Genomic DNA, 57,671 nt, shown 5'->3' on the forward strand with positions numbered 1-57,671 from the left:
CCAGCCACAAGCCCTGAAAGGGCGGAACCGTATACAATTATGCCCTTTCAGGGCGCAAATTCAGATTGTCGTTTTTACGTAGGGCGTTGCCCTACGCTATATAATTAAGCCCTTTCAGGGCACTCCGCAAAATTATCATTTAAGTGCATTTTCACAAACGATTTTTGTCAATGTATTCGCCTGCCCTACTTCCTTACCATCTACAAAAATGCGCAATCCTTTTCCGCAATGATAGCGATCACCATTCTTATCCCAAAGAATCGTCAGATTATGACCATGATATAATACATTATCCAAGCAGAACCAATCCCACTTGTCGGCAGGAATTAAGGGGTTCACTTCAATCGTATTATCCAAACGTGGACGAAGCCCGATCAGCCCTGTAATTATCAGGTCGTTGAAAGTGGAATGATTATAATAACGGCTACGTTCCTGATCTCCTTTCAGCCAATAACCGGTCACCTCATCCAAATATTCACCAATATAGGGACGACCACGATGATACTGTGATTCCACATACAATTCCATCTGACGGAAATATACACTGTCAGACAATACAGTCTGCGGATAATTATTCATAAAGTTAGCCATTGCTGTCAATGTCTGTGCGGAAGCAAACGGCCAGATAGCACCGTCCCACTCACACTTGCCTACTCCACGTGTACGGAACTCCGGATGACGACGTTCTGCAGTTGTCAATCCATAAGGAGCAGAGAAGCCTTTTTCATCCATAATTTCTTTCCAGGCAATTTCATACTTTTGGGTGGTATCCGGCAGGTTGAAATACCAGGGAATATATCCGATTGCTTCACGCACATTCGCGGAAGAGTCCGTACGCATCGTCTCAAAAAACTGATGACGTGTATTCCACAATTCATTTTCTACCAGATTTTTCAAAGTATCTGCTCTCATGCCATATTTCATAGCCATCCCCTCATCACCGGAAAGAATTCCTATACATGAAAGTGCTTTAGCATTGCCATACATATAACTATTGATTGTCGGCCGGGCATATTTCTTCCTCCGTCCGCCACTGATTGATTCTTCCATACCATCCTGTACGTCACCCTGCCAATACAATCCGTTCTTCAAACGGTTCGTACGTTCCCAACGCTGGTATTCGGTTTCCAGATCTTTCTTCATATCCAGCAGATAGTCCTTATCACCATCTACCATGTAACGAGCCAAAACAGCATCTGCGTTCCATGAGCTGAACTTATCCATTTTCTTCATCGGACCGCCATCATTGCCACGATACCATGTATGAATAATCTGATCCAAATATTTCGGATCACGCAACCAACGGCTTTCATAAATGTGATGTCCAATAGCACAAGCAATCAAATTATATTTATCAGAATAAGAACGCTGAACGAGAAACTCGGTCATGCCATAGCCAACAGGAGTCTCCTTGATATGCTTACGCAATGACCACCAACGATAATAATACATTTCTTCAAAGTTATGTTGCGGACACTCGAACAAAGGAATATTTTCCTCCATCCATTCCGAAGCCTTTGCATTGGGAATTGCCTGAACAATATTTTCGTCTTCCATACCGTTGAAATAGTCTGCATAATGACTGAAGTCAGCATACTTTAAAAAAGCAGAAGACGCATCTTTATCTGCAGAAGATGTTTTCACATTGGCAATGCCATATTCAGCCAATGGATCTTGCGCACCTGCATTCGGCAGATCATAAGTCTGGTCGGCAGGAGTATCTACAGTCGGGAATGTACGAGGTACGCCAGTACGGAATACGATTCGCTCCACAGCAGCCACGGGCGCATAGAACATACGCAGCCCTACTCTCTTGCCATCTACATATACTTGAATATTACGATCAACAGTAGAAAGGACTGCTTCTACATGATAAACCTTTCCTGCTTCATATTTCATCATATTTGCAAACCGGGAGCCGCCTTTCAATCGGAAAATGCCATCATCAGTAAGTTCCATACGAGAACAGGCTATTCCATTCTCATCCAGAAATTCAATCTGGAGTGTGCCTTTATTATTCTGGCCGGCTTTCAAATCAAATGATACTTTCAATTCTTTAGAAGCCGGAATTTTACGTTCCACTTTGGCATAATCAAACGGATCTTTATCCTGCAACTTCAACCATTGATCCTCCAAAGAAACAGGAGCCCAAACCGGAGAATAAATATTCCAGTCAGTCAGTTCCGCAATTGATTTATTTTTAGAGAAATCATCATCCGCATGTGCTGAAGCATTTATTTCCACCGGGACAGGAATACGGGAAATCCACATATCTTCCTTGTTCACACTGTAAGAAACCCACAAATCACCATCGGCAGGTACCCCATTGCCTTCCTGAATACCACGTGGATATTGAGGACCGTATGATTTATAATTTCCTCCATAACGCATGGGAGTGATTTCACCATGCACCAGATTCAATGTTGTATATTCCAATCCATCTTTACTCAAAGATATAGCCAGCGGCCAACGAAATTCCGACGGATTATATACAGTGGCGTATGTACCATCACTTAAACGCTGCCCCCAAATTTTCGCATTGCTATTGACGAAACCTTTTGCACGAAGCACAGGCTCTGCCCAAGTATGTCCGCCATCCTCACTGATAGAGGTAAGCGCATGTTTCCAAAGACTGGCAATACGTCCATCCGGCAATGTATAACAATTGAATGCTTTGTATCCTTTCTTCAGCGGGAGAATAGGATCTTCACGGTCGGCTTCTTCCACCCACTGCATCATATACAGCGGATTGTCAAGAATTTCCTGGCAAGCCTTCACAAACTCACGATCCTTGCTTTTCTTAAAATACGGATAATCAGTATTCTTTTCATTAAATCCATGATTATAATAAATGAAATAGATCGGTCCGTAAGAACCGTCTTTCTTTATTTCACGAACCACCCGGCCAATACCGTTTCCATCATTGGGATCATCTTTTTTATCCAAAGCAACTCCATAATTTCCCATTGTAATCAGCTTGCCGGATTTAGAAACATAGAATCCGACACGCTGGTGCATAATGGCAATCAGATCTTTGGCCTGCACACCCGGACGAGACTCTTTGGTGTATCCATCGGGAACTTGATAAGGAGGAAACACTATTTCCGGATTTGTCCAGCGATATCCATCTTTCGATGTCATTAGAAAAGTCTGTGAAGGCGGTACGTGTTCGTCAGAAGGATCTGCCAGGTATTGATAGAAAAACTGTCCATTCCAATAAGCCAGCATCGGCTGATGATTATACGTCCATCCATTGCCGTTCGAAGCATCGGGATGTTCACGATTGGCACGCACCAACTGAATGTTATGTACTCCGACTACCGGAGACAGTTGTCCGTCGTGACAAGCAGGGTTCGATAATTCTTTTCCTGTATAATGAATTCTATCTTGTGCAAAGGCTGTAGTAGTCAACCAACCGGCAGCCAGTACAAAAAGAATTTTAGCAGAGTTGTTCATGATTTATTTCTGATTTTAAATTAGTTCCAGATTTATTTCTTTTCTTCCAGCAATGCCTTTACTACTGATTCCGGAGCTTTGAATATTGTTCCATGCTTATGTCCTACAGGGATGCTTACCTCTTCTGTTACATCTGTAAAGTTCCGGAAATCCTTCGTACGCATAGCGCCATATATTTTTTTCTTATATACATCAAAGTAGATTAGATAATCGTCGCCCAACTTCTCTACAGACGGGCCTTCTACAAAGGATTCAGTGAAAGGCTGGGATGCGGGCGAATAAGGACCGGTCATAGAATCGGAAAAAGCGATTTTCAGATTACGTTCCGGACGGGTGTTATCCTTGAGTACCATTACATAGTCATTCTTTGCCCGTTTCACGATAACGGCATCAATGGTGCTGAATCCCGGATCATACAAAAGTTTTGCTTTCGAAACGGTTTTAAAATCTTTTGTAGTGATATAGTATAAACGATGATTATTATTCTCTTCTTCTATTCCCTTTTCGAAACGTCCGGGGACACAGGAAGCCCATACGACCATGAACTGATCGTTCTCGTCGTCATAGAAAATTTCCGGAGCCCATACATTAATGGTAGTCGGTTCGTTTACCATTACAGGAATCATCTGTTGTTCCGACCAATGGATCAAATCTTTAGAATGTGCGTAGCCAAATCCTAAATCACCTTTCCAACTTGTAGTCCAGACCAAATGGTAGGTTCCATCCGGAGTACGTACCATCGAGGGATCCCGCATGAGCTGGTGCTGTCCCAGTTCCGGCTTTAGCCAAACTCCCGGAATACTGTCCCAGTGAATTCCGTCCTCACTATATAAGTATCTTAACCCCTCATCAGCCGGTTCATGAAACGAAGTGAACATGTAGTAGTCTTTGTTCCCCCCACAAGAAGCCAGAAACAGAAGACTTATTGCGGCTAATGTATTTCTTAACTTTTTCATTTCTATATTCTATATTTGTATCTTTTATACAGAGGAGACGATGGAAAGCGCCGTTTGTACTCAAATATACTAGAAGAATCAATAGATTCAAAATTTATATACGATAAAAGGGCGACTCTCCGAGCCACCCTTTCCACCATCAAACAAACTAACCATTTACAATGGGAAAGAATTTCACTTCTTTTTATAGTATCTTATTTTTTAATTATATAGAACCTCCACGGGCTTTTATACGTTTATACCATTCCTCTCGTTCTTTCTTCAGGTCATATCCACGTTTAGCCAGATAGTTGTTGATACGTCCTTTGTATTTTCCGAAAGCAGCGTGTTTCTTATTCGAATTTTCTGCATCCAACGCAAATTCACGAGCCTCTATCAACCAAGCATAGATTTGAGCTTTTTCTTCTTCTTTCAAAGTAGGAATCATGTCCAGATGTGAGTCATAAGTCACTTTTACTACTCCATAAGTCATGCCATCCTTAACGGCTTCTATTTGCTTTTCATCAAGAAAGAGAGATAAATTGGCAGGAAAAGCGAAATGTGAACGATATAGCGCCGCATCTTTTTCATTTTCCGCAGCTTTCAAAGCTTCATTTTTAGCCTCACCAGTCAACCCGGATTCTTTTACTTTCTTGACTTTCGCATCCCGCACCTCATAAATATCATTTAATTCGAAGTAACGATTGGCTATGACATTGCGAACATCTTCGGCTATTTTCGCATCTGTAAGTCCGAGTTTATCAACGATCTTTTGTGATCGGCCGACAATAGACTTTACATATTCAGGATCACGATTCTCTTTATTTAAGTCGACTGCCTGCGCAGACATCCAACCGGAAATAAAAAGCAATGATAGTATCAGTATCTTTTTCATAATTACATTAATTTTCCTTTTTCAGCCAATGTATCGTAGTTGTTCTTCATATCTCTCCAATCTACTTTATGCTTTGTGCTGATACCGTTGATATATTTTTCAATATTCGTATATCCGTCACCAGTACAGTCTTTATTGGCATCACTCGGATCGTTCGGATTTAATCCGTTAGCAATTTCCCATTCGTCCGGCATACCATCTTTGTCTGTATCAACATAAGGAGTACCTTTGTATTCAGGATACCCCCCCATCTGGCGAACATCAGTAATAATACCCTGCTTATAAGAATCTTTCGGCAAACGACGATACTTGAACTGTCCGTCTTCCCCCATTGACTTAGGAGACAAACCTGTCAAGTCACCATAAGCGTCTTTAGGAAGTTTCTTTTCATAATAAGGAATACCTGTTCTTACTTCTTCAATCACACGTTCGTCAACAATATCACGACAAGGAATATTCGCACCTACATGTTTCAATACATAGTCATAAGCATCTTTAGCCCCCATGATATTGATATACGGCATCTCGAACGGCTGGTAGCTACGCATGTATTCAGTATATCCGTCAGTGTTCGGTTGAGTTTCAATCTGAATACCGCCATTCCAGTTGTCTTTAGTTATTTCAGGATAGCCTTCCATTATATTTCCGTCGGCATATACTCGCCCATATTCTTTATGATCCAGCTTACTACGTCCTGCTTCCGGTTTCAAAATACGATGTCCTACATTGGAATCCTTAGGAGTAGCAGGTCCCGGTTTGTAGTAGTTGTTAATCATATTGAACATCGCGGTATAATCACCACCATCAGAAGAACGGTGCACCCAATTGAATACTACATTATTAACGAAATTGAATATGCCATTCCAGCCGATAGAAGGATTACGTCCGGAGTTACTAGCCCAAAGGTTACGGGCAAATGCACAGTTCTCACCACCTAACGTACTACCAAACGCATGATTGTATGTATCTAACGCTTTTGCCGAGATAGTATTTTGAATAGTTACGTTTACAGTAGGAAGTTTCAAGTCTTTGCTTTCATATTGTCCTTCACTCGGGTCGTACATGTGGCGATAGAAAGAAATGTTTTCATCCAATCCCCACGTACAGGAGCAGTGGTCGATCATTATATTACCAACAGGGTTACCTCCGAAAGAGTCATCACGATGCCATACTTTCGTTTCTCCACGACGGAAACGCATGTGACGTACAACAACATCATGTGTATCTACCCAAAATGACTCGCCGGCAATACAAACACCGTCTCCCGGAGCTGTTTGCCCTGCAATGGTTACATAGGGAGCACGGACGATAATCGGAGATTCCAGACGGATGATACCGGCAACATTAAATACGATAATACGTGCACCACCAGTTTCACATGCTTCACGGAAAGAGCCCGGTCCACGATCATTCAGATTTGTGACAGTTATCACTTTACCTCCACGACCACCGAAACTGTACATACCACCACCTTCAGCACCTGGGAATGAAGGGATATCAGCCTGTGGCAAATCGTACGGACGACCAGCCCAAGGAATATATGGACGTCCTTCTCTAGCTTCTTTTTGTACTATCGGCAACGCTTTTGCCCATGCTTCATCAGAGCGTTTCCGCTCTTCAGTCATCATTTTTGTATAGTTTTCTTTGGCTTCGCCAGATATTTGTGGGTATTGCGCCCATGCAACGGTCGGAGTCAACATTGTTGCAGCAAAAACTGCTAAAAGTACCTGTTTCTTCTTCATTTTTATTTGGTTTTGTGAAGTTGTTAATTCAAAAATACAATAATAAGACGAAAGAAGAAAAGATTTGTAATCAGTGATGATGATCTTTTATCAAATGCGGGGGAGAGAAACGACTTTCCAGTCTCCAATGGTCCGTGTAGTACTATCGAGAATCACTTTGCTGAAAAGTGTCTTTTTCTGCCGGTCATTTCTCTATCGGAAGAAAAAACGACGAAGGAAGGAATGTGTCACACACGAAATCCGAATAACCGGAATAGCTTGGTGTAAAAGAAAAGAGGGAATCTTAAGATTCCCTCTTTTCACATTTTCTCTTCTATTGGCTGCCGTCAGAGAGCCGGATCGGGAGCTTCGCCACTGTCGCTGCCACCGGAAGGAGGAGTTACTCCACCGCCTTCATCAGGATCGGGAGCTTCACCTTCACCAGGCGTTATCGTTCCGTTGCCTCCGGAAGGCTTTGAGGGAGCCGTAATACCTTTACGACGATTATAAGCAGCTTTTGTTTCGGCTATGACTTGGTTGAGAGCAGTAAGAAACGCTGAAGCTTCCGTTATGGAGGGAGTCAGTATATTGACAGCGGTTATGTGCATCACCAAGTCATCGTAGAGTGAATCAAGCTGCGCACGCACAGTCTTTGAGTCCGCAACCGATTCTGCTGTACGAGTAACGGAACGGGCGTCTGTCAGTGCCGAATAGTTTTTATTGGCGGTTTCGAGTGCCGTTAATATGGCATCCAAATTGAGTGCCGTAACGGCGGTTTTCACGGCTTCCTTGCGGAAATCAAGCAGTAGTCCGCTGATGGCTGCCGTTTCCTCCATATTGCGCATGCGTGCCAGTCCGGTATAAGGGCGCACCGTGATTTCCAAGGTATTATATGCATCTCGTTGCGCTGCCAACGGTGAGTTTTTGGCCGCACGGACAGTAGCCAACAAATAACTGACATACGAATCGCGTTCGGCATCCAGTTTCAGTAAATCCTTTGTTTCGGCGTTGGCCGTGGAACGGTTCACCAGGTCTTCCATTTGTACCAACTTCGGCTTGATGCTGTTCACGATGTTTGTTACTGTCAGTTTGGAAATACTTCCTGCGGTGAGGAGTGTCAGCACACGATTCATGAAATTGGTGTACTCAGTGTTGTTCAGTTGTGACAGTGTGATACCGTCTGCTTTTTGATAACTTCCCATAATTTTTTCTTTAGGAATTCATACTTGTTCTATCTATCTCTAAAAAATTCGAAATCCGGACAAGCCTACGAAATGGTTGCTGTAAATTCGCGGACGTTTTGCATACCTGTGAAAGCATTTTTTAAAATTTGCAAGCGTTTTTCAAGCTTACAAAAGCGATTTTAAAAGTTTTCCGGCATTTTACAAGCTTGGAAAAGCGTTTCTGGAAGTTTGCAGGCATTTAGCAGGCTCGGGGAAGCGTTTTGAGAAGTTTGCAAAGGCAAAGATAACTAAAATCAGCTGATTTAACTAACAAAAATTCACCAATTCCTGCCGTCTTCTCAAAGAAAAGAGGGAGGAACCGGTGAATTTCTATGGTTTTCGATGCCGAAGCATCCCCTGTGATTCATCTCCGATGTAATTATCCCTGCACCGAAATGCAGGGATAATTATATCGAAGGGAGTTGAGATTTTTATTCAGCCAGCGGGTCGAAAGTACCGTTTGCGCCACCGTTGTTGTAATCTCCCCAGCCGATGGTTTGCAGTAATGTACTATTGTTACCCTGGATACCTTGGGAGAAACCAAGGATATAATACCTTGGAAGGAACGAGATATACAGTGGAGAATGGCTATCATCATAAGAGTCGCCTTTCTTTGTCTTACGGGTCAAATAATTTGAATAAAATTCTTTCAGCCTATCCTGTTCGCCGGCAAGATCCTTTCTCAAATCCATTGCAGCCGGACGGGTAATTCCAGCTTTTACTAACGGATCGTTGTCAACGTTTGTTCCACCAATGCCACCATTTACAGTTGTACGGAATTCAAGATTCTCGCGACGTTGTCCGTTGAGTGGCTTAAAGCCAAGATATGTACATGTGTTTCCACCCCAGCCAGTCAGTTTCCAAGTAACAGGCGCACCTTCAGGAAGTTCTACGCCGCCATCAAACAACATCCAGCGACGCATATCATCGAAACGTTTTCCTTCGTATGCCAGTTCGATTTGACGTTCATACATGATGGCCGCCATACATTTAGCCTGGTCACCATCCAAACCAGCTTCCAATCCATAATTATTTTCAGCTTTATAACCAACACGAGCACGGATTTTTTGTAATTGATCAACGGCAACTCCCATCTCACCTGCATTACATGCTGCTTCTGCATAATTAAGTAATACTTCCGCATATCTAATCTCCATATACGGCGCGGCAGAACGTGTGAAGCCCCCGGACTTTTCATCATAGACATAACGGGCAGTTGCATTCACATCTCTGTCATCAGAGCGTTTACGTACATAAAAACCTTTTACATCATTAAGGAGACCATCAGCGCCATAGGTCACACTGCTATTGGCTTCAATATCATCTACATAAGCTGCATCCGTATACCAGGTATAGTTCCAAAGTTCATAATCAGGACCATTGTGCGGGTATCGGTTCCCTTGTGTCGTAGGATTACCGACAAACGACCAACGAACTCCCGGGAAAGCGAATGTACGATAGAAGCGCGGATCACGATCGACGAAAGGAAATTCGCGATAATAAGGTATATCTGATTTAGTTAACGTATTGTATGTTTCACAAGTTGCAGGTATCTTGCCGTCAGACATAGGAAACATATCTACCAACATGGCGGAAGGTGTTTTGCCACCTCCTCCTCTAGCATTGTACGGCCGGATGCCATTTTCCCATGTATTATTCTTACGATAATCAGGAACTCCTTCCGTCAGCGTGTTGTGTAGCGTTACAAATACAGCTTCTTGACTCGGCACTTCAGTAAAAAGATTAGCCCAACCGGAAGCGTTCACACCGGGATTACTTTCATTAGCCAAGCCATATCCGGCAGCTGTCAGCACGTCAATAGATCTTTTTATATCATTGTAAGCCTGTGTCCAACGAGACAAATCATTGGAGCGATTAAATAACGGACTGGCATATAGTACACGTACTCGACCCAACAAAGCCACTGCTGTACCGGAAGTAACACGACCGTAATTATCACCAGACATCCATTGTCCGGCTCCCGTAAAAGGTGCTAACAATGTTTCAGCTCTCTCCAAATCGTCACAAATAAATTTGAAACAATCCTTTGCGGAAGAACGGGGAACAACAGAACTTTCAACAGGTTCCTGTACTTCCGTAATGATGGGCACACCACCATACCATTTCACCAAATTATAATAGCACCATGCACGAAAGAAGTAAACCTGCCCTAACAACTCATTCTTTTCTTCCTGCGAAAGCGTGCTTCCTTCAATGCCTGCAATGACATCATTAATATTACGAATACGTCCATAAGCGGAAGTTATAGGATCACCTTTCGTTCCTTCAAAGTAATCAGGTACAGGATTATTTCCGGTTTGATAAGTCAACGGCTTGAGTGGATCGACAAAAGCACTGAATCCACTATATTCTTCAGTCGACTTAGATTGGTCGTCTGCTAAACCGGTACTGTTATACATTGAACTGGGAGTAGCCTTAGGATCTGGCAGACATACTCTATAAACATCTGCTACACGTCCCAGTGCACCACTCCAATAATTATAAGCATCGGCAGTAGTGCTGTCAAAGTTCTGCTTGTCTTGCATGAACTGGTCGCTACAAGAAGTAAACGCAGTCATCGCCCAAAAAGCTACGCTGATACGGAATATATTTTTTCTTTTCATTTTACTGTTCTTTTAGAATGTTAAATTAACACCAATCGTGAATTTACGCAGGGTAGGATAATTCCCATAAGTAGTCATCGGATCAATAAAATTATCCGGATAAGGATTATAGAAACTTAATAGATTCTGTCCTGTAATGTTAAAACGGCAACTTTCGATACCTATCATTTTTGTATATTTTGACGGTATACGGTAAGCTAATGTAACGCGATTCAGTTTGACACGTGTTCCGCTTACTCTCCAGAAAGAAGAAGTTACTGCATTCACGCTGCCCCATCTCAAGTTCGGATATTTTCCATTGCGATTGGCTTTCACCACTACATTACCTGCTGCATCTACTACGTCGTTATACACAAACATATTGTCTGTAGTCCAGAACGAAGGCATATTTGCATATTCCAAATCATTATACTTATTAGCCGATGTTCCTTGGTTTCCTAAAGAAATTGCATCATCAGGCAAGAAACTATAACCACCCCAGCTCGCATTAAACTGAGCTGTCAAAGAAAGCCCCTTCCATTCTGCGTTCAGGTTCATTGTCATGCTGTAAGGATTGCTTCGATTAGATAACCGTACTTGGTCATCTTCAGAGCTAACCACACCATCCGGTCCGGCGTATGTACCATCATCTTGTCTGGCTCCACGCACGTCTTTATAAATCAACATACCCGGTTTTACATCTTCTTTAACGTTACCCATATAGGAAGTAATATTGTACTTGGCAAAATACTCGTCAATATCCTGATAGCTGCGGAACATACCGATACACTGCATACCCCAGATGCCTTGATCCAAACGATCACCCTTCTTATAGCTCTTATAAGTAGGCTTCTGATCCCAGTCTCTTACCAAAATCTCATTATCACTATACCCGGTGTTCAACTGAATTTTATACTTAAAATCCTTACCTATCTTGTCTCTCCATGTAGCAGACAGTTCGACACCATAAGTATTCAATTCTCCATAATTCACTTTCGCAGAATTAGCTCCCACTGTAGATGGAACAGAGGCATTATAACTAAGCAACATCTCACGGTTCCATTCATAGTAAGCGTCAATATTGAATGATAAACGATTATCGAGAACATTGAAATCAAGCCCCAAATTACCTTTATAAGATTTATCCCAATGAGCATCCCGATTGATTGCTGCATTGTTTTTATTCATTGTGAGGTGACTACCGGCATTGGCCTCTGTACTAGTGCCAAATACTGGCCCTTTATCCTTATCTGTTCCGTAAGTCTGCAACCATTGCCATGCTGTTGTATTATCACGACCGGTCAAACCAAAAGATGCACGCAACTTTAAGTAATCAATCCATGTAACGTTCTTAGTAAACCATTCTTCTTGTGAAACCACCCAACCAGCAGATACTGACGGGAAAAATCCCCAATAATTTTCAGGAGCAAACTTGGTGGAAGAATCCGAACGAAGCAGGAACTCCAGTAAATATTTGTTATCATAAGAATAATTCAAACGACCGATATAAGATAAATTACCCGACTCAAAACGAGTGAATTCTGTACTAGGAGTACTATTCCAGTCTACCGAATTAGATTGTCCTGTCGTAAATTCGTATGGGTTAGTAACCATACCGTACAAATATTCTGTTTCTGATTCAGACTTTTCAATGGAGAATAAACCTCCTACAGAATGTAGTCCGAAATCCCTATTATATGCTGCAGTAAAGTTCATCTGATAGTTATCCGAACGAGTCATGGAACGAGACAAATATCCAGTAATATCACTTGTACTGGAGTTAACCACCGGTTTTCCACTATTTGCCAAATAAAAACTAGTATTTTCAAATGCACTGTTATCCGCTCCTTCAATTGGAGTATACAAATGTTCTCCACTACCAGAACGAGTCTCCAAATAATAAAGATTATAAGAAGTACCATAATCATTTGTCTTATTCGTATTGACACTCTTCGAATAAGTAAACTTCAATTTCAGTCCTTTCAACCATTTATTCCATCCGAAATCGTATTCCAACCCGGCATTAATATTCATGTTTGATGTCATGTTTCGTTTATAGTCGCCATTATTCTGAAGTACATTGAAATTGTAATTCTGAATATTACTTACCGATGAATTAGTAGGACCGTAAGCAGCTACCGCATATTCACCCACATATTCGGGAATATAATAAGGATGTGTCAACAGCGTATTGTAATCTTTCTCTGCAGACGAACCTCCGACCTGATTCAGAGGAGTATTTTTCTTTCCATAATCACCGGAGACCTGTACATTCGCTTTTATCCACTTGCTGATTTTCACATCTACACCAGCACGGTAATTCCAACGATTGTAATCCAGCTTACCTAAGTTACCATCCTGATCAAAATAAGAAATTCCGGCAAAATAACTGGCTTTTTCAGTAGCACCGCTCAGGTTTACACTATGCTGCTGCGTCAATGCGGATTCCCAATATTTATCCAGTAAATCATAGTGCAAACTTTTCATGGCATTCAACTCATCCTGCTGAAAAATAGCTCTTAACGGATCAATACTTGTCTCCGTCGGGTCAGCCATACGTACTGCATTCCATAACTTGCCATACTCATACGCATTCAACATCTTAGGACGAGATACTTCATCTGTAATACCAAATGTTCCATTATATGAAATTTTAGGCGCACCTAACTTTCCCTTTTTTGTGGTTACCAGAATAACACCATTTGCTGCACGAGCACCGTAAACTGCTGCAGAAGCATCCTTCAAGATAGAAATACTTTCCACAACTGATGGATCTAAGTTGTTAAACGCTTCCGCACCCAAATTAGTATAAGTACTTCCCACTTTTACTTCCGTAGGATAAATGTAACCATCAATAACATACAATGGCTGCAGGTTGGTACCTCCCATTTCTTCCAACTCACCATTCTGACGAATAGTAATCGTAGCGTTTTGTCCCGGACGAGTATCACCTCCGTTTACAGAGATACCATTTGCCAAACCGCTCAATGTACTGGCCAAACTTCCACTTGAAATATCCTGAATATCATCAACGGGAACAGTGGCGATAGCACCAGTCAAATGCGCTTTCTTCTGCGTACCATAACCCACAACTACAACTTCATCCAATTGCTGCGTATCTTCCTTCAAGATGATCTTTGTCAATTTGAATGGAGCAGAAAAACGTTGTGGTACATATCCTATATAAGAGATTTCCACTTCCTTACCATCAGGAACATTCAATGTGAAATTTCCATCTAAATCCGTTATTGTTCCCACTGTTGTTCCTACAACCTTTATGGCAGCTCCAATAATAGGTTGCTCGGTCTCATCCAGCACAACTCCTTTGAATGTTTTAGTATTCTGTGCTATTGTCGGCAAAGCCATCACAAAAGCTAGAAGCAGGCTGATACTGATTCTATATATATTCTTATGTTTCATCTTTATCGTATTCTAGATTTATTATCTTTTTAATTTAACCAACGCGGGTCGCCACTACCATGAGCAAATACTTCGGGAGCACTCGGAGTAAAATCACCGTTTGCAGCATCAGCGAATCCCGGATCCACGCCATAAGCAGAATTGCTCTTATCACCATCCGCACGATTTGAAGTCTCATCCAGTGGCAATGCGCCATTGTACCAATAACAGTTATTTTCAAAAGTTGCAGCTACCTTTGTACCCTGCATTCTTATACGACGATTGAAATTTCCCGAAAATGAGTCAATAAACAAATTGTTCTTTGAAATTACCTCATTATGTGTCTGTGACCAACCATTGCCATTAAAACTCTGTCCGGAATAGGAGAGATTATAGAATGTATTGCTTATAAATGTCATCGATCCTCTTGACCAACCATCATAACTGGTTGTTTGTCCACCTCCATAACGTAAAAAACGAGAACCGTTTTGGTTATGACTATAAATCGTAGAGTTACTTATTTCGAAGTCTTTCACAATCGAACTGCTAGAGTTAAAGTTTATCAGGTCAGCAGCTTGATAGCAATCTATTACACAATTTCTGATTGCAAAATTTTGAATACCATACTTCTTTCCGTTAATGTGAACTAAGTATTTTCTAACAGCCTTGATATTGCAAGATTGAATAACCATAGGATTAGTTACTTTTCCATGATCGGTTCTCTTTGTATCCAATATCTCTTCCGGAACATCACCAAACTTTAAAAAAGCCCCATCTGTCACTACATCACAATCAAAGTTGATAAACTTCAAGGCTAATCCTCCACCACAAGTAATAATAGAAGCCGGAGCAGTGAATTTCACATTCGCATTCCCGCGTGTTTTATTTCCGCGCAACTGTACATTATTTACGCCGAAGTTCAAATCTCCTGAAATATAATACGTCCCTCCTGCTTCCAGTTCGAAAGCAACTTCTGTATCTTTTCCCGTAGTCACCGGATGTTCAGCAAAATATGTAGTCAAGTCTGTACCATTAGGAACAAGCGTTGCGGCAACAAGTGTAGACCAACTGATTTCAGTGGCGGAAACGGAAGCTGTATTATTCAACTTTTCATTCCCCAATGCTGCAATCTCAACCTTATAGTTCGTATCTTCTACCCAAGGACATACTACAGCCGTCCCGTCTACAATACTGTCCTTCACTACAGCTACAGGATGATCAGGGTCATCTACAATGTACATAGAAAATTTATAACCACCTGCCCCCATAACAACAGACCAAGTAACTTTTACATTATTTTCAGTTGTAGCCAGTTTTTCAAAAGCCACATCCGATGCTTTCGGCGAATCCAATTGCGTATTCGTCACGCCACCGGAGAAGGTTTCTTCATCAAAACCATCTCCAGCGCAAGAGCCCATAAATAAAATCATCGATAAACAAGCTATGCTCCCGACAACTTTCATTTTAATCTTCATCTTACTCTTCATAGATTAAATTTTAATTTAAACAAAAATAATACATTATATCTTCAAAATCTAAAAGTTCTTTTAAGGAAAGACGTACAATCAAAAAATATGTAATCACTTAAAAGAATAAAAAAAATAGATTTTGCATTTTTTTCTCTCTCTTTGTAATATTAACTATATCATAATATCCTCCTATCTCTGTTGAAACACCTCTTTCAAATACTTAATATTCGTACTATAATTCTTTTTCACGTTCCGCACGTCATCCTTATCGCGCGAACGTTCTACCACCAGCCATCCAATCCATCCCATCTTATCCAGCGTCTTTTTCACCTTATTCATGTCCAATCGTTCATTATAAGGTAAAGTCACTCCATCTGTGTCCGTACAGTGAATCTGGCAAATCCTCTTTTTCCCCAGAATCTTCAACTCCTTGCACAAATCCCTTCCATTCTCCAATGCATTTTGAAATTTAAAATAGATCTTGATTCCGGGAGAATTAATTTCTTTCAGTAGTTTCACATCTCCTTTTGCATCCAATTGAGTTTCAATACCAATCACCACCCCTTCAGAAGCTGCCATATCTCCTACCTCCTTCAAGCGTTTTACAACTTCTGTCCGTAGTGCCGGAATCTTTTCCCATCCGGCTTTGATTCCTCCCAAAGGAAGAAAGGCAACTTTGGCATTCATCACTTTCATGGCATGAAGGCAATCCTGAACTAAATCTTTATAGTTAGCTCGTTCCAGAAAAGACTGTCCATAGAAACCGGACATAGCAATAGAAGAAACTTCTAATTGATATTTTTGAGCAGTTTCACGAAATAACTGCTGGAAATGGGGCTCGCGCAATTTATTATCAAACATTTCCCTCTTGCCAAGACCACCCATATCCAATTCTACACCGTCACCATTCAATTCATGTACCAATTGGAATGAACCGATTTTCTGACGTTTCAGAATCATCCAGTCACATACGGCTATTTTATAACGTTGTTCCTTTTGCTGCGATCCGGCAATTGCCAATAGAGGAAAACACTCTGCAAGTATCAATATCCAAAGGATATGTTTAAATAAATTTCTTCTCATTTTTTATTTTATTGCATACGATTTACATAGTAGACGTATGGAATAGATTTTTGTAATCACCTATAAAACAGAGAATAACTAAAAATACTACGGAGTATAATTTAATAAAAGTAAGATAGTGACGGTATCCAAGACAAATAGTGACGCTATCTTAGTCCGATACCGTCACTATCCCGGGCATATACCGTCACTATTTTCGAAGAAGTAATAACAGAAGTAAATGTAAAAAAATGGGCTGCCGGACTATAAGAAGTCCGACAGCCCTGTCAACCCAAAAACGATACCTATGAAACACTGTGTGTTATTTCAAATCAAACTTTAAATATTTGCCGTGAACAAGTTCATCATGTGTGATATGATATTTATTGAACTTCTTGCCATTCAATAGTACCTTATCAATATATAAAGCTCCTGGTTGAGTACGATTGGTTTCAATCACCAATTCGTTCTCTTTATACCATTTCGGATCTAACCGGATCGTTACCTTATTAAAGACCGGAGTCGTCAATGTATATTCGGGCAGTCCGGGACAATCCGGATAAAAACCGATCATATTGAAAATAGCCCAGGAAGACATCGTTCCCGTATCATCATTTCCTGGAATACCATCAGGTTTTGTTGTAAAGTACTTATCTAATAAACGCTGCGTCTCTTTCTGCGTACGCCATTCTTCACCTTTAAAGTATGAGAATAAATGAGCATAAGCAATATCCGGTTCATTTGCCGGGTCGTAAAGTCCTTCGTCAAAAACCATTTGTAGTTTATCGATAAAAGGTTTCTTTCCCCCCATTAATTTCGCCAAGCCATATACATCATGTGGTACATAGAACGTATAATTCCAGGAACTACCTTCATGGAAACCGGGATTCGGTTCAAAGTTCTCTCCTTGTCTCGGATTAAACGGGCTATAAAACGTTCCATCGGGGAGAATCGGACGGAAAGTACCAAATTCTTTACTATAATAATGTTTGTATCCTAAAGAACGTTTATAGAACATCTCTGCATCTTTCTTTTTACCTAAAGCAGCTGCAAAACGAGACAATGCAAAATCGGCAATATAATATTCCAATGCATGAGAGACGGAATTGTCATACTGTTCACGAAGGGGTACATATCCTTTAGACATATAATCATCATTATCAGGACGCATCAAGTTTTCCGCCCCCGGTAACGTAGCAGATTTGTACATTGCCTCATAAGCCAAATCAACATCAAAGTCACGCAAACCTTTCATCCAGGTATCTACAATTACCGGAATACTCGGATCACCTTCCATTGTCAATGTTTCTCTGCCATATAATTCCCACTTAGGCAACCATCCATGTTCACGATACATATCAAGCATTGTGCGCACCATTTCCATCTGACGTTCTGGATAAACCAAGGTCAGCAATTGATGAACATTGCGGTAGGTATCCCAAAGAGAAAATACGGTATAGCGATCACCTTTGGTTGTCAGGATCTTATCACTTTCCATTGCCGGATATTCTCCGTTTACATCCTGCAAAATATTAGGATGAATCAGCAAATGATAAAGCGCTGTATAAAACACAGTCTTTTGGGCATCTGTACCACCTTCCACTGTTATGCGTGACAAGTCATGATTCCATTTGGAACGTGCTTCCGCATGAATCTTCTCAAAATCCTTTCCAGCCTGTTCACGATCCAGATTCAAACGGGCATTTTCTATGCTTACAAAAGAAACTCCCATTTGTACTTCTACTTGTTCACCTTCTTCTGTATCGAAGGAGAAATAAGTACCAATGTCATCTCCTGCTATTTCTTTTCCGTAGCGAGTATAAAGTTTATACTTTCCCTGATCCTTATCCCATTCAGCCTCAACCCCCATCATCGGACGTTGTTTCTTCCAATACCCTGTTGCAGAAGGATTCTTCTTAACCCGCAATACAAAGTAAATGGGGAATACAGCTTGAGGATTATAACAAAATGTGCCAAGTAGTTTGACTCCTTCCACTTCGCTATCGCTTACACGACGAAGCATAGCGCCACTCTCATTCGTTAACCCCTCACCCAAATTCAGCAGGATGTGGCTTTTCCCTTTTGGGAAAGTAAACCGGGCAATACCGCTACGCGGAGTAGCCGAAACTTCTGTTTTTACATTATATTTAGTCAGATAATTAGAATAATAGCCCGGTGAGGCCTGTTCATCCTTATACTTACTACCATATTCTTTATAATCCACATTCAGTTCTCCGGTAGTAGGCATCAATAATAAAGAACCTAATTCCGGACAACCGACTCCACTCAAATTCACATGAGCATATCCGGTAAAGAAACAATTTGTATATTCATAAGGCGTAGACCACCATCGGGCATCTTTATCGTATGTGTTTTCGGAAGATCCCATCACATTGAAAGGAACCACAGACATCATACCATTGGGGCAAATCGCTCCCGGATTGGTCGTTCCGAAATTTGTAGTTCCGATAAAAGGATCCACATAATCTATCAAAAGACTTTTATCCGTATTTTTAAGGGGAGGGCTCCCCCCTTCCCCCGCATAGGCGGAAAGAAGGGAAAAAGCAAGTGTGTAAGTTAATATAATACGTTTCATATCTTTATTAAATGATACTCGTTCGTTTCGTAAAATCGATAATCTCTTTTATATATCCGAAGGCCATACCTACCACAGTATCTGCCGCACCATAATAAACAGCAACACGTTCACCATCTTGCAAAGCAGCACAGGGGAATACGACATTAGGAACGTCACCTTGAAGTTCGTAAGGAGCAGCCGGACCAAGCAGATATTCACGTGTACGGTAAAGAACTTTTCCCGGATGATCTTTATCCAATATGGCAGCTCCCATAGCGTAACGGAAACCATTACAAGTAGTGATTACACCGTGATAGAACAGCAACCAGCCTTCATCTGTAAGGAAAGGAACTGAACCTGCACCAATCTTCGTACACTGCCAAGCGCTTTCCGGGAAAGGAGTCACTTTCATTACACAGCGGTGTTCACCCCAATATTTCATATCCGGGCTATAGCTGATGTATATGTCGCCAAACGGAGTATGTCCATTATCACTGGGACGACTCAACATCGCATACTTGCCATCGATCTTCTGCGGGAAAAGTACACCATTACGATTGAAAGGCAAGAAAGCATTTTCGCACTGGAAAAACTCCTTAAAGTCAAAAGTATAGGCAATACCAATCGTAGGGCCATGATAACCATTACACCAAGTCACCCAATAACGGTCTTCAATCCATGTAACACGAGGGTCGTATTTATATTCCGACTCAATCATTTCCGTGTTACCTGCTTTAAACTGAATAGGTTCATGATTGATATCCCAATGAATTCCGTCCTTACTAAAACCTGCAAAGATATTCATCTGTACAGCTTTGTTATCACAACGGAATACGCCTGCAAAACCATCCTCAAAAGGAACAACAGCACTATTGAAAATACTATTAGATGAAGGAATATGATAACGTCCGATAACTGGATTTTGTGAGTAACGCCACATAACGTCCGTACATCCGACAGGACGATCTTCCCAAGGAATTTGAATTTTATTCATAATCGTTGATTTTATATTATTTATTTTTTGAGTCATCATACGTGAAAGGTATGAAATAAGTAATCAGAAAAGCTGGAATAGTTGCGATTAACACATAGATAAAGAAATTACGATATCCTAATAAGTCACTAAGATAACCACTAACCATTCCCGGAAGCATCACTCCCAGATTCATGATTCCTGAAGCAAATGCGTAATGTGACATTTGATGTTTGCCTGGAGCAATCTGTTGCATCATAAACAACGTCAGTCCGACAAAACCAAAGCCATAACCAAAATATTCCATTGTTATACAAGTTCCGATCAGATATACATTAGTAGGCTGTGCAACTGCCAAAAAGGTATAGGCTACAAACGGAAGATTAAAAATACAGCAGAGAGTAAATAGTGTCTTTTTCAATCCGAACTTAGAGACATAAATACCTGCTAACAATGAGCCTAAAACGAAAGCAGCGGAACCAAAGATACCATTTAGCGTGCCGATCTCTGTCAACGACAGTCCTAAGCCGCCTACATCCCTTGAAGCACGTAAAAACAGCGGAGCTATTTTCATGATAAAGCCTTCTGCCAAACGATATAAAATAATAAAACAGATATAGTAGAGAATATGCTTTTTAGTAAAGAAGTTAGCAATGACTGCTACCAGTTCGTGCCCAACTTCTGATGCTGTTTTCTTCGTTGTTGACGGAACCTGTGTAGAAGGTAACATTTTTATATGATAAATACCGATCAGTACCATTATTGCCGCAATTACGCCGAAAATAATCATCCATGCAGATGAATACGCTCCTTTGTTAACATCTATCGAAGCACCTTCTATTGCTCCGAAATGCTCTGCCAATGCTCCTGCCATAGCAACTAATCCTCCATTAGCAACCAATTTGGCTACATTATAAAAAGCACCCTGCACTCCGATATATTTTGCCTGATCTTCTTTGTTCAATTCAGCCATATATACACCATCACAAGCAATATCGTGCGTTGCTCCACTAAAGGCAATCACTGCCATTGTAGAGATACTTATGGCGAAAAAGTAATCGAAAAACAAAGAAAAGGCTACTACTCCAAACAATACACCACTCAATAATTCTGTAATCAATACGAAGAATTTTTTCGTACGATACATTTCAAGAAAAGGACTCCACAAAAATTTCAGTGTCCAAGGCATCATAATCAGAGAAGTCCAGAATGCAATTTGCGTATCCGAAATTCCAAGATCCTTAAACATGAAAACAGAAACCAGATTAATAGCAATAAAGGGAAGTCCCATTGCAAAATAAGCAGTAGGTACCCAGCAAGCCGGGTTAATAGTTTTTCGTTGAGAAGCAGTTTTATTCTGTTGCATAAATCATAGTATATAGATGAAAAAATTCATTTTTCTGACCCATCTATATATAATACAACTAAAAGGGGGAAACTACTAACGTCTCCCCCCTACTTTTTTTATTTTATTATCACTTCGTCTATAAAGAACCACGAAGGATGGCCTACACCATAATGCCAAGTCGGACATTCTTTCGTTCCGGTGACTTCTACTTTCACATAACGAGTTTTTATCGGTTCGGCTGATTCAGCCTTGACTCCACGGAATTTTACCTCACCCGTACGTTCTTCCGGTAAATCAATCGTTTTCCAATGCGTATAATGTTCACCGTCATCAGCGTATGAATAAACCACCTTTAGAGGAAAAAGAATCCAGGCCCCTATTTGATGAAGAAAATCTATTTCCACACTATGTATCTCTTTCGCTTCGCCCAAATCTATAACGAATGCACCATCGGTTCCTTCCCAACCAATCCAGCTATCAACAAAGGTTGCTCCACCAAACAAACCGTCAACCAATGCGTTTTTTCCTAATGCCGCATATTTTCCCGTAGGAGGAATTAGATAAGTAACTTTTGCACCCAAAGCCAAACTTTTTTCTTTCTGCGGCATGTAACGTTCCCTATACAATTTACAATAGTCTACCGGTGAATTGGAACGCTCATTCAATGTAGGAACTTGAAACTCTTTCACGCATTCCTCAAAAAGGTCTAACTTTTTATTGATATCTACCAAATCTTTTTCTGTCTCTGTTCGTGCAATCTCCAGTTCTGAATACTGAATTGGCAGGCGTGCCCGTTGAACTCGTTTTAAGAAATCTGGTTCTGCTGCAACAGCCTTTTCAGCCAAATCAAATAAATGATTATAACGACGCATCAAAGCAGGCTTTAGCATGCCATATTTATGTGATACGGGTGAATCATATATCCACAACCTCTGTCCACTACCGATTAATGCGCCTTCCATTATCTTTATGTACTGATAAAGATATGGCGCTGCTTCCCCATAATATCCATGCAGAAAATGTTGCATCAATGAGTCTACATTAACTTCTGGATTCCACATTAACTTTGACACTAAATAAGCGCGAAGTTCTGCAAAATCTCCTCCCCTGCTCCCTGCTATTTGAGAGAAATGCATGGTGGCATGATTCTTTTTGAAAAGACGGATATTGTCCTGTAAAATATGGAAATTAGGAAATGGAGCCAGATAATTATCAAAGTTAATACCGTAATCCCACACGAAAATATTATTGGTAATCTTAGACCATCCTTCCATGGCTTTCACAAACTCTTTTCCCGAAGCATTCTCCGTCAAAGTTACTTCACGGTCACAGTCAATATCACATAGCATAATATTCACATTCGGCAAAGGTTTCACATGTTTCGGAGGATTCATCGTATATAGATAAGCCAATGTGGAAAATTCTTTATCCGGGAAACGGGCAGCCAACTTATTCAGAAAAGTGATTATGCTTCCTGATAATGCTCCTTCATAATCATCAATTGCCTTACAAGCATCACACGTACAATTTGTATAATTACCATCATTCTGACTTACAGACATGATATGCTTATCTGGATTTGCTTTGAAAATAGAATCAACACGTTGAGCTACAATCTCAAAAACCTCCGGATTACTCAAACACCACTGACTGGCCTTTCCCGGGTGGCGTTTTCCTTTGAAGTAAGAATAATATTCCGGATGTTCTTTCCCATAAATGAATGAAGGCAGAAGCTTATCAAAAGTATGCACCCAATAACCGGCAGCAAACACTTCATTCGGTTCCTCTAAACGATTCCACCACTTATAAATAGAGTCTGTATGGATAGCATAACATTGTGTCTGACGGTAACGAAAGCCCGGATTCTCGACTTTATTAATTAAGGGTAAGTTCACTGTTTTTGAAGGGGCAAGAGAATATTCATTCTCTCCCCAATAATCGATACCCAAATATTGCTCTAATAAAGTAACAACCCCATATACAACACCGTTTTCTTTACCAGATATTTTTAGAATACCGTCTTGAGTAGAAATAGAGAATCCGTCCTCTGTTACTTCCGCCGGAGATTGACCACCAATGAGAATATCTCCTTTTCGAGGAGTTTGACTTATAACAACAGGCAACTTACAACTGGTTACTTTTTGAATAAATGTTTGTAACAAATTTGCAGCTGTCCACGATATTTGATTATTCTCTTTCAAAATGATCCTAGAACTTGTATTCCCATTAGTTACTAACATTGTTTGAGAGAGAGACGGAAATGCCATACTAATTCCCATAAACCATAAACAGATCCGTAGAATAATAGATAATTTCATGTTTTTCTTGCTATTAAAAGTTATTATATAATAGTAATACAATCAATATGATACTATTAAACAATCAATCTTTTTCTTTTTTTATTTATTAACTTATATAATAAGTCCCACTTTATCCGAAAATACGAAAAAGTGGGACTTAAAAATTTTCAATAACCTATTAATTATTTCGCATATAGGTCAAATTCCGTAAGGCTGACCGTATTGGGACCTTGTTTCACATAATACTTTAAATAACGCGTTTCAACGGCTTTCGAAAACTTAATATATTGTGTGCCACTTCTTGAAATAGTTACAGCACCAATAGATTTCCATTTTGCTCCATCACTCGAAGTAAATACTTCTACTGCAGTCGGTGAATAACTACTAGCATAACACTTATTTCTTATTCCTGTTAATGTCTGCACCTTACCTATATCCACAGTTAACCAATATTCTGCTCCTCCATCACGAGCTACATCAGAATTTGTTCCATCAATTAGATTTTTAGCATCTCCACGAGTCGTCGGAGCAACTTTTACAGTCCAGCCAGAACGATCGGCAATCAAAGTACCTTCAGCCGGTTGCCCGGACTCTACATTGACATGAATATTTTGAATTTTCACATAAACTACTCCTCTGTTAGAGCTAAGTGCATCTAAGTTATTACCTTCTATAGAAGATATGGTAACTGGCAACAAATATCCCCCTTCTGTAGTCAACGATCCTACATTTAACAGCTCTATTTTTATAGAATCTCCAGATACACTTTCTCCATTTTCAATAGTAACAGTTTTATTGGTGAAAGAATAATTTTCAGCAGGTAATATGTTATATTCCGTATCATTAGCTTTATTGTAAGCACTTACTAGATTATCATCACTATCGGCTGTTATTTTCACATCTTTCGATAATCTCTCCGTGGCACATGCAACAAACCGATAATTAGGTTGTAACTCATTTACGACCACTGAATTATCTTTCAAAATCACTGACAACGATGCTTCATAAGAATCTACCGGAAAAACTTTCGTAGAAAGATAAAACTTAGAATTCACAGTAACTTCGTCATCATCGTCACAAGAGATGCACAGTGGTGATGCCATTAATGACATCACTACTGTTTTCCATATTATATTTTTCAATCTCATAATTACATCATTTGAATATTATATTATTTACCATCTGATCTAATGCCATCTACCCATCTGACAACTCCATTAGGCGCCGTGGCTTTATTTCCATGACCAGTTGCGTCTTTAAACTCGGTTCCTGCCCCTTCATTCAATTTCCAATAAGCCTCCAAGCCATCCGTACCCGGATTTATCGCAAACATATTATTCTGAATCTGCGACTGTGAAATAGCAGTAGTCCAAAAACGTACTTCGCTAACTATAGCATCTGTAACCATCCAATCACCATTGCATATACCAAAACTATTCTTAACAAGACGCAAAGGTTTTCTTGGAAGATCTAATGTTGCATCAATATTTCCATTTACATAAATAGTCAATTTCACTCCATCACAAACAAATGCTAAATGATACCATTGATTATTTTTAAACTTAGTAGCAGCATTTACTTGAGTACCTTGTGTTTTTATCTGCAAAATATTACCAGGAATCGGGCCATCACCGAAACGGATATAAATTTCACCATCTTCTGCGATACCATTACCTGGACCTGCAGAAAATATTGCTTGATTCTGATAGCTAGGAGGACCAGGATAACCAACTCCAGGAGTCACCCCATCCCCAAGTTCGCTCATATTAATACGCATTTCAAGTGACCATTGAGTTACTGTATAATCCTGACGCATTTCCATAGTAATTGGTTTTGTACCCGTCAACACTGGTGCAGAGGTTATAATAACCTGATCCATGATATAAATCATCACATCTGCACCTTCCAAAGTTTGTTGCCCACCTGATACAGCAGTAATAGCAACCGGTAGTGCAAATTTATCACCAGAATCAAGCATTTCCTTTGTCAACGGATCAATTGTTACTTTAACAGTAGGAGCCACTAATTCTCCTTTTTTTATAACCACTGTCTTTTGATCAAAAGAATATGAACCTTCTGGCATAGATTTATAGTTCGTACCACTTTTTGTATTATATACTTCCAACGATTTCGGACTTAGTCCCAAAGTAACTTCTATATCTTCTGTTGCAATTTGTCCCGACCGCGGAGTCACAGTGACAACACTACCCTCTTCGGCTACTGTTACCTTTTTGGACTCATAAGACAAACTACTGGATTCAGCTAAATAAATTCTACTGCCGATAGTATCATACTTTGCATCTTCACAACTTGCTATAATTGCACAAAGCAATATGGCAAAGGTGAACATTATTGTGTTTTTATTTTTTACCAGATATCTCATAATTATTATATCTTTAAATTTATTATTTTACCGGTGGATTCATAATGCGGATAGCATTACGCAAATAAGGATAAGATTCTTCTGTACCATCAATTGTATATTCATACTCCATATGATAAGTTCCGACCCCTCCTTTTACACATTTTTTCCCGTTAATAATAGGTGTCCAACGTGCCATACCTTCCAATGACTTCATTTTATTTCCATATCGATCAGTGAAATCAGCCCCACCAGACAAAGCCCATTTTTCAAAGTTTTCAGTTACAATATATTTCTTAGCAACTTCTTCTGCAGTCAAATGCCCATCAAAGTTTCTTATTGTAGAGTTTAAACGGCTATCCAAATGGTCACGTCCAGTATTATCTCCTGGAGAATCATAAGCCTGCACTATAAAATAATTAAAATAAGGACCTGACTCCGATACAATACTTTGTGGCTCACCGTCAATTACTAATAGCCTGTCTGTACCCGATTTTGGTCCGATTCTTTCTCCCAAGGTCTGAATGAACAACAACATATTCTCATCACTTCCACTCATGTTACCTCGATGACCAAAATTAGGCTCATAGTCAATATCAAAGCCATCATATCCATATTTATCAATACTATCACATATTGCATGGGCATATTTCTTTATAGCTTCTTCCTTATTCTCATTCCATCCCCAGAATTCCAGATAATTATCTTTATATTCCTCGGGAGTCAATTGGTCACCGATATTTTGAACAATAAAACACATCAAAGCTTTAGTCCCTTTTACATTTTGTACATAACGCAAATCTTTTGTTTGCGCTTCTGTCAAATTTCTCCAGTTACCCCAAATAGAAACAAAATCCACACTATCAGGAAGTCCGGCTAAACATTTTTCTAAAGTAGCTCCATTTCCGGTCCAATTACCAAACCATCCGAAAGCAACCGGATGATCTGTTTTCTTATAAGCGCGAAGCTGGGCATAGTATTCTTCCGGAAGTGACGACTGAGTCATATCTTCCTGGAATTTTGGTTCCATGTCTGTCCAATCATCACACGCTGTATTCGCAACCGTTATGCCAAATAACAACATTATAAAATAGAATATCTTTCTCATACTATTTATATTAATATAGATTATACTATTATTCACTTATCCCTACGCTGCCACCAAACCTTAGTCTGATAATTATCAGCGCCACCCAATTTACTTACAGCAGCATTTACATTAGCAGCATTACGAATATATTCCGATGGTGGGAACGGAATACGATTAGCGGAAGGAAGATTGGTTACATTTCCATTCAATAACGGGAAAAAACGCGGATACCCAGTACGACGATACTCGCTCCATGCTTCTTGTCCCAAAGGCCACATTGCAATCCATTTTTGGGTTATTAATCTTTCCAGTTTTTCTTCCTCACCAGCATCATCTTTCCATTTGATAGTTATAGAACTAATAGCACTTTCATTCCCCTTATTCTCATTAGGATCTACATAATCAGCCTGAGTACTTGATTCATCATTCAGGTATTGGTCAATACCATCCGATACTCCCCATTGTGCAAAGGAAAGTCTGATAGCTGATTCATACAAATCTTTCACCGTTTCTCCTTTTACATCCCATCCTAACATTGCCGCTTCAGCTTTATTAAAAGCTGTTTCAGCTGCACTCATCCATAAAGTACGATCCATCTCTCCAACATTTATTCTAGAGAAAGTCGGTCCGGTAATATCATTACCATAAGACAAACCTGCGCGCATACCCACATAATCATCATCTCCTTTATCGCTCGTTTTCTTTTTAAAATATTTCGACATACGTGGATCGTTGTATCCTTTCATATAAGATGTAATATCGGCAGAGACACATTGGTCAGGCCATTGCACTAATACCGTATACAATTGATTTTTAGTGCCTAAAGAAGTTGCATTATCTTCATTGGAAGTAATTACCCCTATAGAATGGTTAATAGCTTCCTCCGCCATCTGTCTGGCATATTCACGATCTGCAAAACGAATACGAATGGCCATACGTAGTTTCAGTGAATTTGCAAATTTCACCCATTTCTCAAAATCACCGTCATAAACTTTATCATACTTAGCCATCGTTCTGTTGTTTGGATTTTCGGTCACATAAACAGTCATTACATTAATTGCATCAGTCAGATCAGTAAACATTGCATGATATGCTTCCTCCATTGTATCGTAAGGAGTCGAAAGTTTATCACTTGAAATTTGGGAATAAGGAAGTGCCCCATACATATCAAGCATACGATGCATTGTCGCAATTCTTAGGATCTGTGCCCATGCAAAGTTAACCCCTGTCCCTTGGGTTACATTCTTTATTTTATTCCATGCACCATACGTCAATACCATTACATTATCATCTGCAAACTGCCAGTTTAACCAGTTCTCGGGTGCATTATATGTAGCAAAATTTGCCCCTTTAAACTTATCTGTTGCCATTACTTGATAACGTCCATAGCAGTCACCAATCAAGGATTCATTGGTATTATAAATGTTTTCAGTAGCTATGGGATATGCATAATCACATAAAGTCAAGAAGAAAGCATTGGCAGCAAATCCATCTCGTCCAAGTTCTTCTTCCGAAACTTTTCCCAACGGATCATTCAAGCTATTATCCATGCATCCTTGTAACATTGGAGTTCCAACAAGCATACAGCCTGCAATAGAAATCTGCGTTATGAATTTATATATTTTCATTTGGTTATTCTTTTATCGTTAAAACTGTATTTTTACATTAAATCCCCAACTTCTCAAACTTGGTTGCATAAAGTAATCAACACCTTGATAATAAGTACCAGTAGAAGCGGTAGCTTCCGGATCAAATGGTGCTTTATTATAAATCATCCACAAGTTGTGACCTGTTATTGACAAACTAAGATTACATTTGTTATTAAACCATTTGGCTGGAAGTGAATAGCCCACCGATAACTCTTGTAAACGAACATTAGTAGCACTATATACATAGTTAGACATCAATCCACTTATTCCACCCACTTCTGTATAATAAGTCTGGGGATCCACTTTTCCATTATTTACAGGAACACCTTCATTATCACGTGCTAAAGCTGTGACCTTAGATACTCCGAACTGATCCATTACAGCTTGTGTTGGTGAGATAACAATACCTCCAAAGCGGGCAGCAAGCATGAATCCCAAGCTAATGCCTTTATAAGAGAAATCATTTCTAAAGCCTAAATTGCTCTTAGGCAATACAGAGCCAATATGAATAAACTCATCCGAATTCTTTATATCCTCTTTTTTCACATTCTGGCTCGCTTTATCAATAAATACATTTCCTTCGTTATCACGTTTCAAACGATTAGTGACATACATGTCTCCCATGCTTCCTCCTTTACGAAGAATAACTTTAGCCGATCCAATGCCACCTTTATCTATCTCACTCAAACTATAGTGATTACCTTCATCATCCACTGCATCATCCAAGAGTTCTACAATCTTATTTTTATTAAAACTAAAAGTCAAATTGGAATTCCATGAGAAATCTCCCCATGATTTATTATACCCTAAAGAAAATTCCATACCTTTATTCTCAATATTACCAGACTGTGCATACATAGTCGCATATACAGCGGTTCCTGACAAAGGAACCTGGAATGTTTGTTTGCGAGTATTAGCCTTATACCAGGTAACTTCCAAACTTAAACTATTATTAAAGAATTTGGCATTCAAACCAGCCTCCCAAGAATTTGTACGTTCAGGATAAAGTTTAGGCAAAGGACGGTAAGTTTGTAATTTCCATTGACTAGTCGCAGGGTCCCACTCATACGTTTTGTTAGAAGAAAGATTCTTAGGAATAGGAGCACCTACTGAAGCAAATGAACCGCGTACTTTCAAATAAGTAATAGCTTTGGGTAATTTCACCATTTCGGAAATTACTCCTGAAAGTCCTATTGATGGATAAAAGAAAGATGATTGTTCTGTATTAATCAATGCTGAATCCCAATCATTACGCCCGGTTAAAGTCATATATAACATACTCTTCCAGCCAATTTCCGCACTAGCAAAAATAGAGTTGGTACGTTGTTTATATCCACTTTCTATAGGATAAGTATCTTTATCCAAGGTAGTAGTCATATTATATAGACTAAAAACATTAGACATATCTTTCAAACCACCTTGGAATCCTCTTTCGTCATAATAAGTTTGAGTAAAACTACCGCCAATATTAGCACTTAAACTTAAGTCACCAAAGCGTTTATTAATATTAGCCATCACGTCTGCATAAGCCTGTCTATCGTCAGCTTTATAGTACTTATAGAATCCATAAATAGAACTATTAGTAAAGTAAAGGTCAGTAGAAGCATTTCTTTTATCTGAATAATCATTGGTTGCATTATCAATGCGGACACGCCCTGTCACATCAAGCCAATCTAAAATTTCATATTTTAAACTGGCATTAGCCATGTAGCGTTGTTTTTTCATACCATGGTTCATCTCATTAGCCACCCAATATGGATTATTTTTCATACTGTATCCAGGATCACCCCATCCCCAGTTCTGTACATCTATCTTACGAGTTGTGTCATACGTTTTATACATCCTCACAGCTTCAAAGTTTTCGCCACGCGGGAACAGATATACGGCTGGTAGTGGATTGAAATATTCACCTTGTGCCATTAGATTAAGATCTTCTTGAATAATATAGCTAAAACCCACATCTAATGTCATTTTATCCTTCAGGAATTTTGTTGTATTTCTGAAGGTAAAATTGTAACGGTCATATTTGCTATTTTGAATGATACCAGTTGCATTAGTAGTACCTACAGACAGATAAGTTTGATTCTTTTCATTACCAACAGATAAAGAAACGTTATTCTGGATATTAGTACCAGTATTGAAAAAATCTTTTGGCTCATAAGTTCCGAAAAGAGAAGACGCTTTATCTCCCCATGAAGCAAAGGAACCTGCGCGGTTTATATAAGAATTTTGGAATTCAGGCATTATAAAAGGATTGGAAAAAGTAGAATTATTAGAAATAATAATTCGTGCCTTACCTTCTTTTCCCTTCTTTGTAGTAATTAAAATTACACCAGACGCTGCATTAGAGCCATACAAGGCCGCAGCAGCAGGTCCACTTAATACAGACATGCTTTCAATATCTTCCGGATTGATATCAGATATGCCCTCTCCTCTCGGTTGGGCTGAATATTGTCCGTTAGTGTCACCTTTATTTGTATTAAAAATAGGAACACCATCAATTACATATAAAGCATTATTGTCTGAAGATATAGATTTGGTACCACGCATAACTACACGTGTAGCCCCTCCAACACCGGATGAAGATGCATTGATATTAACACCAGCCACCTTTCCAGCCAGTGAGTTCATAAAATTGGCACTTTTTACAGTTGTCAATTCATCACCTTTTACTTCTTGCACATTATAGCTTAATGCTTTAGTTGCGCGCTTAATACCTAATGCAGTAACGACTACTTCGTCCAACACCTGCGTATCTTCTCCTAAAGTAACCTTCAAGGGTTGTGCACTAGTAAGCGTGATTGCTTGGGAGGCATAACCGATATAGGATACTTCAAGTACATCACCTTTAGCTGCTTGTATTTTGAAATTTCCATCCATATCAGTGATAGTACCATTTGAAGTTCCTTTTACCAAAATACTAACTCCAATCAATGGTTCTCCTTTTGAATCAGTAACAGTACCACTTGCAGTAATTGGTGTTTTTTTCTGCTGCTCTTCTTTATTACTCTTCGCAGAAAGTACAATATGATTATCTACTATTGAAAAACTGACATTTACTCCTCTGAATAACTGATTCATTACATTATTCAAAGATTCTTTTGTTACCTTGATAGATATGACACGATTTATATCGACATCATTTGTGTTATAGACTACTGACATTGAAGTTTGTTTCTCAATTTCTTTCAAAGCAGTGTTCAAGGGTACTTTCGATAGATTAAGAGTGATCGTTCGTTCTTGCCCATAAGCTGAAGCAAAACACGAAACCAACAAAAGGAAGAATAACAAGTATGAAAACTTGTGTTTTATAATTTCTTTCATCTTATTCTTTTTAATTAGAAATAGTTTTTAGAGAATTTGTAATTAGAGGCGGTAAATGAGATTACCGTTTTCACACAAAGGTTTCATGTATCTCTGTTTCTCATAATTAATAAATTTAAAGGTTATACTTAAAATAAATTCCATAAGCGCTTATTCAATAGTAATACATTTTATGTTGTAACCTTACTAAACGAAGATAAGATTTTTTTCGAAAAAAATAGAATAGAAAGATTCCTAATTGAAAAATAAATACTCAAATATTTGATAAATAGAATCTTATGTACTTATTAAAATCAGGCTGATTTATTACATTTGCATACATTTTGCATACAATATATGTATGCTTTACCTATTGTATAGATATAAATATTCATTTTATGTTCAAATATTCAAAAGATGGAATTTCGGTTTTAACCATATTAGATACCAGAAGAGCAAAAAAGAGTGGACAGTTTCCTGTTAAAGTTCAAGTGGTATATAGAAGAAAGCAAAAATATTACTCAACTGGGAAGGAAGTGTCAAAAGAAGATTGGGCAAGGTTATTAAAAGTAAAAAGCCGGTTATTGGCAGAAATTCGATCAGATATAGAGAGTAGTTTTTCAACTATTAAGCAACAAGTTAATGAACTGATAACAAAAGGGGAATTTAGTATTGAAACATTAAGCGTCAGGTTAGGAAGGCAGATGAATGATATGACTTTACGCAGTGCTTTTCGCTTAAAAATGAAAGAACTGGAAGCCTATGAACAAGCAAACACTTACCTAAATTATCAAAGTGCTTTAAAAAGTTTAGAAGATTTCGGAGGTTCCACTATACCTTTGGAAAACATTACAATTGATTGGCTTAAACGTTGTGAAAAATTTTGGATATCAGAAGGTAAAAGCTATTCAAGCATAAGTATTTATTTCCGAGCTTTAAAGTGTGTCTTAAATCGTGCTGTACATGATGGTATTATAAAAGAATCATCTTTTCCTTTTGGAAAGAATAAATATGAAATTCCTGAAGGGTGTGGACGTAAATTAGCACTTACTCTTTCTGAAATAAAAAAAGTAATGTCCTATCAATGTGAAACAAAAGATATAGAAGAATTTAGGGATCTCTGGGTGTTTTCTTATTTATGTAATGGCATTAATTTTATGGATTTATTATTTCTTCAGTATTCAAATATTATGGATGGAGAAATATGCTTTGTACGCTCTAAGACATCTCGAACTACCAAACATAACAAAGAGATACATGCAATCATTACTCCTGAAATGTGGAATATTATTCAAAAATGGGGTAATCCAAGATTAAGCCCGCAAACGTATATTTTTAAATATGCTAGAGGAACTGAAGATGCCTTTGAAAAGATTAGATTGGTACGGCGTATTATAACCAAATGTAACAGAAGACTTAAAAAAATAGCCCAAGACATTGGAATTTTTCAGTTGACGACTTACACGGCAAGGCATTCTTTTGCTACAGTATTAAAACGTGGAGGTGCGAAAACCTCATATATTTCTGAAAGCTTGGGACACTCTAACTTATCTGTAACCGAGCACTATTTAGCATACTTTGAAAAAGAGGAAAGAATAAGGAATGCTCAATTATTGACTAACTTTAATCTCTAGATTAATACATTTGCATGCAAATTGTATGTACAATGAAAAATGGACCAATAATTGATATAGGATAAAAGTGAGTATAATATTAAAAAACGCATATTCAGATTACCTATAATTTAGAATATGCATCTTGTTATCAGGAGTGTTTCGAAAACCGCAGGGATTTCCACTTTAGCCAAACGTAATTCAAATAAAAAAAGGATGATATTATTGCAATTTATTCTTTTTATCGCCCGCGTAGTGATAGAATAATATCTAATATTGATAATATTAATCAAATGAAAAGATTCCGTTCTTTGTATTATCTGCACTAACTAGAAGAAAACAACTACTATAAAGCAAGTTATTATTATTCTTTAAATGATTTGTTAGGTTCCATTTAAAGAATCAAAATGTTCCACACCGAGAAACGAAGTGATTCTCGGTGTGGAACATTCCTGAAAAAACGTCTTTTATCGAATATTCATACCGCATATATGAATAAAAACAATTTAATTACTGCATATTCATGTGCAATCATACTAACTTTTTCTTTCATTCATTGATTTTGCTCAATTGTATTTAGCCTGATATCTTAAAAATAGAACATTTAATCTATTTATCTAACAAGCATTGGATCTAGAGAAAGTATATGAAACTGATTTTCTCCCAAACAATCACGCTTGCCAATGCCCAACCTCTTAAAATAACCTTAGGAGAAGATACACAAGTATTGGATGAAGTTGTTGTTACTGCATTAGGTATCAAGCGTGCAACCAAGGCGTTAAGTTATAATGTACAAGAGGTAAAAGGTGATGAATTGACAGCTGTTAAGGACGCCAATTTTATGAATTCATTATCAGGAAAGGTTGCCGGTGTTCAAATTAATAGTGGTGCAACCGGTGCTGGTGGTGCCACACGTGTTGTTATGCGTGGTATGAAATCTCTGACTAAAGATAACAATGCATTGTATGTAATTGATGGTGTACCTATTTTTAATACAGGAAAAAGCGGTGGCGAAGGATTATTTGGAGAAATGGGAGGATCAGATGCTGTTGCTGACTTAAATCCTGATGATATTGCTAGTATTAGTATGATGACCGGTCCTTCTGCGGCAGCATTATATGGTTCTGCTGCGGCAAACGGTGTTGTTTTAATTACTACTAAAAAAGGCCAAACAGAGAAAACGACCATAACAGTATCCAACAGTACTACTTTCTCTAAAGCATATATTATGCCGGATATGCAGAACCGTTATGGTACAAGTTCCGGATTATTCAGCTGGGGAGAATTGGCAAACCGTCGATATAACCCATCTGACTTCTTTGAAACAGGATCCAATGTTATCAATTCGGTAGCATTATCTACAGGAAATACCAAAAACCAGACCTATCTTTCTGCTTCTACAACTAACTCCGGTGGAATTCTTCCGAATAACTCCTATAACCGTTATAATTTTACGGCACGTAATACCACCCATTTCCTGAATGATAAACTTACTCTGGATATCGGTGCACAATATATCGTTCAGAACAACAAAAACATGGTTTCTCAAGGACAGTATTATAACCCTCTCCCATCACTGTATCTATTCCCTCGTGGAGACAACTTTGACGAAATTCGTTTGTATGAACGTTATAATACTAACTACGGCTATATGGAACAATATTGGCCTTATGGTGATGCAAGTTTGTCATTACAAAATCCATATTGGATACAAAATCGCATCAACCGTACCTCCAACAAGAAACGTTATATGATGAACGCTTCTTTGAAATGGCAGGCTACAGATTGGCTCAATGTTGTCGGTCGTGTCAATCTGGACAACTCCGACTACCGGAATAAAAACGAAAAATCTGCTTCTACATTAACAACATTCTGTGGTGTAAGCGGTGGTTTTGAAGATGCCATGCGTCAGGAACGTTCTTTATATGCCGATTTCCTGGCTAATATAGATAAAACATTTGGTGATTTTCATTTAACAGCCAATGTTGGTGCTTCCATATATCATACTTCAATGGATCAGTTATATATTGCAGGTGACCTGGTTATTCCCAACTTCTTCCAGATCAACAATATTAATTTCTCCGCCAACTATAAACCGGACCCTACCGGATATGAAGATGAAATTCAAAGTATTTTTGCCAGTGCTGAATTAAGTTGGAAAAATCAACTGTATCTAACCGTAACCGGACGTAATGACTGGGATTCAAAACTCGCATTCTCCAAACAAAAATCGTTCTTTTATCCGTCAGTCGGTTTATCGGCTTTATTATCAGAAATGGTTAAACTACCAGAGGTGATTTCTTATGCTAAAATACGCGGTTCGTATACAGTGGTAGCCTCTTCTTTTGATCGTTTCCTTACTAATCCGGGGTACGAATACAACAGCCAGACACATAACTGGGCAAATCCGACCGTATATCCGATGGACAATATGAAACCTGAAAAGACTAAATCCTGGGAAATCGGTTTGAACTTGAAATTCTGGGGAAATCGTTTTAATTTAGACGCTACTTACTATCGTTCTAATACACTGAACCAAACATTTAAGGTAGATATCCCCTCTTCTTCCGGATATAAACAAGCGATTGTACAAGCTGGTAACGTGCAAAATCAGGGTATTGAATTAGCTTTAGGATTCAGTGATAAATGGGCAGGATTCGGATGGTCTTCTAATGCAACCTTCACTCTAAACCGTAACAAGGTGAAACGACTGGCAAGCGGTAGCGTGAATCCTGTGACAGGAGAAGCTATCCAAATGGATGAAATGAATGTGGGTTGGTTAGGTAAAGAGAATGTAGCTCCTCGCGTCATCCTGACAGAAGGAGGCTCCATGACTGATATCTATGTATACAACCAGCTGACAAAAGACAATAACGGTAATATAAAAGTCGATCAGAATGGTAATCTGGGTATCACTTCATCAAACACTCCGGTAAAAGTAGGTAATCTGGATGCTGATTTCAACCTCGGATGGAGCAATCATTTCACTTATAAAGGAATTGATTTAGGAGTTGTATTATCAGCCCGTGTAGGCGGATTAGCTTATTCGGCTACTCAAGGTATTTTAGATTATTATGGAGTATCCGAAACATCTGCAACAGCTCGTGATAATGGTGGTATACCTATTAATAACGGCAAAGTTAACGCCCAAAAGTATTACCAGACTATTGGTACGGGTGAAGGTGGCTACGGTCGTTATTATCTATATAGTGCAACCAATGTACGTTTGCAGGAATTGAGTCTAAACTATACACTTCCTAAAAGATGGTTTAAAAATGTGGCGAATGTTACTTTGGGTATTGTAGGACGTAATTTATGGATGATTTATTGTAAAGCCCCATTTGACCCGGAATTGTCTGCCTCTACCTCCAGTAACTATTATATGAATGTAGACTACTTTATGCAACCCAGCTTGCGTAACTTCGGTTTTAATGTGAAAGTTCAATTTTAAAAGAAAAAGCTAATGTTATGAGAAAATATTTAAGAAATATCACAGTCGGTGCCGCTCTGTTGTTACTGGCAGGAAGTTGTACCGATAAATTTGAGGAGTATAATACGAATCAATATCAAATTCATGATGCAGACCCTGCGACTTTGATGAAATCTATGATTGAAACAATTGTGAATATTCAGCAGAATGACTCTCAAATGCAAGATCAGATGGTGGGACAGTTAGGTGGCTATCTATGCTGTTCTAACACATGGAGTGGTACAAACTTCAGCACATTCAATCAGAGTGATGCCTGGAATGCTACCCCCTGGAACACTCCGTTTGAAAAAATATATGGAAACTTTTTCCAAATACAAGAAGCGACAAATTCTACGGGACATTATTATGCTTTTGCGTGTATGATACGTGCAATAACAATGCTTCGCGTTGCGGATTGTTATGGACCGATGCCTTACAGCCAAGTAAAGAAGGGTAATTTCTATGTATCTTATGATACCCAGGAACAGGTCTATACCAGTATATTAAGTGATTTAGCCAATGCAGCCGATGTTTTGTACAACTATTATGTAGAAACAAATGGTAATGCCCCATTGGGAGCCAATGATCCGGTTTTTGATGGAAATTATTCAGGTTGGGCTAAGCTAGCCAATTCAATGCGTTTACGTGTTGCAATGCGAATCAGCGGAACATGGCCTGGCATTGCTCAAGAGGCAGCTGAAGCAGCAGTAACACATAAAGCAGGATTGATTGAAAGTAATTCGGATAATGCTATGCTTTCTTGTGGCACGCAGAGTAATCCCTATCAACTGGCAGCTGTAAGTTGGGGTGATCTGCGTGTGAATGCAAATATTGTAGATTATATGAATGCATATGGCGATCCACGTATGCCGAAGTTCTTTAATAAGTCTACCCTTGCCGGGAAAACAGATAAATATGTAGGTATGCGTACTGGAGATGCTGATTTTAAAAAGGCAGATGCAGCAGGATTCTCTATTCCTGCATATACGGCAACTTCTAAATTAATGGTTTTCTGTGCTGCAGAGACAGCGTTTTTACGTGCAGAAGGAAAATTGCGTGGTTGGAATGTCGGTTCTAAAACAGCAAAAGCCTATTACGAAGATGGTATTAATTTATCAATGGAACAATATCAGGTTTCAGCCACTGAATACATGAAGATTGACGAGGCTCCTGTCGTATCACATGAAAGTGATGTTGTGCAAAATGCTACTGCTACAATTACCAATACTGTGAGTGTAATGTGGGATGACAGCGAGGCTGACAACGTAAATGGAAAGAATTTCCAACGTGTCATTACTCAAAAATGGATCGCCAATTATCCATTAGGATTGGAAGCATGGGCTGAATATCGCCGTACAGGTTATCCGGAACTTTATCCTTGTATCGACAATCTATCAGATTGTGGTGTGAGCAGCCAACGCGGTATGCGTCGTCTAAGTTTCCCTTATACAGAGGCACAAAACAATAAAGCCAATTATGATCTGGGAGTAGCAGAACTAGGCGGTGCTGATAACGAAGCTACTGACTTAAAGTGGGCTAAAAAGAACTAATTTATATAATGCATAAAAAGGACTTTTATGAAGAAAATTTATTTATTATACATTGTACTCATATCACTGGCAACGACCTCATTGATCGGTTGCAGTGACTGGACGGAGTCAGAAGCAAAAACTTTTCCCGAATCGATCGTATCGGATGAATATTATGCGGCCTTGCGTGCCTATAAACAGACAGATCACCAAGTTGCATTTGGTTGGTTTGGTGGCTGGAGTGGTGAAGGTGCCTATATGAAAAGTTCTTTAGCCGGTATTCCTGATAGTGTAGATATTGTTTCTATTTGGGGAAATTGGTCGAACATTACAGAAGCTCAAAAAAAAGATCTGGAATTTTGCCAACAAGTTAAAGGTACTCGTTTTACCATGTGTTTTATTATCAGAAGTGTAGGCGATCAAATTACTCCGCAGAATATTCGTGAAAATTGGGAAAATATGGGATTTTCATCCGAAAAAGAAGCTGTGAATGATTTTTGGGGATGGCCTTCCGATGAATCAAATAAGGAAGCAATAGAAGCATCCATTCGCAAATATGCAAGCGCCATTGCCGATACAGTAAACAAATATGGTTACGACGGCTTTGATATCGATTATGAACCTAATTTTGGCAACCCCGGTAATATCGTAGACGAAGACGATAGAATGTTTGCATTTGTTGATGAACTAGGCAAATATTTCGGTCCGAAATCAGGAACTGGTAAATTATTAGTTATCGATGGCGAACCACAGAGCATAACAGGTAGACCTGAAGTCGGGTTATATTTTGACTATTTTATCATTCAGGCTTACAATAATAGTAGTCCTGGCAGTGATTCTAAACTCGATAAACGTCTTATCACAGGCGGCGTAGCAGGTGCAGGACTTGTTCAGACGTATAGCAGTGTCATGTCTGAAGAACAAATCACGAAGATGACCATCATGACCGAGAATTTCGAGGCTACCGATGCTGCTATGGACGGTGGATATGATTACACTGATCGTTATGGTAACAAAATGAAATCTCTTGAAGGAATGGCACGCTGGCAACCAAGTAACGGATTCCGTAAAGGTGGTGCAGGAACCTATCATATGGAAGCAGAGTATGGAACTTCACCAGAATATAAAAATATACGCCGTGCTATTCAAATTATGAACCCGTCATCACATTCATTACTTAAAAATTAATGTAAACTATGAAACGTATGAATTATATAAAAATTTTATGCTTCTCCGCAGTCATAACAGGCTTAGGAAGTATAGTAAGTTGTGGAGATGCAAAATACGATACTTTAGATACACATGCTTATATTGAAGAAGCTCTTTCCAGTACAAGTCAAAAAGTGACCGTACAGGCTACTGGAGAAAGTTTTACTACCCTAAATGTGCATCTTAGTAATCTTTCTTCTACAGATAATCATTATAAATTGGTTACAGATCAATCAGTACTGGACACTTATAACCATATTAATGGAACCGGATATATAATGTTGCCCAAAGATTATTATACGTTGCCGGAAACGATTACTGTAAAAGCAGGACAATATGCAGCCGATGCCCTCTCCATCGCTTTGAAAGCTTTCAGTCAGGAAATGATGAAATCGGGAGAATCATATGCACTGCCTGTAAAACTAGTATTGCAAGATGGAAGTATTTCACCGATGGAAAATACCGGAACCTTTGTTATTTTGGCAGAAAGTATTATCGAATTTTCAGCTCCAATGTTTGTTGGCGCTCCTAGTTTAAAAGCTAATAAATTCACAGAATCTCCCGAAACGTATTCACAATATACGATAGAGGTTCGTTTTCAGGTAGCCAACACAGCTGACCGTGACCGTGCAGTCTTTAAAAACGGAGGAGATGATGCAAACTTCATCCTTTTACGTTTTGAGGATCCTCAAAGTGACAATGAAAATTATAAGGCACATTCATTAGTACAGATTGTAGGACGTAACCGGCTTTATTTGAATCCAAGTAATTCTTTCAAGCCAAACGAATGGCAACATTTAGCATTGGTCTGTGATGGTTCCAACTATCGACTTTACATAAACGGAGTTGATTCGGGTGTGTTGAGTATACCAACAGGAGCAACAACTTTCTCTGATGTAAATTGGTTCTGCTTAGGTGATGATTCTTATAGTAGATGGGGAAACTGTAAAATTTTGATGAGTGAAGCACGTATTTGGTCCGTAGTTCGTTCCGCTTCTCAAATTCAGAATAACATGACGCAAGTTAGCCCTAAATCTGTAGGTTTGGAAGCTTATTGGCGATTCAATGAAGGACAAGGTAATGTGTTCGAAGATGCAACCGGTAAAGGTCATACTTTGACAACTTCTGCTACTCCTACCTGGATTGACGGTATTTTATCTACAGATAAGGCTACTGAATGGAAATAGTAAAAATTAAATTGTATATGTATATGAAAAATATATTTCAATCACTATCAATAGCAACTCTACTCGGCTTGTTTGTCCCATTCATTTCGTCCTGTAGTGATGATGAAGAAGTTTTTAACGAGTGGAATGCTACGTATGTGTCTCTACAGAGAAATGACTATTTATCGGGGAATGTAAAAAAGTTCAATCTGACTCATGATGCGAATGGAATCGGAGGAGATGAAATTAAGATGGCTTTTACTGTAAAAACACAGAAAGCAGTCTCTACAGATATGGTTATCGCATTAAGTGCAAAAAGTGAAACAGAAGGGCTTGATGCAAGCCAGATCGTTTTAAGTTCCTCACAGGTTACTCTCAAAGAAGGACAGATGACTTCTGAAGAAATCACTGCAACGGTCGATCCAACGATATTCGCCAGTATCATGGAAAAAACAAGTTTCTCTTTCAGTGTATCAATCAGTAATGTAACTACCAATGATAAGAACACTGTCATTAGCAGTAATTTAAGTATCTTACCTGTCATCATTAATAAAGCTGCCTACTGTAATCTAAAAAGTGGTACTCCTAGCAATAGCCAACTTATCAGTAATCGTGTAGGTTGGATTGTTAATGTGGAAGAAGGAGTAGACGGCGCGCCTAATAATTTAATTGATGGCAAGACTGGAACTGACGTTGCTCTAAATAATAAAGGCTTCTGGTTCACCGTTGATTTAGGAGAAACTAAGGTTTTAACAGGCATCAAAACGAATCACTGGGGAAATGCATATGCTCCTAGAGAAGTGGAAATATTACAGTCTGAAAATGGTATGACATGGAAATCATTAAGTTCATTAGCAATACCCGGTAGTAGTACACAAAACATCACGTTCATCTCTCCTATTACTACGCGATATCTAAAATATCAGATTATCACTATCTCTACAAACGGTCGTACGGATGTTACAGAATTTAATGTTTACGAACCCAAAAGTGAATAAACATAATGAATAGGTAACATAGAAATGATAAAATAGAGGGTAATCCAATGGATTACCCTCTATTTTAGAAACATACTTCACAAACATACTTCCAGACTATCAATCTATCTCCCAAAAGAATACTCCAGATCTCTACTTGTTAGTTCATCTTTGTACATCTTTCTTATGACTTATGGTTTTGAATTAAATTTCTCCTACTGAATCTTTACGCTATTATCCGGTTTCAGCCGTTTCAGTTTTGTTCGTAAACGCCTTGATAAAGAGCGACATTGATATGTCGGGTTAAAGTCGTCGACATGCCGGGTTAGTAAATCAGAGTCTCTATTCGCATAAAACGAAGGCTATGTTTCACTCAAACAGCGGCTCTATTGAAGGTAAATAGAGACTCTAAAAAAGAGACTATTTACATCTCCTTTTTGTTTTCAGGTTCGCGTTCAGCCAAAAGCACCGATGAAAAGGAACTTTTTAAGTAGACTGAAAGCTGAATGCGGTTTTTAACTAATTCTATTTAGATGGGCTCACCACGGTGAAGTTTGTTCAAAACTGCACCAAAACAAAATTTTCGATCAAACACTTGTTTCTCTAATGATCTAAGAAAGCCATAAAGGAAAGGGGGATTCTTAATGAGTTAAGAATCCCCCTGTAAAAAGACTTATTTATATCTTATTTCTTCATCACCCGAATAATCCGTCCGTCTTTCTTATAAGAAAAATGATTTGTATGCATCAAAACATTCAGTATTTCATCAGCAGTGCTATCAGTAGAGAATTCACCGGTAAACCGTTCTGATTTCAAAGCATCATCCTTATAGATAAATTTAATATCATACAACTTCTCCATAATATTGGTTATTTCCAATAAAGAATGTTGCTTGAATTCCAACTTACCTTTCATCCACAGGAGCACATCCGTAGGCTGGTTATATTCAATCAACTCTGCCTGATAAGTATCCGTATTCACATTCAATGTCTGTCCCGGTTTCAGTAAATAGCCATTCTCTTCCGTTCGTGGAGAATCTACCCGCACCAAACCTTGAAGCAAGGTAGTCACTACCCTATTCTCTTCTTCACGCGCACGCACATTAAATTTCGTACCAAGCACACAAGTCTTGATTTGTTTACTGTTTACGATAAATGGAGCATGTTTATCATGGGAAACCTCGAAATAAGCTTCACCCGACAAATCGATTTGGCGATCCGAACTCCAGAAAGAATTATGATAAACTAATTTAGAAGATGCATTCAGCCATACCCTACTACCATCCGGCAGTACAGTCTGTGCTCTCTGTCCGGCAGCAGTTATCACCTCATAATCTGAAAGTTTATTGGAAAGTAATCCCCAGGCAATTCCACCGGCAAAAACAAGTCCGGTAAGAAAAGCAGCAGCCACAGTAGCATAACGCCCCCAACGGATTGAGATATTTTTCCGTTTAGTATTTCTCTCCTTTTCTCTGATAGCCGACTTAAATTTATCTAATGACGCCTCTGTATCTACAGCATTCATCACCGCTATACGTTCACCTACAAAAAGAGTATAATAAAGTTGCTCTAAAGTTTTCCGATTCCCCGGTTCTTCCTCGCACCAAGTTTCCACCCGGGCAGCTTCTTCATCATTACATTCACCCTGCAGATAATTCAACAAGATAGTTTCATCCATGCTCATTTAACCTTTTTACAATAAAAAAACTATAAAACCTTTGTAGTAATACAGTTGTGAGTACAAATATACTAAACGAAAAAAGAAAAAAATATTTTTTCTCGCATTTTTATTTCATTTATCTACTTCTTTCATTATTTTTGTCTTACATAAATTAAAAGAGAATGCCACAATCTCCGATATATTTGGATATTAATAATAATAAGTCCGTCATCACTGCCTTAAAAGCAGGAGAGGAAAAAGTTTTTGACGTCGTCTACAGACATTATTTCCGTAGGCTATGTGCTTTTTGTTCTCAATACGTAAGTGAGCAGGAAGAAATAGAGGAGATTGTGCAGGAAACAATGATGTGGCTGTGGGAAAACCGTTGTACTCTGATGGAAGATCTGACACTCAAAACTCTTCTTTTTACGATTGTCAAGAACAAAGCCCTCAACCGTCTTTCCCATTTTGAGATTAAACGAAAAGTACATCAGGAAATCGTAGATAAATATGATAGTGAGCTCAATAACCCGGACTTCTATTTGAGTGATGAGCTTTTCCGTCTATATGAAGAAGCATTAAAAAGACTTCCGAAAGAATATCTCGAAGCCTACGAGATGAACCGTAATCAACATCTGACGCATAAAGAAATTGCCGAGAAACTGAATGTATCTCCACAAACGATTAATTACAGAATTGGACAAGCTTTAAAGCTATTACGAGTAGCTTTAAAAGACTATCTACCTTTATTCATACTTATTTTCGGACCTAATTTTTTCGAACAATCATGAAATCAAACTTCGTATTTAGTAGTTCAAGCCTGTTTATCGGACTTTTTCTTTTCTTCTTCACAGAAAATGTATGTTCACAAGAATCTGCTGACAACTGGACTCTTAAACAAGCCCGCCAATGGACACAGAAGCAAGAATGGGCGAACGGGCTGAAGGCAATGCCTCATAAGACAACCGATTATCAGGAGTTTGCCTCACAATATCACAAGAACAAGAAAGTGTGGGACAAGACTTTCCAATGGCTAGCTACCCACGACCTCGTAAATATGCCTGCCGGACGATACGAAGTAGATGGTGAACATTGCTACATCAATGTGCAGGATGCAACAACACAAGATGTCAGTAAACGTAAAATTGAAGCACACCGCCACGGCATCGATTTGCAATATGTAGTAAAAGGTACCGAACGTTTCGGAATTACTTCAGCCGAATATGCGGAGCCTATCACCGAATATAAACCGGATGTTACTTTCTACAAAGCCAAAAAAATAAAATATGTAGATTCCACTCCGGACACATTCTTCATGTTCTTCCCTAAAAACTTCCATCAGGCATTAGTAAAAGCCGGGAAAGAACCGGAAGAGATACGAGTAATCGTTGCTAAAATCGAATATATCCCTTAAACAAAAACATGAGTGAACTTTTAGTCTATAAAGCCTCTGCAGGTTCGGGTAAAACATTTACCCTGGCCGTGGAATACATCAAACTATTAATTTTCAATCCCCGTGCCTACCGGCAAATTCTCGCTGTAACCTTTACCAATAAGGCAACAGCAGAAATGAAGGAACGTATTCTTAGTCAGCTTTACGGCATACAGATAGGTGATAAAGATTCGGAAGCCTATCTCAACCGTATCAAAGAAGAGACAGGAAAAACAGAGCAGGAGATACGGGAAGCGGCAGGCATTGCCCTTAGCTATATGCTGCATGATTACAGCCGGTTCAGGGTAGAGACTATCGACTCATTTTTCCAATCTGTCATGCGTAACCTCGCACGGGAGCTGGAACTTAGTCCGAACCTGAATATCGAGTTAAACAACACCGAAGTTCTTAGTGACGCCGTAGATAGCATGATCGAGAAACTAGGTCCCACTTCCCCTGTCCTCGCATGGTTATTAGACTATATCAATGAGCGAATTGCCGATGATAAACGTTGGAATGTATCAGACGAAGTTAAAAGTTTTGGACGCAATATTTTCGATGAAGGCTATATTGAAAAAGGAGAAGGACTTCGGCAACGACTGCGTAATCCGAACACCATCAAAGAATACCGCAAACAACTGAAAGCTCTGGAAACGGAAATACTGGAGCAAATGAAAGGATTCTACGACCAATTCGAAGGAGAACTAGATGGTCACGCATTAACTGCTGATGATCTGAAAAACGGTTCACGCGGAATCGGAAGTTATTTCCGTAAACTGAATAATGGCGTTTTAAGCAATGATATCCGTAATGCCACAGTAGAGAAATGCTTGGAAGATGCCAAGCACTGGGCAACCAAGACTTCTCCCCGTTATGCGGACATCATCAACCTAGCTAATTCCAGCCTTATACAAATTCTGGAAGATGCTGAAAAGTTGCGTTCCAAGAATAATTTGTTACTGAATAGTTGCCGGTTATCCTTGCAACATCTCAATAAAGTGCAACTTCTCGCCAATATCGACGAAGAAGTACGTCAGTTGAACCACGACAACAACCGTTTTCTGTTGTCAGACACGAACGCCCTGCTTCACCAACTGGTGAAAGACGGTGACTCCTCTTTTGTATTCGAAAAGATAGGGACAAATATCCATAATGTCATGATAGACGAGTTTCAGGATACCAGCCGAATGCAATGGGGCAACTTCAAACTCCTCTTGCTCGAAGGGTTGTCTCAAGGAGCAGACAGTTTGATTGTAGGAGACGTCAAACAGTCCATTTATCGTTGGCGGAATGGTGATTGGGGAATTCTCAACAGCCTGAATGACCACATCGAGCATTTCCCGATCCGCGTCAAGACGTTAGCCACCAATCGGAGAAGTGAAACGAATGTCATCCGGTTTAACAATCGAATCTTCACAGCTGCTGCCAACTATCTGAACGGAGTGTATAAACAGCAATTAGGCAAAGATTGTGAGGATTTGCAAAAAGCCTATGCCGACGTTGTGCAGGAATCTCCCCGAAGTACAGAAAAAGGATATGTAAAAGTCTCTTTTCTCGAACCCGACGAAGAACATGTTTATACCGAACAGACATTAATTAGCTTGGGAGAAGAAGTGCAACATCTCCTCACCTCCGGAGTACAACTGAATGATATAGCCATCCTGGTACGAAAAAATAAAAGCATTCCTCGAATCGCCGACTACTTCGATAAGGAGCTACACTATAAAGTGGTATCAGACGAAGCCTTCCGCCTTGACGCCTCTCTTGCCATTTGTATGATGTTGGATGCACTGCGATTCCTTTCCGATGAAAATAATAAAATAGCACGTGCCCAACTGGCCGTAGCCTATCAAAACGAGGTTTTACAGAAAGGACTGGATTGGAATACTCTCCTACTCCTCCCTGCCGAGAATTATCTTCCCGCCGCTTTTCTTGAAAAGACAAAGGAACTAAGGTTAATGCCTCTCTATGAGCTTTTAGAAGAACTTTTCAGCATATTCGAGATGAATCTTATCAAAGATCAGGATGCTTATTTATTCGCTTTCTTTGATGCGGTGATCGATTATCTGCAAAGCAACTCTTCCGAGCTAGACGGATTCATCCGGTATTGGGACGAAACATTATGCAGTAAAACAATTCCGAGTGGAGAAGTAGAAGGTATCCGGATTTTCTCCATACACAAATCCAAAGGATTGGAATTCCATACCGTACTCCTTCCTTTCTGCGACTGGAAGCTGGAGAATGAAACCAATAATCAGCTTGTATGGTGTGCCCCGCAAACAGCACCATTCAATGCATTGGATATTCTTCCTATTAACTATTCCACCCAAATGGCTGAATCGATTTATGGTAACGACTACCTGCAAGAACGTCTTCAACTTTGGGTGGATAACCTCAATCTACTATACGTTGCTTTTACCCGCGCAGGGAAAAACCTTATTATCTGGAGCAGAAAAAAACAAAAAGGCACCATGTCCGAACTATTGGCAAACACCCTACCGATAGTAGCCCAAGAAGAAGGGATTGACTGGGAAGAAGACTGTTACGAGCAAGGACAACTATGCCCTTCCGAAAAAGAAAGAATCAAGACATCCACAAACAAGCTAACCCAGAAACCAGAGAAACTCCCTATTCGGATGGAATCCATGCGGCATGATATTGAATTTCGTCAGTCCAACCGCTCTGCTGACTTCATTCAGGGCATTGAAGAAGAAGATTCGGACGACCACTTTATCAACCGCGGACGTATGTTACATACTTTATTTTCTGTCATCGAAACAGCAGAAGATATCGATCCAGCCATCGAACGGCTTATTTTTGAAGGAGTTATCAGAAATGACGAGAAAGAAAAAGTGGCTCGTGAAGTTGCAAAGAAAGCTTTTTCTTCTCCTGAAATTCAAGATTGGTATTTCGGAAAATGGACACTCTTTAATGAATGTGCTATTATCTATAAAGAAAAAGGAGTTTTGCAAACCCGTCGTCCGGATCGTGTAATGATGAAAGACGATCAGGTTGTTGTAGTCGATTTCAAGTTTGGTAAGGAAAATCCTAAATATAACAAACAAGTGAAAGGATATATGCAACTTCTTACCAAGATGGGATATAAAAATATCACCGGCTACTTGTGGTATGTGGATGAAGAAAAAATAGAAAAAGTATGAAAGCTGTTCCTCTCATCGGCATTGCCCGCCATCGACTAACGATTGACGGTGAAGGAGTTACAACACTAGTTGCATTTCACGGCTGCCCATTGCGTTGCAAATACTGTCTCAACCCGACATCTTTGCAGCCTAACGGTGTTTGGGAGAGCTATAATTGTAACCAGCTCTACGAGGAAGTACGCAAAGATGAACTTTACTTTTTGGCGAGTTGCGGCGGAGTCACATTTGGAGGTGGAGAACCTTTATTACAAAGCGAATTTATCAGGCAATTCCGCCAACTCTGTGGCCCGGAATGGAGAATCACTGTCGAAACCTCTCTCAATGTTCCGCAACAGAATGTAGAAGAACTGATTTCTATTATAGATAATTACATAATCGACATCAAAGATATGAATAATGACATCTATCAGCGATATACCGGAAAGAATAATGAAAACGTCTTAGGTAATTTACGGTATTTAATCGGGCAAGACAAAACCAAGCAAATCGTTATTCGGACACCACTCATCCCCTCCTATAATACGGAGAAGGATATTGACCAAAGCATAGAACTTCTGAAAGAAATGGGAATTACCCAGTTCGACCGGTTCACTTATAAAACCCCTAATGATTAATGACATGGTACGAGGAAAACAAACTTGCAAAATTTTAAAAGAGATTCGTCGGCAGATAGCTGAAGCGAATGATATTGAATTCATCACCTCTGAATGTCAGTATCAGGGAGACTGTTTGGGCACTTGTCCCAAATGCGAAGCGGAAGTTCGTTATTTGGAGCAGCAGCTTGAACGAAAACAGATAGCGGGAAAAGCAATCACAGTATTAGGCATATCTGCAGGGCTGATAGCCATGACTCCAATGACTTCATGCACTAATTCGGCTAATAAAGGAATGAATAAAGAAGTGTCTAGTGATACAACTTCCTATGAAAATCTCATTATGGGAGAGCCTGTCCCCACTCCGGCAGAAGACACCATCATTGCCTCCATAAAAGATGCACCACCTCCCCCGCCACCAGCGCCAACACCCGATGATGTGCTAGAAGGAGATATTTGTGAAGAACCACCTGTAGTAGTTGGATTTGTTGCCCCCGATATATCAAATACTTCACTGTCGGCTAGTGATACACTGGAAGTAGCTCCGGTTATGCCGGAATTCCCGGGAGGTCAACAAGCATTAATACAATTCCTTGGAAAAAAAATAAAGTATCCGACAGTCGCTCAAGGAGAGATGGGACCACAGGGACGTGTTATTATCCGGTTTGTTGTTGATAAGGAAGGAAATGTAGTCAACCCCAAAGTTGTACGCAGCGTAGATCCTTACTTGGATAAAGAAGCATTGCGCATCATCAACCAAATGCCCAAATGGAAGCCGGGAGAACTGGAAGATGGTACTAAAGTAGCTGTTTATTTCACCGTTCCAGTTATGTTCCGGGCACAATAAATATATGAATTAGAAAAAACTTAATCGATATGCAATCATTTCTCCAACTAGTCGCTCACGATTTATATGCCAAAATAGGGAATGACCTGTCACGTACAGCACTCATTTTCCCCAATAAACGTGCTAACTTGTTTTTCAATGAATATTTGGCAGGAGAATCCGATCAACCGATCTGGTCACCAGCCGCCATGAGTATCAGCGACCTGTTTCAGAAACTATCAGTACAAAAAAGCGGTGACCCTATTCGATTGGTTTGTGAGCTTTATAAAGTATTCAAAGAGGAAACACAGAGTCAGGAAACATTGGATGATTTCTACTTCTGGGGAGAGTTGTTGATTAGTGATTTTGATGATGTGGATAAGAACATGGTTGATGCCGACAAACTATTCAGTAATCTGCAAGATCTGAAGAACCTGATGGACAACTATGAATTCCTCGACAAAGAACAGGAAGAAGCCATTCAACAATTTTTTCAGAATTTCTCCATTGAAAGACGAACCGAACTCAAAGAGAAATTTATTTCCCTTTGGGACAAACTAGGCACTATCTACCATCATTACCGGGAAAACCTGACAGAGCTAGGCATCGCATACGAAGGCATGCTCTACCGGAATGTGATTGAACAACTCGATACCGATCAACTCAAATACGACAAATACATATTTGTCGGTTTCAATGTACTGAACAAAGTAGAAAACGAATTTTTCAGAAAACTGAAAGATGCAGGCAAAGCACTCTTTTATTGGGACTACGATATTTTCTACACCCAACAAATCAGAAAACATGAAGCCGGAGAATTTCTGAAACGTAATCTGGGGGAATTTCCGAACGAACTCCCGGAAAGCTTTTTCGATACCTTCAAAGAACCGAAAAAAATACGTTATATTTCCGCTTCCACCGAGAATGCACAAGCCCGTTTCCTCCCCGAATGGATCAAAATGATTACGGACAATCATTCACAAATCGCTGAAGAAAAGGAAAAAGAAAATGCCGTAGTACTTTGTAATGAAGCCTTGCTGCTTCCCGTACTTCATTCCATTCCGCAGGAAGTGAAGAATGTCAATATCACCATGGGATTCCCATTGGCTCAAACTCCTGTTTACAGTTTTATCAATGCCGCTATGGAGCTACAAACCAACGGTTACCGCTCCGATACCGGCCGATTCACTTACGAAGCGGTATCAGCCATATTGAAACATCCCTATACCCAGCAAATCTCATCCCATGCCGGTCCACTAGAACGCGAACTAACCAAAACAAACCGCTTCTATCCACTTCCATCGGAACTGAAGCAAGATGATTTCCTGACTACCCTCTTCACTCCCCGTAATGGCATTAAAGAGCTATGCGATTATCTGATTGAATTAATCAAAGATATTTCAACCATTTATCGCAAAGAAGGGGAATACAATGATATTTTCAATCAACTTTATAGAGAATCCCTCTTCCGAAGCCATACCAAAATCAACCGTCTCTACAGTTTGATTGAAAGCGGAGAACTAAGTATACGCACCGACACCCTGAAACGACTGATTACCAAAGTATTGACAGCTTCCAATATTCCTTTCCACGGAGAACCCGCTATCGGAATGCAAGTTATGGGAGTACTGGAAACACGTAATCTGGACTTCCGGAATCTCATCATATTATCTCTCAACGAAGGACAACTCCCCAAATCCGGAGGAGAATCTTCTTTTATTCCCTATAACCTCCGGAAAGCTTTTGGCATGACCACTATCGAACATAAGAATGCAGTGTATGCCTACTACTTCTATCGCCTGATACAGCGGGCAGAAAATATCACTCTGCTCTACAATACTTCCTCGGACGGTCTCAACCGTGGAGAAGAGTCCCGCTTCATGCTACAATTACTCGTGGAAGGTCCGCATGATATCACTCGTGAGTATCTGGAAGCCGGACAATCTCCGCAAAGCATCCAAGAGATACAGATAGAAAAAACACCTGAAGTACTAAGACGAATTTATCGTACTTACGATAGCACTAATCCTTCATCGGTAATTCTCTCTCCTTCCGCCCTCAATGCTTATCTTGATTGCCGGTTGAGATTCTATTACCGCTACGTAGCGAGATTAAAAACACCGGATGAAGTCAGTGCAGAAATTGATTCAGCTTTGTTTGGAACCATTTTCCATCTCTCTGCCCAATTAGCATACACCGATCTGACTGCTAATGGAAAAATGATACAGAAAGAAGATATTGAACGCTTATTACGTAATGAAGTAAAGTTGCAAAGCTATGTCGACCAAGCCTTCAAGGAAGAATTATTCAAGGTCGCTCCCGAAGAAAAGCCCGAATATAACGGCATACAGCTTATCAACTCCAAAGTAATTGTTTCCTATCTGAAACAATTACTGCGCAACGACCTTCAATATACTCCTTTTGAAATGGTCGCCATGGAAAAGGAGGTTTCAGAAGAGATAACCATACAGACAGGACAAGGGCCGTTCACTCTCCGCCTGGGTGGGACAATCGACCGTATGGATGCTAAAGAAAGTACCCTGCGGATTGTTGACTACAAAACAGGAGGAAGCCCTAAGATTCCAGCCAACATCGAGCAACTGTTTACGCCATCGGAAACACGCCCGAACTATATCTTCCAGACTTTCCTGTATGCCGCTATCATGAGCCGGAAGCAATCATTAATGGTAGCTCCTGCCCTGCTCTACATTCACCGGGCAGCATCGGAAAGCTATTCGCCTGTTATTGAAATGGGAGAACCCCGCAAACCGAAAATACCAGTAAACAACTTCGCCTTTTTTGAAGATGAATTCCGTGAACGCTTACAGGCATTACTAGAAGAGATCTTTAATGAAAAAGAACCTTTCACGCAGACAGAGGACACTAAAAAGTGTTCGTATTGCGATTTTAAAGCTATCTGCAAGCGATAGATTAAATTAAAAATCCAGGCACGGATTACACAAATCACGGTTTTTCCAATTATCTTAAACCGTGTAATTCCGTGTAATCCGTGCCTGAATAAAATATAAAGAAGTTTCAACGCATCCTTTAACAGAGACAAAAACGCATTGAATCAATTATTTTTCGAGCAATGGAATTGAGAAACTAAATGTAGATCCGTCTCCCTTTTTTGAAGTAAACCACAGTTTACCACCATTCTTGACAACAAAGTCCTGACACAATAATAATCCGAGTCCCGAACCTTCTTCATTATTTGTACCGAAGGTACTGAAATGAGTATCAGTGTGCAACAACTTCTTCTGATTTTCGTCATCAATACCGCAACCACTGTCTTTCACACTTACGATTGCCATACCATCTTCCTCTGTCAGTGACACCACTACTTCCGAACCTTCATTGCTAAACTTGATCGCATTGCTGATTAAATTACGAATCACTGTCTTAATCATGTCAATATCAGCACGAACAGCCACATTTTCTACAGGCACATCTTGTACTATCTTAATATTTTTCAGGCTGGCCACCATCGTAAAGATTTCACTTACGCCCTCTACGACTTCCACCATATTAATATCCTGATAAACCACTTTCAGCTTACCAATCTGGCTCTTCGTCCATTTCAGCAGATTATCAAGCAATGAGAATACATCTTCTGTTGTCTGATTAGCCATCGTTAGCAATTCATACATCTCATCACCGATTGTATCACTCGGCAAATTCAGAATAAGCATATTCAATACCATCTTGATAGATCCCATTGGTGAACGCAAGTCATGTGCAATCACAGAATAGAGTTTGTCGCGTCCCATGATCGTCTTACGCAACTCTTCCGTTTGTGCAACAATGATTCTTTTCGCTGCAACCAACGAAATCTGGTGCGTCACACGAATAATCAATTCTTCTTTATTGAATGGCTTTGAAATAAAGTCATTACCACCCACCTGAAATCCTTTTACGATATCCGCCGTACTGTTTAGAGCAGTCAGGAAGATAATGGGAATTTCAGCCATTTCGGGGTCCGCTTTCATTTGTTGAGCTACCTCAAAGCCACTGATATCCGGCATCATTACATCCAGTAATACAAGATCCGGATTTTCCTTCTTCACTTGTTCCAACGCCTGCGTTCCATTACCGGCAGTCACAATTTTGAATTTTTCGTTAGTCAAAAGTACCTTTAATAAAAGGACGTTTGAAATCACATCGTCCACAATAAGGACTTTATATTCAGAAGGATTAATTTCCATATTCATAATTTTCTTTTTTTATGCTTCAGACATTTTTAAAATATTCAATCATACGCTTCAGCCCCTCTTCAAGTTCAACAGTAGGCTGCCAGCCCAATTTCTCTTTAGCCAATGTAATATCCGGTTGGCGTTGCTTCGGATCATCATCCGGTAAAGACTTAAATACAATCTTCGAAGATGAACCGGTCATACTAATGATCCTTTCCGCCAATTCCAATACCGGAAATTCATTCGGATTCCCCAGGTTTATAGGACCTGTAAACTCGTCCTCCGTATTCATCATTCTTATCATTCCTTCAATCAAATCATCAATATACTGGAAGCTGCGTGTCTGCTTCCCATCACCATATATCGTTATATCTTCATTATTCAACGCTTGAAGAATAAAATTAGAAACAACCCGTCCATCATTCGGCAACATTCGCGGACCATACGTATTAAAAATACGGATAATCTTCACACGCACATTGTTCTGACGGTGATAATCCATAAATAACGTTTCTGCACAACGCTTTCCCTCATCATAGCAAGACCGGTATCCCACCGGATTCACATTTCCCCAATAGCTTTCCGGTTGCGGATGAACGATTGGATCTCCATATACCTCGCTCGTAGAAGCTTGCAGAATCTTGGCATCCAGTCTCATTGCCAATCCCAGCATATTAATAGCTCCCATCACAGATGTTTTGGCAGTTTGAATCGGGTCATGTTGATAATGAATGGGAGATGCCGGACAGGCCAAATTATAGATTTCATCTACTTCAGCCGAATAAGGATAAGTGACATCATGCCTCACCACCTCAAAATGATGATTATCCATCAAGTGAATGATATTATCTTTCGAACCCGTAAAAAAATTATCCAGGCATATCACGTCGTGACCTTCGTTTATAAGCCGTGTACAGAGATGAGAGCCTATAAAACCGGCTCCGCCACTTACCAATATTCTTTTCATTCTAAATATTTCTATTGTTTACTAAAGAGACGCTGTCTCTTCGTTTTGTTTATGGTCACAAATGTAACCGATTTGCTTAAAATAAACAATTTTCGGAGAGGATATTTTAAAAAAAAGAAGATTTAAATAGTTTCAATTTCCGAAACAACTTGCCACTGACAAATGTTTATAATAGAAAAGTATTATTTATTAGAACTATTATGATGACAAATAATCCAAATGCAAACCTCATAGAAGCGATGAAGGAAAAACTTCCGCTCAAAGGGCAACTGGCAGATATGTTAATGGACACGCTATACATAGGAAAAGAGGCAGTATATAGAAGATTGCGCGGTGAAGTACCTTTCACCTTGCAAGAGTCGGCTCTTATTTCAAGAAAACTGGGTATATCGCTAGACAAGATTATAGGACTGAGTTTCAAATCGAACGCCATGTTCAATATAAACATTGTAGATTATGACGACCCGTTCGAGAGTTACTACAATATCCTTGAAAAATATGTCTCGCTGATTAATACGATGCCGGATGACCCGAATTCTGTAATGGGAACTTCCGCCAACATTATTCCACAGACTCTCTATCTGAAACATGAGCTTCTGGCTAAATTCCGTTTATTCAAATGGGTGTACCAGAATAAATATATTGATTGCAAGAGTTTCGAAGAGTTGGATATTCCACCCAAACTGGTCAATATCCAAAAAGACTATGTAGCAATGACACGTCATATTCACTCCATAGACTATATATGGGATAATATGATTTTCCAGCATCTCATCAACGATATCCAATACTTCGCCAGCATCCATCTCATTTCCGACGAAACGAAAGAAGAAATCAAAAAAGAATTATTTTTATTGGCGGACGAACTGGAAGAACTGGCTATCAACGGTAAAACAGCCGACGGCAATCGTGTACGCATCTATGTGTCGAATATCAACTTTGAGGCAACATATAGTTATGTAGACACCAATAACCTGCAACTGAGCCTCATACGTATTTATTCTATCAACTCCATTACCACGATGGACAACGAAATTTTCTGTACCTTGAAAGAATGGATTCAATCTCTGAAAAAGTTCTCCACTTTGATATCCGAAAGCGGCGAAATGCAGCGTATTCAATTCTTCAAGCAACAGCGAGAAATTATTGACGCTCTTTAATTTTATTTTCGCAGATTAGAACTTCAAAAAAAATTAAGTTCCAATAAATGAAAGTAGATAAGAATCTTATCTACTTTTTTTCATTCCCTGTTCCCATCCTACCCACTTGATTCCCAATCAGAAAAAGACCTGCACGCCCATCTCTGTTTTACCACACAAATCTTTCAAACACAAGACGTAATTTTGCATAGAATGTATCACAGAGATTATTAACATTAAAATTAAAGGAACAAACAATGAAAAATGGTATTCTAAACGAATTAATATCTACAATGAGGGAGCGAATTCCTCAAGATATGAATCTGGCCAATACTTTGGCTGACATTTTATGCATGGGAAAGGAAGCTGTCTATCGCAGATTGAGGGGTGAGGTGTCTTTTACAATAGACGAAGTTGCGCTACTTTCTCAAAAACTCGGTATTTCTATCGACCAGATTGTCGGTAGCCATGTATCTAATAAAGTTACTTTCGATCTGAACTTGCTTCATGCTTCCAGTGCGCTGGAAAGTTATTACGAAATAATCAACCGTTATCTGAAAATTTTCGACTATGTGAAAACAGATAATACGACGGAGGTGTATACTGCATCTAATTCCCTGCCCTTTACACTGTATTCTTCCTATGAGAATTTGTCTAAATTCCGTCTTTGCCGATGGATGTATCAGAACGGAGATATCAAGACGCCACATTCTCTGGAAGAGATGTCTGTAGACGATCGGCTCGTCAATGTACATAAGAAGCTGAGTGAAAGTATAAGACAGTGTCCAAAAACGTTTTTCATCTGGGACACAAATATCTTTTATTCTTTTGTGAAAGAGATCAAGTACTTTGCCAGTCTGAATCTGATAAGCAAGGACGATGTCATGCATTTGAAGGAAGAGCTTCTTCAGTTACTTGACGTAGTAGAACATCTGTCCATAAAAGGAGAGTTCAGCGAAAACAAGAAAGTAGCTTTCTATCTGTCCAATATCAGTTTCGAAGCCACTTACAGTTATATCGAGAAACATGATTACCAAGTCAGCCTGCTGCGGGTATATTCTATCAATTCGATGGATTCGCAAAGCTCGTATATTTGCCAGATGCAACGCAATTGGATTCAATCGTTGAAGCGCCACTCTATTCTGGTTTCAGAAAGTGGAGAAGCACAGCGTATCGCTTTTTTACAAAAGCAATTGGAAGTTATCAATACGTTGTAAACAATTGTAGATTTTAGGATATAAAGGAAAGGGGGAAAAGACGAGCTGTATCAGAATGAAGATAAACAACATTCTGATACAGCTCTTTTCTTTTAGCTTTTATTCTATTGTACGCACACAACGATACCAAGCCCAATCTGTGGATTCTCCAGTAG

The 57,671-nt window shown here is 39.4% G+C and carries 36 protein-coding genes (1 of these 36 running past the window's edge); 14 read left to right on the forward strand and 22 right to left on the reverse strand.

Annotated features, from left to right (window positions below; genetic code table 11):
- Positions 1 to 135 precede the first annotated feature (135 nt).
- The 18 genes from HMPREF0106_RS15585 to HMPREF0106_RS15500 form a co-directional block, all read right to left on the reverse strand.
- Positions 136 to 3,456: an MGH1-like glycoside hydrolase domain-containing protein gene (locus HMPREF0106_RS15585; RefSeq protein ID WP_009039635.1), complete on the reverse strand. Its 3,321-nt coding sequence runs from the start codon at positions 3,454 to 3,456 to the stop codon at positions 136 to 138.
- Between the two features lie 32 nt (positions 3,457 to 3,488).
- On the reverse strand, positions 3,489 to 4,412 hold the full coding sequence (locus HMPREF0106_RS15580; protein ID WP_009039636.1) for a glycoside hydrolase family 43 protein: 924 nt from the start codon (positions 4,410 to 4,412) through the stop codon (positions 3,489 to 3,491).
- Positions 4,413 to 4,617: 205 nt separating this feature from the next.
- Positions 4,618 to 5,286 (reverse strand): DUF3826 domain-containing protein, encoded by a 669-nt coding sequence (locus HMPREF0106_RS15575; protein ID WP_004300481.1) that lies wholly within the window; start codon positions 5,284 to 5,286, stop codon positions 4,618 to 4,620.
- Between the two features lie 2 nt (positions 5,287 to 5,288).
- Positions 5,289 to 7,028: a thrombospondin type 3 repeat-containing protein gene (locus HMPREF0106_RS15570; RefSeq protein ID WP_008770997.1), complete on the reverse strand. Its 1,740-nt coding sequence runs from the start codon at positions 7,026 to 7,028 to the stop codon at positions 5,289 to 5,291.
- Positions 7,029 to 7,354: 326 nt separating this feature from the next.
- A complete protein-coding gene (locus HMPREF0106_RS15565) occupies positions 7,355 to 8,209 on the reverse strand; it encodes a DUF6261 family protein (RefSeq protein ID WP_004311799.1) in 855 nt (284 codons plus the stop codon).
- A gap of 452 nt (positions 8,210 to 8,661) precedes the next feature.
- Positions 8,662 to 10,854, reverse strand: coding sequence for a RagB/SusD family nutrient uptake outer membrane protein (locus tag HMPREF0106_RS15560; protein ID WP_009039637.1), 2,193 nt, complete (start codon positions 10,852 to 10,854; stop codon positions 8,662 to 8,664).
- A gap of 12 nt (positions 10,855 to 10,866) precedes the next feature.
- Entirely contained in the window at positions 10,867 to 14,253 is a 3,387-nt protein-coding gene (locus HMPREF0106_RS15555) for a SusC/RagA family TonB-linked outer membrane protein (RefSeq protein WP_004311797.1), read from the reverse strand.
- A gap of 29 nt (positions 14,254 to 14,282) precedes the next feature.
- Positions 14,283 to 15,719 carry a DUF4992 family lipoprotein gene (locus tag HMPREF0106_RS15550; RefSeq protein WP_008640536.1) on the reverse strand — a complete coding sequence of 479 codons (1,437 nt, stop codon included), beginning with the start codon at positions 15,717 to 15,719 and terminating at the stop codon, positions 14,283 to 14,285.
- A 171-nt stretch (positions 15,720 to 15,890) separates the two neighbouring features.
- Positions 15,891 to 16,784 carry a sugar phosphate isomerase/epimerase family protein gene (locus HMPREF0106_RS15545; RefSeq protein ID WP_004300476.1) on the reverse strand — a complete coding sequence of 298 codons (894 nt, stop codon included), beginning with the start codon at positions 16,782 to 16,784 and terminating at the stop codon, positions 15,891 to 15,893.
- 301 nt (positions 16,785 to 17,085) lie between these two features.
- Entirely contained in the window at positions 17,086 to 19,359 is a 2,274-nt protein-coding gene (locus HMPREF0106_RS15540; RefSeq protein WP_004306231.1) for a GH92 family glycosyl hydrolase, read from the reverse strand.
- Positions 19,360 to 19,366: 7 nt separating this feature from the next.
- Positions 19,367 to 20,335: a 1,4-beta-mannosyl-N-acetylglucosamine phosphorylase gene (locus tag HMPREF0106_RS15535; protein WP_009039638.1), complete on the reverse strand. Its 969-nt coding sequence runs from the start codon at positions 20,333 to 20,335 to the stop codon at positions 19,367 to 19,369.
- A gap of 16 nt (positions 20,336 to 20,351) precedes the next feature.
- Positions 20,352 to 21,680, reverse strand: a complete 1,329-nt coding sequence (locus tag HMPREF0106_RS15530) for an MFS transporter (protein ID WP_009039639.1) — start codon at positions 21,678 to 21,680, stop codon at positions 20,352 to 20,354.
- Between the two features lie 98 nt (positions 21,681 to 21,778).
- The gene (locus HMPREF0106_RS15525; protein WP_009039640.1) at positions 21,779 to 23,980 is read right to left on the reverse strand and encodes a DUF4838 domain-containing protein; all 2,202 of its coding nucleotides are present in this window, start codon (positions 23,978 to 23,980) and stop codon (positions 21,779 to 21,781) included.
- Between the two features lie 164 nt (positions 23,981 to 24,144).
- Complete coding sequence (locus tag HMPREF0106_RS15520) at positions 24,145 to 25,110, reverse strand: BT_3987 domain-containing protein (protein ID WP_008647367.1); 966 nt, start codon at positions 25,108 to 25,110, stop codon at positions 24,145 to 24,147.
- Positions 25,111 to 25,133: 23 nt separating this feature from the next.
- The gene (locus HMPREF0106_RS15515; protein WP_083787900.1) at positions 25,134 to 26,345 is read right to left on the reverse strand and encodes a DUF1735 and LamG domain-containing protein; all 1,212 of its coding nucleotides are present in this window, start codon (positions 26,343 to 26,345) and stop codon (positions 25,134 to 25,136) included.
- A 22-nt stretch (positions 26,346 to 26,367) separates the two neighbouring features.
- Positions 26,368 to 27,432, reverse strand: a complete 1,065-nt coding sequence (locus HMPREF0106_RS15510; RefSeq protein ID WP_008017812.1) for a glycoside hydrolase family 18 — start codon at positions 27,430 to 27,432, stop codon at positions 26,368 to 26,370.
- A 32-nt stretch (positions 27,433 to 27,464) separates the two neighbouring features.
- Positions 27,465 to 29,042 carry a SusD/RagB family nutrient-binding outer membrane lipoprotein gene (locus HMPREF0106_RS15505; RefSeq protein WP_004310777.1) on the reverse strand — a complete coding sequence of 526 codons (1,578 nt, stop codon included), beginning with the start codon at positions 29,040 to 29,042 and terminating at the stop codon, positions 27,465 to 27,467.
- An 18-nt stretch (positions 29,043 to 29,060) separates the two neighbouring features.
- Complete coding sequence (locus HMPREF0106_RS15500) at positions 29,061 to 32,387, reverse strand: TonB-dependent receptor (protein ID WP_009039642.1); 3,327 nt, start codon at positions 32,385 to 32,387, stop codon at positions 29,061 to 29,063.
- Positions 32,388 to 32,764: 377 nt separating this feature from the next.
- Here HMPREF0106_RS15500 and HMPREF0106_RS15495 point away from each other — a divergent pair, with 377 nt between their 5' ends.
- The 6 genes from HMPREF0106_RS15495 to HMPREF0106_RS15470 all read left to right on the forward strand — a co-directional run bounded on the left by HMPREF0106_RS15495 (position 32,765) and on the right by HMPREF0106_RS15470 (position 42,350).
- Positions 32,765 to 34,000 (forward strand): site-specific integrase, encoded by a 1,236-nt coding sequence (locus HMPREF0106_RS15495; RefSeq protein WP_004310779.1) that lies wholly within the window; start codon positions 32,765 to 32,767, stop codon positions 33,998 to 34,000.
- 625 nt (positions 34,001 to 34,625) lie between these two features.
- Positions 34,626 to 37,430, forward strand: coding sequence for a SusC/RagA family TonB-linked outer membrane protein (locus HMPREF0106_RS15490; protein ID WP_009039643.1), 2,805 nt, complete (start codon positions 34,626 to 34,628; stop codon positions 37,428 to 37,430).
- A 17-nt stretch (positions 37,431 to 37,447) separates the two neighbouring features.
- The gene (locus HMPREF0106_RS15485; RefSeq protein ID WP_004313625.1) at positions 37,448 to 38,998 is read left to right on the forward strand and encodes a SusD/RagB family nutrient-binding outer membrane lipoprotein; all 1,551 of its coding nucleotides are present in this window, start codon (positions 37,448 to 37,450) and stop codon (positions 38,996 to 38,998) included.
- Between the two features lie 27 nt (positions 38,999 to 39,025).
- Entirely contained in the window at positions 39,026 to 40,165 is a 1,140-nt protein-coding gene (locus HMPREF0106_RS15480; protein WP_004313624.1) for a glycoside hydrolase family 18, read from the forward strand.
- Positions 40,166 to 40,173: 8 nt separating this feature from the next.
- Positions 40,174 to 41,373 carry a DUF1735 and LamG domain-containing protein gene (locus HMPREF0106_RS15475; RefSeq protein ID WP_009039644.1) on the forward strand — a complete coding sequence of 400 codons (1,200 nt, stop codon included), beginning with the start codon at positions 40,174 to 40,176 and terminating at the stop codon, positions 41,371 to 41,373.
- Positions 41,374 to 41,396: 23 nt separating this feature from the next.
- Positions 41,397 to 42,350 (forward strand): DUF4999 domain-containing protein, encoded by a 954-nt coding sequence (locus HMPREF0106_RS15470; protein ID WP_009039645.1) that lies wholly within the window; start codon positions 41,397 to 41,399, stop codon positions 42,348 to 42,350.
- A gap of 663 nt (positions 42,351 to 43,013) precedes the next feature.
- On the opposite strand, the gene HMPREF0106_RS15465 is transcribed toward HMPREF0106_RS15470, so the two are convergent.
- Positions 43,014 to 44,006, reverse strand: a complete 993-nt coding sequence (locus HMPREF0106_RS15465; RefSeq protein ID WP_032851227.1) for a FecR family protein — start codon at positions 44,004 to 44,006, stop codon at positions 43,014 to 43,016.
- Positions 44,007 to 44,170: 164 nt separating this feature from the next.
- Between HMPREF0106_RS15465 and HMPREF0106_RS15460 the strand changes: the two genes are divergently transcribed.
- From HMPREF0106_RS15460 to HMPREF0106_RS15435, 6 genes are read left to right on the forward strand one after another with little or no spacing between them, the layout of a single operon-like run.
- Positions 44,171 to 44,779: an RNA polymerase sigma-70 factor gene (locus tag HMPREF0106_RS15460; protein ID WP_008640553.1), complete on the forward strand. Its 609-nt coding sequence runs from the start codon at positions 44,171 to 44,173 to the stop codon at positions 44,777 to 44,779.
- Positions 44,776 to 45,402: a YhcH/YjgK/YiaL family protein gene (locus HMPREF0106_RS15455; RefSeq protein WP_008640554.1), complete on the forward strand. Its 627-nt coding sequence runs from the start codon at positions 44,776 to 44,778 to the stop codon at positions 45,400 to 45,402. Before HMPREF0106_RS15460 ends, HMPREF0106_RS15455 begins: the two co-directional genes overlap by 4 nt.
- 8 nt (positions 45,403 to 45,410) lie before the next feature.
- Positions 45,411 to 48,581, forward strand: coding sequence for a UvrD-helicase domain-containing protein (locus HMPREF0106_RS15450; RefSeq protein WP_009039647.1), 3,171 nt, complete (start codon positions 45,411 to 45,413; stop codon positions 48,579 to 48,581).
- A complete protein-coding gene (locus tag HMPREF0106_RS15445; RefSeq protein WP_008022191.1) occupies positions 48,578 to 49,195 on the forward strand; it encodes a radical SAM protein in 618 nt (205 codons plus the stop codon). The genes HMPREF0106_RS15450 and HMPREF0106_RS15445 overlap by 4 nt, the downstream gene beginning before the upstream one ends.
- A 4-nt stretch (positions 49,196 to 49,199) precedes the next feature.
- Positions 49,200 to 50,021 (forward strand): energy transducer TonB, encoded by an 822-nt coding sequence (locus HMPREF0106_RS15440; protein WP_409012588.1) that lies wholly within the window; start codon positions 49,200 to 49,202, stop codon positions 50,019 to 50,021.
- Between the two features lie 29 nt (positions 50,022 to 50,050).
- On the forward strand, positions 50,051 to 52,930 hold the full coding sequence (locus tag HMPREF0106_RS15435) for a PD-(D/E)XK nuclease family protein (protein ID WP_009039648.1): 2,880 nt from the start codon (positions 50,051 to 50,053) through the stop codon (positions 52,928 to 52,930).
- A gap of 147 nt (positions 52,931 to 53,077) precedes the next feature.
- Here the strand turns inward: HMPREF0106_RS15435 and HMPREF0106_RS15430 are convergent, their stop codons facing one another.
- Positions 53,078 to 54,211, reverse strand: a complete 1,134-nt coding sequence (locus HMPREF0106_RS15430; protein WP_008017655.1) for a hybrid sensor histidine kinase/response regulator — start codon at positions 54,209 to 54,211, stop codon at positions 53,078 to 53,080.
- Positions 54,212 to 54,230: 19 nt separating this feature from the next.
- Positions 54,231 to 55,160, reverse strand: coding sequence for a UDP-glucuronic acid decarboxylase family protein (locus tag HMPREF0106_RS15425; RefSeq protein WP_004300450.1), 930 nt, complete (start codon positions 55,158 to 55,160; stop codon positions 54,231 to 54,233).
- 200 nt (positions 55,161 to 55,360) lie between these two features.
- Between HMPREF0106_RS15425 and HMPREF0106_RS15420 the strand changes: the two genes are divergently transcribed.
- On the forward strand, positions 55,361 to 56,320 hold the full coding sequence (locus HMPREF0106_RS15420) for a hypothetical protein (RefSeq protein WP_009039649.1): 960 nt from the start codon (positions 55,361 to 55,363) through the stop codon (positions 56,318 to 56,320).
- Positions 56,321 to 56,556: 236 nt separating this feature from the next.
- Positions 56,557 to 57,516, forward strand: a complete 960-nt coding sequence (locus HMPREF0106_RS15415) for a hypothetical protein (RefSeq protein ID WP_009039650.1) — start codon at positions 56,557 to 56,559, stop codon at positions 57,514 to 57,516.
- 99 nt (positions 57,517 to 57,615) lie between these two features.
- On the opposite strand, the gene HMPREF0106_RS15410 is transcribed toward HMPREF0106_RS15415, so the two are convergent.
- Positions 57,616 to 57,671 carry the 3' portion of a fimbrial protein gene (locus tag HMPREF0106_RS15410; RefSeq protein WP_009039651.1) on the reverse strand. 3,172 nt of this gene lie beyond the right edge of the window, so 56 of the gene's 3,228 nt are visible here — the last part of the coding sequence; the start codon falls outside the window, past its right edge; it ends in the stop codon at positions 57,616 to 57,618.

This window comes from Bacteroides sp. D22 (assembly GCF_000163675.1).
Lineage (GTDB): Bacteria > Bacteroidota > Bacteroidia > Bacteroidales > Bacteroidaceae > Bacteroides > Bacteroides xylanisolvens.

Bases quoted from the DNA above. Each gene is read 5' to 3' on its own strand.
- HMPREF0106_RS15585 (WP_009039635.1), bottom strand. From the start codon at position 3,456: ATGAACAACTCTGCTAAAATTCTTTTTGTACTGGCTGCCGGTTGGTTG.
- HMPREF0106_RS15580 (WP_009039636.1), bottom strand. From the start codon at position 4,412: ATGAAAAAGTTAAGAAATACATTAGCCGCAATAAGTCTTCTGTTTCTG.
- HMPREF0106_RS15575 (WP_004300481.1), bottom strand. From the start codon at position 5,286: ATGAAAAAGATACTGATACTATCATTGCTTTTTATTTCCGGTTGGATG.
- HMPREF0106_RS15570 (WP_008770997.1), bottom strand. From the start codon at position 7,028: ATGAAGAAGAAACAGGTACTTTTAGCAGTTTTTGCTGCAACAATGTTG.
- HMPREF0106_RS15565 (WP_004311799.1), bottom strand. From the start codon at position 8,209: ATGGGAAGTTATCAAAAAGCAGACGGTATCACACTGTCACAACTGAAC.
- HMPREF0106_RS15560 (WP_009039637.1), bottom strand. From the start codon at position 10,854: ATGAAAAGAAAAAATATATTCCGTATCAGCGTAGCTTTTTGGGCGATG.
- HMPREF0106_RS15555 (WP_004311797.1), bottom strand. From the start codon at position 14,253: ATGAAACATAAGAATATATATAGAATCAGTATCAGCCTGCTTCTAGCT.
- HMPREF0106_RS15550 (WP_008640536.1), bottom strand. From the start codon at position 15,719: ATGAAGAGTAAGATGAAGATTAAAATGAAAGTTGTCGGGAGCATAGCT.
- HMPREF0106_RS15545 (WP_004300476.1), bottom strand. From the start codon at position 16,784: ATGAGAAGAAATTTATTTAAACATATCCTTTGGATATTGATACTTGCA.
- HMPREF0106_RS15540 (WP_004306231.1), bottom strand. From the start codon at position 19,359: ATGAAACGTATTATATTAACTTACACACTTGCTTTTTCCCTTCTTTCC.
- HMPREF0106_RS15535 (WP_009039638.1), bottom strand. From the start codon at position 20,335: ATGAATAAAATTCAAATTCCTTGGGAAGATCGTCCTGTCGGATGTACG.
- HMPREF0106_RS15530 (WP_009039639.1), bottom strand. From the start codon at position 21,680: ATGCAACAGAATAAAACTGCTTCTCAACGAAAAACTATTAACCCGGCT.
- HMPREF0106_RS15525 (WP_009039640.1), bottom strand. From the start codon at position 23,980: ATGAAATTATCTATTATTCTACGGATCTGTTTATGGTTTATGGGAATT.
- HMPREF0106_RS15520 (WP_008647367.1), bottom strand. From the start codon at position 25,110: ATGAGATTGAAAAATATAATATGGAAAACAGTAGTGATGTCATTAATG.
- HMPREF0106_RS15515 (WP_083787900.1), bottom strand. From the start codon at position 26,345: ATGAGATATCTGGTAAAAAATAAAAACACAATAATGTTCACCTTTGCC.
- HMPREF0106_RS15510 (WP_008017812.1), bottom strand. From the start codon at position 27,432: ATGAGAAAGATATTCTATTTTATAATGTTGTTATTTGGCATAACGGTT.
- HMPREF0106_RS15505 (WP_004310777.1), bottom strand. From the start codon at position 29,042: ATGAAAATATATAAATTCATAACGCAGATTTCTATTGCAGGCTGTATG.
- HMPREF0106_RS15500 (WP_009039642.1), bottom strand. From the start codon at position 32,387: ATGAAAGAAATTATAAAACACAAGTTTTCATACTTGTTATTCTTCCTT.
- HMPREF0106_RS15495 (WP_004310779.1), top strand. From the start codon at position 32,765: ATGTTCAAATATTCAAAAGATGGAATTTCGGTTTTAACCATATTAGAT.
- HMPREF0106_RS15490 (WP_009039643.1), top strand. From the start codon at position 34,626: ATGAAACTGATTTTCTCCCAAACAATCACGCTTGCCAATGCCCAACCT.
- HMPREF0106_RS15485 (WP_004313625.1), top strand. From the start codon at position 37,448: ATGAGAAAATATTTAAGAAATATCACAGTCGGTGCCGCTCTGTTGTTA.
- HMPREF0106_RS15480 (WP_004313624.1), top strand. From the start codon at position 39,026: ATGAAGAAAATTTATTTATTATACATTGTACTCATATCACTGGCAACG.
- HMPREF0106_RS15475 (WP_009039644.1), top strand. From the start codon at position 40,174: ATGAAACGTATGAATTATATAAAAATTTTATGCTTCTCCGCAGTCATA.
- HMPREF0106_RS15470 (WP_009039645.1), top strand. From the start codon at position 41,397: ATGAAAAATATATTTCAATCACTATCAATAGCAACTCTACTCGGCTTG.
- HMPREF0106_RS15465 (WP_032851227.1), bottom strand. From the start codon at position 44,006: ATGGATGAAACTATCTTGTTGAATTATCTGCAGGGTGAATGTAATGAT.
- HMPREF0106_RS15460 (WP_008640553.1), top strand. From the start codon at position 44,171: ATGCCACAATCTCCGATATATTTGGATATTAATAATAATAAGTCCGTC.
- HMPREF0106_RS15455 (WP_008640554.1), top strand. From the start codon at position 44,776: ATGAAATCAAACTTCGTATTTAGTAGTTCAAGCCTGTTTATCGGACTT.
- HMPREF0106_RS15450 (WP_009039647.1), top strand. From the start codon at position 45,411: ATGAGTGAACTTTTAGTCTATAAAGCCTCTGCAGGTTCGGGTAAAACA.
- HMPREF0106_RS15445 (WP_008022191.1), top strand. From the start codon at position 48,578: ATGAAAGCTGTTCCTCTCATCGGCATTGCCCGCCATCGACTAACGATT.
- HMPREF0106_RS15440 (WP_409012588.1), top strand. From the start codon at position 49,200: ATGGTACGAGGAAAACAAACTTGCAAAATTTTAAAAGAGATTCGTCGG.
- HMPREF0106_RS15435 (WP_009039648.1), top strand. From the start codon at position 50,051: ATGCAATCATTTCTCCAACTAGTCGCTCACGATTTATATGCCAAAATA.
- HMPREF0106_RS15430 (WP_008017655.1), bottom strand. From the start codon at position 54,211: ATGAATATGGAAATTAATCCTTCTGAATATAAAGTCCTTATTGTGGAC.
- HMPREF0106_RS15425 (WP_004300450.1), bottom strand. From the start codon at position 55,160: ATGAAAAGAATATTGGTAAGTGGCGGAGCCGGTTTTATAGGCTCTCAT.
- HMPREF0106_RS15420 (WP_009039649.1), top strand. From the start codon at position 55,361: ATGATGACAAATAATCCAAATGCAAACCTCATAGAAGCGATGAAGGAA.
- HMPREF0106_RS15415 (WP_009039650.1), top strand. From the start codon at position 56,557: ATGAAAAATGGTATTCTAAACGAATTAATATCTACAATGAGGGAGCGA.